Raw genomic sequence first — 57,671 nt, 5'->3', positions numbered from 1 at the left:
TGGTTTTGGCGGTATACAGTGTCTTTATTATCGCTTACTTGCTACTTAATCCAGGGCTAACGTACGAACAGTGGAGTGGTTTATTTGAAATGACTTCAATGCGTATTTTCTCTCTACTTGCGTTGCTATCTGTTGGTATCCACTCATGGATCGGCTTGTGGTCAATTTCAACTGACTACATCAAAGCAACAGGCGTTCGTTTCTTCTTTCAATCTCTATGTGGCTTAGTAATGTTTATCTATGTCGTATGGGGTGTTCAGGTTCTTTGGGGGCTGTAAGTAATGGCTAATATTCGTACTATTTCTTTTGATGCCATTGTAATTGGTGGTGGTGGCGCAGGTATGCGTGCGGCACTTCAGTTGACTGAATCTGGTTTAAACACTGCGTGTGTCACAAAAGTATTTCCAACTCGTTCACACACTGTATCAGCGCAAGGTGGTATTACTTGTGCGATCGCAAGTGAAGACCCAAATGACGATTGGCGTTGGCACATGTACGATACCGTTAAAGGTTCTGATTACATCGGTGACCAAGACGCTATCGAATACATGTGTTCTGTAGGTCCACAAGCGGTATTTGAGCTTGAGCACATGGGTCTACCATTCTCTCGTAAAGAAAATGGCCGTATTTACCAACGTCCTTTTGGTGGTCAATCAAAAGACTTCGGTAAAGGTGGTCAAGCAGCACGTACTTGTGCCGCAGCGGACCGTACCGGTCACGCACTGCTACACACGCTATACCAAGCTAACTTAAAAGGCGGTACCACATTCTTCAACGAATGGTACGCGGTTGATTTGGTGAAAAACTCTGAAGGCGCAATCGTTGGTGCCGTTTCTATCTGTGTTGAAACGGGTGAAGTGGTTTACCTTAAAGCGAAAGCGACTGTGCTAGCGACAGGTGGTGCTGGTCGTATTTACCAGTCTACAACTAACGCACACATTAACACTGGTGACGGTGTTGGTATGGCGCTTCGTGCTGGCGTGCCAATGCAAGACATGGAAATGTGGCAATTCCACCCAACCGGTATTTACGGTGCGGGTACGCTTGTTACAGAAGGCTGTCGTGGTGAAGGTGGTTACCTAATCAACAAAGACGGCGAACGTTTCATGGAACGTTACGCACCAAACGCGAAAGACCTTGCTGGTCGTGACGTAGTGGCACGTTCAATGATTCTTGAGATCCTTGAAGGTCGTGGCTGTGGTGAAAATGGTGACCACGTACTTCTAAAACTGGATCACCTAGGTGAAGAGACGCTAAACAAACGTCTACCAGGTATCCTAGAGCTTTCACGTACCTTTGCGCACGTTGATCCAGTGAAAGAGCCGATTCCAGTGGTACCAACTTGTCACTACATGATGGGTGGTGTACCGACAAATATCGGTGGTCAAGCGCTATTGCAAAATGATGCAGGCGAAGACGTTATTATCCCAGGCCTTTACGCTTGTGGTGAGATCGCGAGTGTATCGGTACACGGTGCTAACCGCTTAGGTGGTAACTCGTTACTAGACTTGGTGGTATTTGGTCGTGCGGTAGGTCTACAGGTTAAGAAATCTCTTGATGAAGGTTTCGACTCAATGGCCGCTAGTGACACTGACGTTGAAAAAGCGATGTCTCGTCTAAATCGTCTTAACAGCTCAACGGGTGGTGAATCGGTTGCTGAAGTTCGTGCAGAGCTTCAGAAAATCATGCAGCTATACTTCGGTGTATTCCGTGAAGGTCCTTCAATGCAGAAAGGTCTTGAGCAGCTTAAAGAGCTTCGCAAGCGCGTTGAGAATCTACACCTTGAAGATAAGAGCCAAGCATTTAACACAGCACGTATTGAAGCGCTTGAGCTTGAGAACTTGCTAGAGGTTGCGGAAGCAACGGCGATTCCTGCGGAATTCCGTAAAGAGAGTCGTGGTGCGCATGCTCGTAATGACTTTACTGAACGTGACGACGAAAACTGGTTGAAACACTCACTGTTCCATCCAGCAACGAAGAAAGTGACCCAGCGCGATGTGAACTTTGCGCCGAAAACTATGGAAGCTTTCCCACCGAAAATTCGTTCATACTAAGGAGTTATGTCGATGTTAGTGAGTATCTATCGTTACAATCCTGAGAAGGACGACGCGCCTTACATGCAGGATTTTGAAATCGAGCTGCCAGCAGGTAAAGACTTGATGGTGCTTGATGTGCTGAACCTACTTAAAGCACAAGATCCAAGCATTTCTTACCGTCGCTCATGCCGTGAAGGTGTGTGTGGTTCTGACGGTATGAACATGTCTGGCAAAAACGGTCTAGCGTGTATTACGCCAGTGTCGGCAGCGGCGAAAAACAACAAGCTTGTGCTGCGCCCACTACCAGGTCTACCAGTGGTTCGTGACCTAGTTGTGGACATGGGCCAGTTCTACAAGCAGTACGAAAAGATCAAGCCATTCTTGATCAACGATACGCCAGCGCCAGCGATTGAACGTTTGCAGAGTCCAGAAGAGCGTGAGAAGCTTGATGGTCTATACGAGTGTATCTTGTGTGCATGTTGTTCAACGGCTTGTCCGTCTTTCTGGTGGAACCCAGACAAGTTCATCGGTCCATCTGGTTTGCTTCAAGCTTACCGTTTCTTGGCCGATAGTCGTGATACAGCAACGCAAGAGCGTCTAGGTGATCTTGATGATCCATTTAGCGTATTCCGTTGCCATGGCATCATGAACTGTGTCAACGTATGTCCTAAAGGTCTGAATCCGACTAAAGCGATCGGTAATATTCGTACCATGCTGATTCAGCGTGCGACCTGATATTTGAAAGACCCGTACTGTTTTTATAATGGTACATCGCAAAGCAGCTTCTATAGAATAGAAGCTGCTTTGACACCGGTTTCCAGCGCAACATTGAAACCATACATAATATGAGTTGCGAAGAATTTAGTTTTTCATGACAGGGAATATCTGTACGTGAAAAAACACTAAATAGCCCCATTTATTACTGAGAAGTAAGGCAGCTGTGCTTTAAAATTGGACTGTTTAAGTGTCGTTTAGTAAAAAAGTAAATAATAACCTGGCGACTATTCACTGATTAGTTTAACCAGAATGAAAATTTGAGTTATCGCGTCACGGTGATAGCTGGCTCGAACATAAAAGGGTGATCGAGAATGCATGAAAGTTTGATGGAGTTGCTATGGAGCACTTCTCACTTTTCAGGGGGCAACCTTGAATATGTTGAGGGGCTGTTTGAGAGCTACTTAGTTGACCCCAACTCAGTATCGGAAGAATGGCGGAAATGTTTTGATCAGTTGCCGAGAGTTAGTGAAGCGCAGTCAACCGATCTTCCTCACTCCGTTATTCAACAACAATTCTTAGAACTTGGTAAAAACAAGTTCCGCAATATTCCTGTTTCTACAGGTGTCGCAGCTAGCTCAGAGCACGAGCAAAAGCAAATCAACGTTCTTCAACTTATTAACGCTTACCGCGTTCGAGGCCATCAACACTCTAATCTGGACCCACTTGGTTTGCAGAAACGAGAAAAGGTTGCTGACCTTGATTTAGGTTTCCACCAATTAACCGGTGCCGATCTAGATACTTCTTTTAATACTGGCTCACTATTTTTCAATCAAGAAAACATGCCGCTTAAGGACATGATTGCTGAGCTAGAAAAAACTTACTGTGGCTCCGTCGGCTATGAATTCATGCACATTGTTGATACCCAAGAAAAGGCTTGGTTGCAGCAACGTGTGGAATCGGTACGTTCACGCCCAGATTATTCAGAAGAAACTCGCAAAGCATTGCTTGAGCGTTTAACGGCAGCAGAAGGTCTAGAAAAATACCTAGCCAGCCGTTACCCAGGTGCGAAACGTTTCGGCCTTGAGGGTGGCGAAAGCTTGATCCCAATGGTGAACGAACTGATTCAACGCTCTGGTGCACTAGGCGCCAAAGAAGTGGTCATCGGTATGGCTCACCGTGGTCGTCTAAACGTCTTGGTGAACACCTTAGGTAAGAACCCTAAAGACCTGTTTGACGAGTTCGAAGGTAAGAAGCTTGTCAATACATCTGGTGACGTAAAATACCACCAAGGTTTCTCATCTAACGTGATGACAGCAGGCGGTGAAGTTCACACTGTACTAGCGTTCAACCCATCTCACCTTGAGATCGTTTCTCCGGTAGTCGAAGGTTCGGTACGTGCTCGCCAAGATCGTCGCCAAGATAAGACAGGTAAGACGGTTGTGCCAATTTCCATCCACGGTGATGCCGCATTCGCTGGTCAAGGCGTGGTGATGGAAACCTTCCAGATGTCGCAAACACGTGCCTACAAAACAGGCGGTACGGTGCACATCGTAGTGAACAACCAAGTGGGCTTTACCACTAACCGTCAAGAAGACTCGCGTTCAACTGAATACGCAACCGACGTTGCGAAAATGATTCAAGCGCCAATCTTCCACGTCAATGGTGATGATCCAGAAGCCGTATTGTTCGTGACACAACTGGCACTGGATTACCGTTACGAATTCGGTCGTGATGTGGTCATCGACATGGTGTGTTACCGCCGTCGTGGTCACAACGAAACGGATGAGCCATCTGGTACTCAGCCGCTGATGTACAAAGTCATCAATAAGATGAAAACCACTCGTACTAAGTACGCAGAAGCGTTGATCGCTAGCGGTATTATTAGCGAAGCGGAAACGGATGAGTTGGTGAATGAAAACCGTGAAGACCTTGATAATGGTCGTCACGTTGCGAAGAGCTTGGTGCTTGAATCCAACTCTGAGCTGTTTGTTGATTGGAAACCTTATCTAGGTGTTGAGTGGACCGATGAGGGCGATACGACTTACCCATTGGCTCAACTGCAGGATGTGGCTAAGAAAACAACGGCAATCCCTGATGGAGTTGTGGTTCAACGTCAGGTTATGAAGATCTATGAAGATCGTGACAAAATGACCGCTGGTGCCATGCCAATCAACTGGGGTTATGCGGAAACACTGGCTTTTGCAACGTTACTTGAGCAAGGTTACCCAATCCGTATTACGGGTCAGGACTCTGGTCGTGGTACGTTCTCGCACCGTCACGCTGTGGTTCATAGCCAAAAAGACGGCAGCACTTACATTCCTCTGAAACACTTGTCTGATGACCAGCCAACGCTGGATCTATACGACTCGTACCTTTCTGAGGAAGCGGTTCTTGCGTTCGAATACGGTTACTCAACCACTTCGCCAAAAGGCCTAGTCGTGTGGGAAGCGCAATTCGGTGACTTTGCGAACGGTGCGCAAGTGGTGATTGACCAATTTATTACCAGTGGTGAGCACAAGTGGGGCCGTTTATGTGGTCTGACAATGTTGTTGCCACACGGCTACGAAGGTCAAGGTCCAGAGCACTCTTCTGCGCGTCTAGAACGTTTCATGCAGTTGTGTGCGGAATACAACATCCAGGTGTGTGTACCAACGACGCCATCGCAGATCTACCACATCTTGCGTCGTCAGGCGATTCGTCCAATGCGACGTCCGTTGATCATCATGTCTCCGAAGAGTTTGCTACGCCACAAGCAAGCAATCTCTACGTTGGAAGACCTATCTGAAGGTAGCTTCAAAACGGTTCTGCCAGAAGCCGCAGAAAACATCCAGCCGGAAAATGTTAAACGTTTGGTACTTTGTAGCGGTAAGGTTTACTACGACCTTTACAACCGTCGCGAAGAATTGGCTAAAGAAGATGTGGAGATTATCCGCCTTGAGCAATTGTACCCATTCCCATACGCTGATTTTGAAGCGATCTTGGAGCCGTACAAAAATGTTGAAGAGCTGATTTGGTGTCAAGAAGAGCCTAAGAACCAAGGCGCTTGGCATGCCAACCGTCACCGTATGAGTCGTGTGTTAGACAGACTGTATCCTGAAGTGAAGATCCGCTTCGCAGGTCGTATGTCTTCTGCAGCACCTGCAGCAGGCTACATGTCCGTACACGTTGAAGAACAAGAAGCGCTGGTTAACGACGCGATTGTCGGCTAGCACCACTGCCTGTCAGAGATAAGGGTAAAAAATGAGTATTGAAATTAAAGCACCTACTTTTCCAGAATCTGTAGCGGATGGCACAGTCGCTACTTGGTACAAACAACCAGGCGAAGCATGTAAGCGCGATGAGCACATTGTTGACATTGAAACCGACAAAGTTGTGCTTGAAGTGGTTGCTCCAGCAGATGGTGTTCTAAAAGAAGTTCTAAAAGGCGAGGGCGACGTTGTCCTAAGCGCAGAGGTCCTAGCAACATTTGACTCTGGTGCAGAAGCTTCTGAAACACCTGCTGCCAAAGCCGATGCTCCGGCTGCAGCGGCCTCTGATGCATCAGCTAAAGAAACGGTTGAGATCAAAGCACCTGTATTCCCTGAGTCTGTTGCAGACGGTACCGTTGCAGCATGGCACAAACAGCCAGGTGAAGCGTGTAAGCGCGATGAACACATCGTCGACATCGAAACAGATAAAGTGGTACTTGAAGTCGTAGCGCCAGCAGATGGCGTGATCGCTGATATTGTCAAAGCTGAAGGCGATACGGTACTGAGTTCTGAAGTACTAGCCAACTTCGCCATTGGTGCAGAAGGTGGTGCGGCAGCACCAGCAGCTGCGCCTCAAGCTGCTGCACCTGTTGCAGAAGAAGCGGGTGATGAAGATGCGGTAGCGGGTCCGGCGGCTCGTAAAGCATTGGCGGAAGCAGGCCTAACAGCAGCGCAAGTAAAAGGCACTGGCAAAGGCGGTCGTATTACCAAAGAAGACGTTGAAGCAGCGGTGAAGAACAAAGCGGCAGCAGCACCTGCAGCAGCGCCTGCGAAAGCGGCTCCAGCCGCAGCGCCTGCACCATTGAGTGCTGATGGTCGTGTTGAAAAACGTGTACCTATGACGCGTCTACGTGCAACCATTGCCAAGCGTCTTGTTGAAGCTCAGCAAACAGCGGCGATGTTGACTACTTACAACGAAGTGAACATGGGCCCAGTGATGGAACTGCGTAGCAAGTACAAAGACTTGTTCCAGAAAACTCACAATGGCACTAAACTGGGCTTCATGTCGTTCTTTGTAAAAGCGGCAACTGAAGCACTAAAACGCTACCCAGCAGTGAACGCATCGATTGATGGTAACGACATGGTGTACCATGGCTACCAAGATATCGGTGTAGCGGTATCGACTGACCGTGGTTTGATGGTGCCGGTACTACGTAATACGGAAGCGATGGGGCTTGCGGACATCGAATCTGGTATCATGGACTTTGCTGTTCGTGGTCGTGAAGGCAAGTTGGGTATGGAAGATATGCAGGGTGGTACATTCACCATCACCAACGGCGGTATCTTCGGTTCCCTAATGTCGACGCCTATCCTTAACCCACCTCAAACTGCAATCTTGGGCATGCACAAAATCCAAGAGCGCCCAATGGCGGTTAACGGTCAGGTTGTGATCCAGCCAATGATGTACCTAGCGTTGTCATACGATCACCGTATGATTGACGGTAAAGAAGCGGTGCAGTTCCTTGTAACCATCAAGGACCTACTAGAAGATCCAGCACGTCTACTGCTTGAAATCTAAGTAATTGCACCCACTTCTGTGGATAAGAGAAATAACTTGCTAGGGCGCATAACGCCCTAGCAAACAACAATGGATAAACCCTATGTCTAATAAATTTGATGTTATCGTAATTGGTGGTGGCCCAGGTGGTTATGTAGCGGCGATTCGTGCTGCACAATTGGGTCTAAAAACAGCATGTATCGAAAAGTGGTTGGATAAAGACAACAATCCAAAACTAGGTGGTACATGTTTGAACGTAGGTTGTATCCCTTCTAAAGCACTATTGGATTCTTCGCACAAATACCACGATGCGAAGGAAGAATTCTCTGTACACGGTATCGGCATTGATGGCGTATCAATGGACGTGAATGCGATGATTGATCGCAAAGACAAAATCGTTAACCAATTGACTGGCGGTATCGCTGGTCTATTCAAAGCAAACGGTGTAACCAGCTTTGAAGGTTTCGGTAAGCTACTTTCAAACAAAAAAGTAGAATTCACAGCGCACGATGGTTCTGTTGAAACATTTGAAGCGGACAACGTGATTCTAGCGACTGGCTCTGTACCAGTGAACATTCCACCTGCACCACGCACGGGTGACATCATTGTTGATAACGAAGGTGCCCTAGATTTCCGTGAAGTGCCAAAACGTCTTGGCGTAATCGGCGCTGGTGTAATCGGTCTTGAGCTAGGTTCTGTATGGAAGCGTCTAGGTTCTGAAGTAGTCGTACTAGAAGCACAAGATCAATTCCTAAGCCTATGTGACCAAGATCTAGCGAAAGAAGCGGCTAAGATCTTCAAAAAACAAGGTCTAGACATTCGCGTTGGCGCTCGTGTAACAGGTAGCGAAATCAAAGGCGAAGAAGTGGAAGTGACTTACCTTGATGCCAAAGGTGAAGAGCAGAAGCAAACATTCGACAAACTAATTGTTGCCGTAGGCCGTAAGCCATTCACAGATGGCTGTCTAGCGGCAGACTCTGGTGTCAACCTAGACGAGCGTGGTTTCGTATTTGTTGACGAGCAGTGTCGTACCAACGTTCCTGGCGTATTCGCGATCGGTGATATCGTTCGTGGTCCTATGCTTGCGCACAAAGCATCTGAAGAAGGTGTAATGGTTGCCGACATCATCGCTGGCCACAAAGCGCAAATGAACTACGACTGCATCCCATCAGTTATTTACACTCACCCAGAACTTGCTTGGGTAGGTAAGAACGAACAGCAACTTAAAGCAGAAGGCGTGAACTTCAAAGTGGGTAAATTCCCATTTGCAGCGTCTGGCCGTGCTATGGCTGCTAACGACACTGATGGTTTCGTTAAGATCCTTGCTTGTGAAGAAACAGATCGCATCCTAGGCTGCCACATCATCGGTGGTCACGCGGCTGATTTGATTGCCCAAGCGGTGATCGCAATGGAATTCGGTTCAACTGCTGAAGACATCGCTCTGACAGTATTCGCTCACCCAACAGTAAGTGAAGCAGTACACGAAGCAGCGCTTGCAGTAGACGGCCACGCGATCCATATTGCGAACCGTAAACGCAAATAAAGTAATTCGATTTGCCGGCTCTTGAAGCCGGCATTTTCTGTCCACAAGACAGACTTATATCAATCATTAAGATGAGCGGAAGAATCAAATGAACCTACATGAATATCAGGCGAAACAGCTATTTGCTGAATACGGCCTGCCAGTATCTACAGGGTACGCAGTAGACACGCCAGAAGAGGCAGTAGAAGCGGCGAAGAAAATTGGTGGTGACAAGTGGGTGGTAAAAGCTCAAGTACACGCTGGTGGTCGCGGTAAAGCGGGCGGTGTAAAGCTTGTTGATTCTTTGGATGACGTAAAAGAATTTGCAGCGTACTGGTTAGGCAAAAACCTAGTAACTTACCAAACTGACGAAAACGGTCAGCCAGTTGCTAAGATCCTAGTAGAATCTTGCACCGACATCGCGAACGAATTGTACCTAGGCGCTGTAGTAGACCGTTCTACTCGTCGCGTAGTCTTCATGGCCTCTACTGAAGGTGGTGTTGAGATCGAGAAAGTAGCTGAGGAAACGCCTGAGCTAATCCACAAAGCGATCATCGATCCTCTTGTTGGCGCACAGCCATACCAAGCCCGTGAGATGGCGTTCAAAATGGGTCTGAACCCAGCTCAAATCAAGCAGTTCACAAAGATCTTCCTTGGTTTGTCGCAAATGTTCCACGACTACGACTTCGCACTACTAGAAATCAACCCTCTAGTTATCACTGACGAAGGCAACCTGCACTGTCTAGACGGCAAGATCAACATCGACAGCAACGCTGTTTACCGTCAGAAGAAAATGCAAGAGTTCCACGATCCATCTCAAGAAGATGAGCGTGAAGCCCATGCAGCACAGTGGGAGCTTAACTACGTTGCACTAGACGGTAACGTTGGTTGTATGGTTAACGGTGCAGGTCTAGCGATGGGTACTATGGACATCGTTAACCTACACGGTGGCAAGCCAGCTAACTTCCTAGACGTTGGTGGCGGCGCGACCAAAGAGCGTGTAGCAGAAGCATTCAAGATCATTCTTTCTGACAGCAATGTTAAAGCGGTATTGGTAAACATCTTCGGTGGTATCGTACGTTGTGACATGATCGCAGAAGGTATCATCGGTGCAGTTGAGCAGGTTGGTGTAGAAGTGCCTGTTGTTGTACGTCTTGAAGGTACTAACGCAGAGAAAGGCCGTGAAGTTCTAGCGAACTCTGGTCTAGACATCATCGCTGCAACAAGTCTAAAAGACGCAGCTGAACAAGTTGTTAAAGCTGCGGAGGGCAAATAATAATGTCTGTTCTAATTAACAAAGATACTAAAGTAATCTGTCAAGGTTTCACTGGCGGCCAAGGTACATTCCACTCTGAGCAAGCGATTGCTTACGGTACAAAAATGGTTGGTGGTGTAACACCAGGTAAAGGTGGTCAAACTCACCTTGGTCTACCTGTATTCAACACTGTTAAAGAAGCTGTTGAGACTACTGGTGCTGAAGCATCTGTAATCTACGTTCCAGCGCCTTTCGTTAAGGACTCTATTCTTGAAGCGGCTAACGCTGGTATCAAACTAATCGTTTGTATCACTGAAGGTGTTCCGACACTTGATATGCTTGACTGTAAAGTGAAGTGTGACGAGCTAGGTGTTCGCCTAATCGGCCCTAACTGTCCAGGTGTTATCACTCCTGGAGAGTGTAAAATCGGTATCATGCCAGGTCATATCCACATGCCTGGTAAAGTAGGTATCGTTTCACGTTCTGGTACTTTGACGTACGAAGCCGTTAAGCAAACAACGGATGCAGGCTACGGTCAATCTACTTGTGTTGGTATCGGTGGTGACCCAATCCCAGGTACTAACTTCATTGACGTACTAGAAATGTTCCAAAACGATCCACAAACTGAAGCGATCGTTATGATCGGTGAGATCGGTGGTACGGCAGAAGAAGAAGCGGCTGCATACATCAAAGCAAACGTAACTAAGCCTGTTGTCTCTTACATCGCTGGTGTAACGGCTCCTGCTGGTAAGCGTATGGGCCACGCGGGTGCGATCATCTCTGGTGGTAAAGGTACCGCTGACGAGAAATTCGCAGCGCTACAAGACGCAGGCGTTAAGACAGTTCGCTCTCTAGCGGACATCGGTGCTGGTCTGAAAGAAATCACTGGCTGGTAAGCAACGGCTTATTAGTACTGGATGTTAAAAGTCCCCGCCTAGTGCGGGGATTTTTTTGTCGCAAAGAAAACGTATTATCTGTAAAAGAGTGAAAATTGGCATGCATTCAAGACCTTGTTCCGTATGATGAAGTGAATTAAAACAATATCTTGGAATGCGTCATGAAGTTACTTGGAATCGTTATTGTCAGTGCTGCTGTGATGGATATGGGCAAACTTGCCTGGGTGGTCTCTGAGCTACCTTGTAACGTGTTATAACTTCTCACACATCCTTTCGATAAACTCGGTTACAGCTCTGACTCGGGTAGAGCGGTAATGCCTGCTCGGATACACCATCTTCAATTCCGCTGCGCCTTCATTCATCACGATATCATGGCACACTTCTACCAGTTGCCCATTTTCCACTAAACCTTTGCAATATTGATTAGGTAACATAGTGATACCTGCACCTTGTAAAACAGCCTCTCTTATTACGATGGGATCGTTGCAACTGTTTGCTCCGCTAAGATCGAGGGAATGTGATTGTCCCTTAAACTTCACCTTAAATTGGCTTTTGTGGTAGCGCGTTTCGCAAAATAGGATATGGCGCTGCAAGTCGTTAGGTATGATAGGCGTGTTGATCTGTTGACTATATTTAGGGGATGTAACCCATACCAGCTGGCTGGGATAGAGCGTTTTAACGATCAGTTCTGAGTTTTCCATAGACCCCACTATAATGGCGATATCAAGATCTTCTTTCAGCACATCTATTGGGTGTTGACTGGTTTGGATACGTAACTGAATGAGGGGGTATTGGCGCTGGAACTCAGCCAAATGGGGGGCTAGGACTTCACGGCTTAATGCTAATGGTACGCCAATATGCACGCTACCTTGAGGGGTGTGTTGCATACCACTTAACGCATGGCCCGCTTCATCGGCCAGTTGCAACACCCGCTCAGCGAATTCGAACAGGATTTGTCCCTCAGGCGTCAGGCGAATGTTTCTTGAGTTACGCTCCATTAAACGCATCTGATAGACCGACTCTAAACGAGAGATAGCCTTGCTCACCGTGGCTTTGGTCATATCTAAAGTCAGTGCAGCTTCGGACATATTGAGCAGCCGAGCACTCCAATAAAAAGCCGGAAGGTCTTTTAGGATCTGGGGATTTCGGTTCATTTTTGGAAACGCTACGTATTTTTTTAGGTAATTGTTTCCATAACTATATCTCAATATTCTACTTGTTATCACTCCTAAACGATAACGAGAGCAGAATTATGGCAAACATTATTGGTGGTATTGGCGCCTCCCATACTCCATGATGATGCTGGCCGAAGAAGGAGAGTGGCACGGATCGGTTGTCCCCCTTCAAGTAGGCGTGCTGCAATTTCCAGCACCGTCAGCGAAGCGTTGTTATGACTTTGGTAAAGCACTGCGACAGGCGATTTTGAGTTACCCAGAAGACCTGAATGTGGCGATTATTGCCACCGGTGGCTTATCTCATCAAGTCCATGGAGAGCGCTGCGGTTTCAACAATGAGCCATGGGATGAAGAGTTCTTACAACGTTTAGAGACAAAGCCTGAGTCTTTGACGGAACTGACTCACGCCGAATACGCCACCAAAGGCGGTATGGAGGGCGCTGAGGTGATCATGTGGCTGATTATGCGCGGTGCGTTATCCGATGATATCTGCTGTGTGCATAAGGCCAGCTATTGCCCACCCATGACCAATATCGCGACCTTAATTTTGGAAGAGCAAGGGGCCAATGACTCATCCGAACTTAATCCCATGGCGCAAATCCAAGGCATTGAACAGCTTGAAGGCACCTATCCCTTTACTGTAGAAACTAGCCATCGCGCTTATCGCTTAAACGATTTCTTGCGTCGACTGATTGAACCGCAGCATCGTGAGCGCTTTATTCATGATCAAGCTGCACTGATGCAAGAGTTTGACCTGACGGCCGAAGAGCAGACCATGGTAAGTGGTTTAAAATGGATTGAGCTGATTCGTTATGGTGTGATTTTCTTCTGTTTGGAAAAGATGGCGGCGGTGTTAGGACGCTCCAATCCTGAAGTGTACGCCGCCATGCGCGGTGAGACCATGGAGGAATTCCAAGCCTCACGTAAAGTGGCTATGCAATATTCGGTATCGGCTAAAACCAGTTAGCAGAGATCACTTTCACTCCCTCTGTTATGATATTTAAAAGTAAACGATGGAGTGAAGCCTCGATGCAGAAAACACCTATGGAATATGATATTGCCATCATCGGAGCAGGAATTGTTGGCTTATCGACCGCTTGGCAATTGCTGCAAAAATACCCTGGTAAGCGTTTGGTCGTTTTGGATAAAGCGGCCCATGTCGCGGCTCATCAAACGGGCCATAACTCAGGAGTGATTCACGCTGGTGTGTATTATGCGCCCGGCAGCCTAAAAGCGAAGTTTTGTAAGCAAGGTGCTGCGGCGACCAAAGCGTTTTGTCAGGCCCATAACATCGCTTACGAAGAGTGTGGCAAGCTGTTGGTGGCTACCAATAAGCTTGAGCTGCAGCGTATGGACGCTTTATTTGAACGTTGTCAAAACAATGATCTGGAAGTGCACTACTTGACGCAAGCACAGCTGCATCAGCGTGAGCCAAATGTCGTCGGTAAAGGGGCTTTATTTGTGCCGTCAACCGGGATCGTAAGTTACCGCGCCCTATGCGAAAAGTTGGCCGAATTAGTGGCAGGGTTGGGTGGCGAAATCCATTTAGGGACGCAGGTGATAGGGTTACAAGAAGACGCATCCGGTGTCAGTATCGACGCCAATCGTCACCCGTTCTACGCTCGTTATTTGGTGTCCTGTGGTGGCTTGATGGCGGATCGCCTTACGAAAATGTTGGGCATTAAAACGGATTTTCAAATTGTGCCGTTTCGCGGTGAATACTATCGTCTAAGCCCACATCATAATCAGATCGTGAATCATCTTATTTACCCGATTCCTGATCCCGATCTACCATTTCTTGGGGTGCACCTGACACGCATGATTGATGGTTCGGTGACGGTTGGCCCGAATGCTGTGCAGGGCTGGAAAAGAGAGGGTTACGGTCGAGTCAATGTCAGTATCAAAGACATTAGCAGCATGTTCAGTTTTCCAGGCTATTGGCGCTTAATTAAGGATTATTGGAAAATCGGCCTCAAGGAAACCTATAACTCTTGGTATAGAGCGGGTTATTTAAAACAAGTCAAAAAGTACTGTCCTATGGTTCAGCTGTCAGACCTTGAGCCATACCCTGCAGGCATTCGCGCCCAAGCCGTGATGAAGGATGGCAAACTGATGCATGACTTTTTGTTTGTTCAAAGCCCGCGCACTTTGCATGTGTGTAATGCGCCATCTCCTGCTGCCACCAGCGCTTTTCCGATTGGTCAATACATCTTGAATAAGCTGGAGCAGAAAATGCTCGAGTCATGACTGTCAGCTAATCGATTAGGACTCTAAGTAATGTGTTAAGAAGAGGGAAAACATAAGCTAAGGCAGTGTTTATTCTTGATAAGTTGTCGTTATACAGCCACATTAAAAGCGTTACTGTATAAAAGGAGAGACACATGAAGATGACATCGAAAGGGCTCACTAAGGTGGTTGTAGGTTCTCTGATCGCGTCACAACTCGCGGCTTGTGGCACTCTGATTTACCCTGAACGACGTGGACAAACCGGCGGTAAGCTGGATATCGGTGTGGTCGCGCTGGATGCGCTGGGTTTGTTGTTCTGGTTTGTGCCGGGGGTGATTGCATTCGGAGTCGATTTTATTACAGGCGCGATCTATCTGCCGGGCGGAACGGTAGCGCAATTGTCTGCTGAAGACATGGAACGCTTGAAGCTACCAGACGGGCAGCTAGATCAAGAGGCATTGAAAAGTTGGCTAGTTGATAACGAGTATTTACAAGCTGAGCAAGTCGAAGGGCAGCAGTTTATGACGCAAGTGTATCAAACGCCTGAAGCTCTACAACGCGCAGTGAATATGTCATCTACTGAGCGCTATGCGTCATTGAGTACGCTTAACTAAGTTAGAGTTTCTGTTCATGCTCAGCAAGCCATTTGCCGAGCAACTTTGCTAATAATACCTGCTCCTCGGAAGACAAGCTTTCGAGGAGTTTTTTTTGGTTTTCAACATGATCATCCACCGCAGGATCGATGACACTCCGTCCAAGTTCGGTTAATACCACCCGACAGCTGCGTCGGTCTTGCTCATTAACCAAGCGTTCCACCCATTGACGTTCTACCAAGGTATCCAGTTTGCTGGAAACTGCGCCCGAAGACAGCATCGTGGTCTTATACAATTCAGTTGGTGTAAGCGGGGCGTTGGCGCGACGTAAGGTCGCCATTAAGTCGAACTCGATACGGCTCATGCCATGCTGTTGAATCACGCTTTCCACTGCAGGCATCAGGCACTTTTCCATACGGCCTATACGGCCAATAATGCCCATTGGGCTGGTATCTAACTCGGGGCGGACAACTTGCCATTGCTGTAACAGCTTGGCGACGTGATCAGGCATAGGGGGCTTCCAGTACAGCGAAATAAGGTAGAAAAGTATCTTTTGAAAAAGATACTTGATTTAGGGGACTGAAAACAATATCTTTCACGAAAGTATCTTTTGTAAAAGATAAATTGTGAGGTGTTATGTATCCCATTTTGCTCGCTGCTCTGGCACCCATCCTGTGGGGCAGTACCTATGCTGCGGTTGGCTTATTTTTGACAGACCTAGCACCTATTTGGGTGGCGGTATGGCGAGCGTTAGGCGCTGGGCTGTTCTTATGGCTGTTTGTGCGTCGTATGCCGCGCATGCACTTAGCAAAAGTGTTTGTCTTAGGCTTTTTTAATATTGGCTTATTTTTTATTCTGCTGATGATGGCGGCTTATCGATTGCCAGGCAGTATTGCCGGTACACTAGGAGCGACACTGCCGTTATTGTTGATTGTGATGCAGTGGTTAGCCCAAGGTAAAACACCACAGCTCAAGGCGACCCTGAGTGCCTTGGTCGGCTTGTGTGGTGTGGTGTTATTGCTGAATCCGTCCGCTGATCTCGATCCGATCGGCGTTGCTTGTGCCTTAGGCGCCACCTTTGTGGTAGCGATTGCCACCCTGTTGACGAAGCATTGGCAAGTCAATGACATTTTAGGAGTTGCCACTTGGCAGTTGCTGATGTCGGGTGTGTTGCTGGTGCCAGTGGCATGGTTTTTTGAAGGTGCTCCGAGCATGATCCAGATGCCACAAATTCCTGGCTTGGTTTGGCTGGTGATCTTGAACACCGCGTTTGGTTATCTCATCGCCGTGAATGCCATTAAGCAAATTGGCCCCAATGCTTTTGGCATGCTGTCACTGCTGAATCCGATAGTTGCCGTGGTACTGGGAATGTGGATGCTGCAAGAAAACCTTGGGGCGCTGCAATGGCTTGGTATAGCCTTGATTATTGGCTCTTTGCTAGCGGCCAATATGCGCAGCAAACGCAGGTTTAAGATAGCGCAAATTAGCCCACAACATGATAAAGCTGCTTAGGGCGACCGCCGGTGTTGTAGTTCAGACTCATGCTCACCATGCCTTGCTCTTCTAAATACTCTAAATAACGGCGCGCGGTGATTCGGCTAAGGGCCAATTCATCGCCAATTTCTTGCGCCGAGAAGGGTTCCTGACGTTGTTTAATGTGCTCCACCATGGTCGAAAGTGTGGTGGCATCGATGCCTTTTGGCGTCTTGCGAGATTTACTGGGCGTTTTGCTTTTACGCATTAAATCATCAATTTGCAGCTGATCGATGTGCTCTGCTTCCTCGAGTTTGGCTTGGAATGCGACAAAGTCATTGAGGGCTTGATGAACGCGGGATAAGCGCAAGGGTTTGACCAGGTAATCGTTGACACCAAATTGAATGGCTTGGGCCACCATACTGGATTCCCGTTCCGCGGTGGTCATGATCACCGAAGCGCTGAGGCCTTGTTGACGAATGTCGCGCAATAAGCTCATACCATCGCCATCCGGTAGAGTGATGTCTAACAGGATCAAATCCGGCTGTTGGCCTAGATGCATACGGGTTTCGGCTACGGACTCCGCCGCAGCAATAACTTTGAATAGCGGGTGTTGATTGACCGCCTGTTCTAGGGTGTAACTTGCTTGCTGATCGTCTTCAACGATCAATACAGAATATTGTGTCATGGTTCTAATTCTCGTTTATCTAGGTACACACTGAACACAGTGGTGTCATCGTCTGTGCGTTCCCAGTCAAGGCTGCCGTTGTAGCGTTGTACAATGCGGCTCACCAGATACAGGCCGACGCCGTGCTGAGTTTGGTCCGCTTTGCTGCTCACCCCCAAATCGTAAATACGTTGGGCAATTTTTTCATCCACCCCTTGGCCACTATCGGTCACAGTGATCATTAAATAACTGGTGCGATCACTGATAAAGAAATCCGTGCAGGGGGCAGCATGAGGATTTTGTTTGGCGGCGTAAAAGGCGTTTTCTATTAAGTTACCAATCAGAGTAATCAGGTCATCATTAACCGATTGGCGGTAATGCTTTAATTGACTGTCTTCGTCTAAGGTAAAGGCAATCTGGTGCTCCGTAGCGTAATTGTACTTGGCCAATAGCATGCCTGCGACAGGGCTGTTCTCGATGCTCTTGACGAGGGCGCCGAGCATGTTTTGGTGCAAATCACTTTCTTGTTGTAAGTAGTCAATCGCGGCTTGTGTTTTGCCGGCCTGTAACAGCCCTGAAATCACATTCAGCTTGTTGTTATGTTCATGGGTTTTGGCGCGTAGCTGGTGTGCATAAGCTGTGGTTCGGGTCAGCTCCTGCTCGAGCTCGGACATGTCTTGCTCGTGGTTAAGCACGATCAAGTAGCCTGACTCACTACTTTCATCACTCAATGGATAAAGGGACGCGGCAAAGTCATGGCGGCCAAGGGTAATGGAATGCTTATTACGCTTGCTCAAGCTGTCCACGATCAGCAACGACAGCCCCTGTGAGAGTTCCTCTAAAGGCAGACCAATCAGTTTGTCATGGCTTTGTTCTGGGGCTAACCAAAAGCTTGCCGCATCGTTGATGGCGGTGATTTTATGCTGACGATCGATGGCAATGATACCTTCGCGAATACTGCCTAAGAGCAAGCTATGTTCTTGAAAGCGTTGCACGATTTCTTCTGGTTCATATTGCAAAAAAGTGCGCTTTAGCTTGCTCAGCAAGGACAAGGTCAAAATAATCGCACTGATGTAGATAAAGCCCAGCCAAATAATGGCTTCAAGATAGTAGGTAAACAGCAGATCGGTAATCGACTGGTTTAAGTAGCCAATACTGACCGCGCCAAAGGTGTCACCATTGACCTGAATCGGGGCAAAGTTACGAATGGCAGAACCTAATGAACCAGTTGCTACTGTGGTTCGCGTCACGCCTTGCTCAAGGGTGGGGTGGATGTCTTCTCCAATAAAACGTTCGCCAACCCGCTCAGGTTGCGGATGACTTAAACGAATGCCTGCTTTATTAGTGATGACGATATACGAGGCATCGGTCTTAGAGCGAATGCTCTCGATGTAAGGGCGCAGGCTTTGCAGTTGGCCTTGGTTAGCGCGTGCGGTTGCTTCTACCACCTTCATGTCATTGGCGATGACCCGTGCCAGTTCAATGCCACGCTGACTGACGCCGTCTAAATAGGTTTGTTTGGTGACAAACACCAGCAAGCCGCCTGATACGGCAATGATCAGGGTAATGGTGCTGAGAATGATGACGGTCAGATAGGATTTGAGGGTCATGGTATTAGCGGTCATGGGCGAATACCTAGCATTATAAAGGAGGGGAGAGAGCCCTCATAGAGGGCTCTTAACATCCAATGCGATTAGGCCAGTAGTTGGATGGCAAAGGTCGCTAAGATCAACATAAAGGCACCGCCAATACGAGAAGAGATCTGCGCAAATGGCATCAACTGCATGCGTTTACTCGCAGCCAATACTGCCACATCACCTGTACCGCCCATATTGGCCATACATAGACCACCCGTGATCGCAGATTCGATTGGGTAGAAGCCCATGACGCGGCCGATAATGCCAGCACCAATCGCAGCACCTAGTACCGTGGCAAAGACCAGCGCAAAGTACATAGGAGAAAGTGCGTCGATGATTTGGTTTAGATCTGTGTAGGCAACACCGATACCCACCAGTAGTGCAGGAGTTAGGTTACTTACCACAAAGGTGTACCAAGCGTGAGCGGCTTTCTCTAGACGCTCAGGCATTAAGCCAGATACCTTGATCAGGGCGATAGAAAGAATCATCAGTGCGTAAGTGTGCATGCTGATCACAGTGGATAGCAATGTACCAAGGAAGAACATGCTGATGGCAATCAAAGCCCCCATACCAAGCTTCTTCACATCCAATGAGTCATTTGAAGTGGATTTGTCTTGGATGGCTTCGGCTTCACCGCGAATCAGTTCACCGTTACCGGTCCAAGACGGTTTCATTTGACCGACTTTGTTCAGTAGACCTGCAATCACGATGGCAATGGCATTACCAATGGCCAAGGCAGGTACCATTTGGGACATCAAGGACGCCGCATCCATCCCCGTACGGCCAGACATGATTTCAACCAATGGCACTGCGCCAGCTCCCATACCGCCGCCCATGATTGGCAGAGCGATCAACATCAGGGACTCAAATAGGTTCTTACCGAAGAACAAGCCGATGATGCCGGCGAACAAAAATGAAATCGCCACTGCGCCTAAAATGACAGGGATGTATTTTAGCGCGGCTTTTTTAAGAGTATCCGTACTCATGCCCAAGATAGAGCCTGTGACTAGGCTGGCCACATAGAACGAAAGGAAACCGCCGCTTTTAGTGAACGTGGTGATTTGTTTTTCAATATCGCCCGATAAGAAACCGCTGTGGAATAGGTAAGAAGAACCAAAGATAACGACAATCGCGCCACCACCGAAAAACTGATTGATAATCGGAGTGCGGTCGCCCAAGTAATTCAGGATAAAACCTACGATGACCATCGCGCCTAATGCGCCAATCATACCGCCTGGTAACTGGTTAAAGAAGGTTGCAAGTAGGATGACAAACGCCGCGATCAGTAGAACAATTTTTACTTCGCGCTGGTCGTTTGTTGAGATAGCTTCGCTCGTGATCATGAAGAATACTCTCTAGGTTTGTGATTATTATTGGAGGCGCAGTCTACCAATCTCTGGGCGAGACAGAAGCCTTGCTTGGCTTAAGAAAGTAAACGTTGGATTTGAAACTTTTGTAATTCTCAAGAGAGAATCAGCGGAATCATTTTTGAATGTCTGAGCGAGGAAGTTTTAAGAAAATCATGACAAAAAGCCCAGTGATCTCAGAATTTCTGAGCTTTTTTCATGTTAAAAAATTAATGACTGGCTTTAAAACCGATGCGGAATCCACCCCAATGTTTGCCTTGCACAAAGATAGGAACGGACAAATCGTGCAAAATATCACCGGTGTCACGTTTGTAAGTTTGCATTAAAAATGAATCCGTATGGGCACCACAGCGACTGCCAGTCGGGTCATCAAAAATACGTTTGGTGCGGTTATTGACCAAATCCTTATCAAAGTCTCCTGTTAAAGGCTGACTGTAGCGACGATTGTGAGTGGGGAAATAGCCCTTACGGTCAACGGCGCCGGCATATAGGATGTGCTGATGGCGCTCGAGAATTGGCTCTTGAATATCGGGCAAATACTGATCGGTTAGCTTGTCATAGGCGGTTGAGTATTTCACTGGGTGGGTATTCGGAATAGGCGTGTAAGCCTGCTCAAATAGGGCATTAGCGCTGACTATACCTTGTTCGATCCAAGCTTCGAGTAAGTGACCGATTTTTTCTGCCGCCTGACGGCCTTCTTCAAGAGTGTCTTTGAAGAAGCTGTCGTGGGGGATCTCATCAAGGGTTAAGAAGACGCTTTCAGCCCCTTGGCTTAGGCCATTGGCTTGATGAGACAGTTCCTCACTACGCTTTGAAAGCACCGCCAGTGAAGAAGTGATTTCGTCAATCGACCCATTGATCTGCAAGCTAGTGGTTTGAAAGCCTAAGCTGGATTGTTTGATTTCTTCCATGGCGCTAGAGGCTTGCTGCACATCTTGGGTAATCTTTAAGAAGGTTTGGGTGACGTCCCCAAGCTCTGATTCTAATAAATGGCTTTGTTCGGTCACTTGCGCCATATCGTCACGGGTGCGCAGGGTGTTGCTGCGTATTTCATTAAGCATGTCGGCGATTTGTTGAGAAGCCTCAGCACTTTTTGCGGCAAGGGTACGCACTTCGTCGGCGACCACGGCAAAGCCTCGGCCTTGCTCACCTGCTCGGGCGGCTTCGATGGCGGCATTCAGTGCCAGTAAGTTGGTTTGTTCTGAGACCCCTTTAATGACATCGGTGATGCTTTCTATATCGTCGGCGCTTTGCTTTAAGCGCTCCAGCTGCTGTGCCGCGCTGTTGACTGCGCTAGTCAGGGCAACCACACGTTCAGCTCCTGCTCGCAGCTGCGTTTCCGATACGCCAGCGGCCTCAGCGGTTTGTTCCATGGTGCTGTTCACGGTGACGATATGATTGGAAACCTGCTCACCAGTTGCGCTCAGTTCTGAGGTTGCAAGGGAGATTTGTTGGCTATGGTCCTCCACTTCTTGAATGCTTTTGGTGAGACTGTCTACCGCAAAGGAGACTTCGGCGGAGCTGATCGCCATCTTCGACGCGGTGGAGGAAACATTGCAGGCAATCTGACTTGATGTGCCTGTTGCGCCTGCCTTCTGGTTTGATTTAACGGCGTCAGACTGTTGAAAAAACTTGCGGTGGCTGAGCATGGCAATGACGCCGTTTGCAGCACAGATCAGCCAAGCTAGCATGGCAAACCAGAGGGGAATGTTAAAGGTCAATACACCCAAGAGCGACACGATAGCCATGATGATTGTGGCAATCCATATCTGCACCATATTGCAACTCCATTTTATTTTTATTGATGTCTGATTAAACCACTTAGGTAACGATAAAACCTTATACATAAGACGAAAGTATTACGCTGTTTGATTGTTTTCTAAGCGTTTCTTTAACCTGTCGCAAGGGTTAACAAAAGAATGAAGTATGGAAGTCGCGGTTAGTATATCGAAAGCCAAGGCCCCATAGGCTAGGCTATGCAACATAGTATCGTTATTTGGAGAACAGCATGTCAGCAGCGATTCAACAGCGTCTAAAACTGCAAATGTTTTGGCCGACCTTTGACCCATTCTTATTTTGTGCCTTTCATAATGACCGCTTCCCAGAGGGAAATGGTGCTCTAGGTCCAGCCGCTTCACTAGCGGGCCGCGATATTGGTCAGGATTTCGCAGGGATTAATGGCTGGCGTATGTATCACGGCAGCAAAGTGCCTGGATTTCCAGCACACCCACATCGTGGCTTCGAAACTGTGACCATTGTTAACGAAGGCTTCGTTGATCACGCCGACTCGATGGGAGCGGCGGGGCGTTATGGTGAAGGCGACACCCAATGGATGACGGCAGGCAAAGGCGTGCAACACTCTGAAATGTTCCCATTGGTATATCAAGATAAAGCGAACCCCATCGAATTGTTCCAAGTATGGTTAAACCTACCCGCGAAAAACAAAATGGTCGAGCCACACTTTGGCATGCTTTGGAACGAACAAACACCCATCGCAGCGCTGCAGGATGACGCGGGTAATGAAGCCCGAGTCAAAGTGGTGGCAGGCCCCTACCTAGCTCCTAGCGGGGAAACGATTACGCCATTATCCCCACCACCCGATTCTTGGGCAGGGGATCCCGACAATGAAGTGGCGATCTGGATCATTGACCTAGAGGAAAGTGCTCGCTGGACGTTGCCTGCTGCAAGCCCAGGGTTAAGCCGCACATTGTATTTCTTTGAGGGGCAAACAGGGCAATTGGACGCGACTGAGGTTGCAGTGCAAGAAGCCTATGTATTGGACAGCAGTGCCGCGCTGGAGATTAACAATACCGGTAGCAAAGCGCGCTTCTTATTGCTACAAGGCCGTCCTATTGGGGAGCCGGTGCAGCAACATGGTCCGTTTGTAATGAACACCCGAGAAGAGCTGCAACAGGCATTTTTCGATTATCAATGTACGCAATTTGGTGGTTGGCCATGGCAAGACAGCGACCAGACTCACGGTACCGAGAAAGGCCGCTTTGCCAAGTTTGCTAGTGGCAATATAGAAACCCCTGAGTCGGTTTAATAGGTCAGTGGCGACCGATTGAGCGATTTACCCAGCGCAAGGATGCGCTTTTGGATTCTAAAAAGGAATAATAGAAATTCTAATTATTCCTTTTACAAATAGTACGCTGGAGCGCATTCTTGCCGCTTCTCAAACTGATTGGAACCATCACCTCGTCATGTGGATCTTTGTCACACTCTTTGCTGCGGCCTGCCAAGCGTTTCGTACAGCCCACCAAAAAACGCTTTCTCAAGAACAAGGCTTTCTGCATGCAACCATGGCGCGCTCACTCTATGGCCTGCCGTTGGTGACACTGTATTTAATCGTATGTTGGCTTGCGTTGGGCGGCATCTCTTTTCCGAATGCCTTAGCGTTTATTGGTTATGCAACCGCCTGTGCGGTGGCGCAGGTGTTAGCGACCTATCTGATGCTGCGAGTATTCCAGTCAGGCAGCTTTGCTTTGGGCACCTTATTGGCGAAAACCGAAGCGGTATTGGCGGCACTGATAGGCATTCCGCTGCTGCATCATTCCCTAAGTTTTAGTGCCTGGATGGGCATAGTGCTAGGGGTGTTGGGGGCCTTGGTCATGAGCATTCGCCTCGCAAACCTACGACACGCACACAAAGATATGTCGCTGATCGCGGGCCTTGGCAGTGGTTTTTGTTTCGCGGTGACGTCCGTGACCGCCTCCTTGGCCAGTCATTCATTGCAAGGCTCGATCATCACCAGCGCAGGAGTCACTCTTTGGTATGTGCTGGCGCTACAGTCCGTGTTTTTATGTAGCCTACAAATTCTATTAAGCAAAGATCTGAAAGCGCCCATTAATCGCTCGGTCAAACTAAGCTGGAAAGTCGGGATTTTAAGCTCATTGGGTTCCATTGGTTGGTTTACAGGCTTTGCTTTGGTGAATCCCGCACTGGTGAAAACCTTGGGCCAAGCCGAAATCTTGGGTACGCTATACTTCTCTAAGCGCCGCTTCAATGAGCGTATTACCGCTCAGCAATGGTTCGGGGGTGTGATGATCTTAGGCAGTGTGCTGTTGGTAACAATGGCAACCATTTAAGGGGGCAATTATGCAAAACAATCAGATCAATTATGTGGAGCTGCCAGCGAAGGATTTAGAAGCGAATAAAGCCTTCTTCAGTCGCTGTTTTGGTTGGCAATTTGAAGACTATGGTGCTGACTATACCGCTTTTTCCAATGCTGGCTTAGATGGTGGCTTCTTTCGTGCCAATTTTACTTCTCGCCCACAAACCGGCGCGGCACTGGTGGTGCTTTACAGTGACCATTTAGAAACGACGCTTGAGCGAGTCGAGCAGTGTGGCGGCATCATTGAACAGCCCATTTTTGAGTTCCCCGGTGGTCGCCGTTTTCATTTCCTTGATCCATGCGGTAATGAGTGGGCGGTTTGGTCTAAAGTTAAAGCAGAAGGGTAGTGCAGTCTAACAACCAATTAATGTCTTGATGGGGGTAAGCCATGAGCCAAGCGTTAAGCAATGAATATCTTCAGTGCCCCTATTGTGGTGAAACCATTGAAGTCTTGATCGAAGCCGTTGATGAAAGCTATGAATACATTGAAGACTGCCAAGTGTGCTGTCGCCCAATCGTGTTTCATATTGAAGTGGGTATTAAAGGGGAGCAGACGTTTAGCGTCCGCTCAGAGAATGATGTCTATTAGGGCAGAATGTTTAGCGCTTTTTCGAGCTGCTTTTGAAGTCCACTTTGAAATTCTGTAAATGCACATCGAGTGCGTCACAGGAAATGTTGATTTCCCGAACGGAAAGGAACAGTGAATAGAGCAAGCATGCGAGGCTGGCCGCAAAGATGTAGCCGCCGACCCATTCGTAATTCCAATACAGCGCCATCATCGATACCACACACAAACAGAAGCTGATGACGCCGGCTTCCTGCATGCGACGAATCAAGTAAATGCGTTTACGCAGGTTGGCGATCTGCTGCTGTGTGCCTTCTGTGCTGTGTTCTGGATCGAAATTTCGGATCAAGGACGCCAACGTGACAAAGCGATTGGTGTAGGCAAGAAGCAGTAGTGACACTGCAGGGAAAAGCATGGCAGGTGTGGTCAGCGATATCGTCATATGCATCTTCCGGTAGTGAATGGGCTACCAGAATCATCCTCTATGGTTGTTATGGATTCAACCTGCCATGTGTGTTTTTCGAAACCTAGGGTTTATTGTAAGTTTCGAAAGCGCCTATGACTCGTTCACTTCTCCCATCACAGGCTGCGACCATTTGGCTTGAATATCATCAAACCCATAGCCTTGTGCTAAGAGCCAATGCGCCTTGGTGAAGGCCGCTTCAAGGGTGATGTCTTTACCATCCAAAATGGATAATCGGTTTAATAATGAGCCAGCTGCGTAAGCCCCTTGGGACGTTCCACCGTGGGCACATTGGGTCACGTTAATCACCACTTTTTTGCGCGCTTGCATCGCTTCTAGAAACGCCACCAAGTCAGGGTTCGAGTCGGCAATATTGCCTGCACCGTAGGTATGCAGTACGACGGCTTTGCATTGCTCATCGTCCAAGAAACCTTGATAGGCACTTTTCGGCATACTTGGGTAAAGCGGTAAAACGCCTACGCTGTCTAGCGCAAACTCATAATCACGAGCTTTGGGTGCTTGAGTGTGATGCGCATTCAGTTGCACGCCGGTAAAGCGTTTGTGTATCGACAGTTTTGCCAGCGGTTCTGCATTGAATGACTGGAACGCAGCAAAATCATGGCTTGAGAACTTGGTGACACGGTTTGCTTGCATCAAGGTATGATGAAATAGCACCGTGGCCATATCAAAGCTTTCTTCTCCGGCAATAGCCAACGCCGCTTCAAGGTTGCTAATACCATCGCTACGGCTCATGCCCAATGGGATCTGTGACCCTGTGATGATCACGTTTTTATCACACGCCCCCAGCATGTAAGACAAAACGGACGCTGTGTAAGCTAGGGTATCCGTGCCATGTAACACAATAAAGCCAGCGTAAGTTGACCAGTTACTCTGCAGCGTATCGTAAATCTGACTCCAGTTATTAGGGGTGATATTGGAGCTATCAATCAGTGGATTTAGCTCAATCACATCAAACTCTGGGAGATCCGTTAAACTGTCGCCAAGGGTATCTTGAATACGGTTGGCAAGGCCTGCGGCAGGGGCAAGGCCATGCTCCGTCGACACCATGCCAATGGTGCCGCCAGTGTAGATGATAAGAAGTTTCTGTGTCACTTTGTCTCCTTGGCGATCAGCTCTTTGCTCGAGTCGGAGCGATCATATTTTCCGGCTGCAATAACTCGTTAAGTTCTTCTTCAGTTAATAGCGCTTCTTCTAATATTAACGATTTCACAGTCAAGCCGCTTAGCAATGCGCGACGTGCAATACGTGAAGAGTTGGCGTAACCGATGCGAAGCACCAATGCGGTGATGATGCCAATGCTGTTTTCAACATGGGCTAAGCAAGCGTCTTGGCTGGCTGCCGTATTTTTAATGAGTTTAGTAGATTATAGGTATTCATTAGCACGAGCCATCATAACAGCATCCTAAAAAGGGTGTGCAGCGCTACCGAAGACACTGCACACCAAAAGGTGGAAAAATTATCCGTGCTTAGCGTTTGGGCCAAGCGCTTTCATCTAAATCCAGATCAGCGAAGTCTTCTGCGGCAAAGGTAGGGTGTTTGACGCCCATTTTGCGTTGTTCTTCGTAATGTTTCATGACGCGTTTTGCTGGTTTAAACAGCATTGCAAGGGCAATCAAGTTCACCAGTGCAAGTAGACCCATGGTTAAGTCGGCGAACGCGAAGACCGTACCAAGATCTAGGATGGCACCGACGCAGCATAAGCAGATGGTGATCACTCGGAAGGCATTCATCACGAAGTCGTTGTTGCCACTGTGGGTGATGTAGCTAACACTGTTTTCACCTAGGTAGTAGTTGTAAAGAATGGTCGAGAAGCCAAACAGCAACAGGGCAATACTGACAAACACTCGGCCCCATTCACCTAGGTGAGTTGCAAGGGACGCTTGTGTTAGGGCGACACCTTGCACCGAGTCTTGGATGCTTGGATCGTAAGCCGAACCCAATAGAATGATGAGCGCGGTACAAGTACACAAGAGAATGGTATCGATGAAGACCGAGAAGGATTGCACAATACCTTGGTTAGCAGGGTGAGGCACATACGCGACCGCGGCAACGTTTGGTGCACTACCTAAGCCTGCTTCATTGGAGAACAAGCCACGTTTCACCCCCATCATGATCGCAGCACCGATCCCCCCGCCGATCGCCGGCTCAAGACCAAAAGCACTTTTCACGATCAGTTCCAACATGGCTGGAATGTCTGAAAGGTTCAGGGAGATGACAATGATGGCAATCAATAAGTAACCACCGGCCATGACCGGCACCAGTACTTCCGCCACTTGTGCGATACGTTTGACACCGCCGAAGATAATTAAGCCGACGATCAGGGCTAGGCCAATACCACTAAAGTACAGTGGTATACCAAAGGCGTCTTCAAGTGAGGTCGCGACCGAGTAAGACTGCAGCGTGGTGAAAGCAATACCGAAAGTGGCAAACAACAAAATTGAGAAAATAACACTGAGCCATTTCCAGTTCTTACCTAGGCCGCGCTCGATGTAAAAAGCCGGCCCGCCACGGTAGCTGCCGTCTTCTTCAGAAGATTTGTACATCTGTGCCAAGGTACATTCGAAGAAGCTAGTGGCCATGCCCATCAGACCGACGATCCACATCCAGAAAATGGCACCAGGACCACCTAGCGTAATAGCGACCGCAACACCAGCAATGTTACCACCGCCCACTCGACCCGCGACGGATAGCACTAGGGCTTGGAAGGAGCTTAGGTGCTTGTCGTCATGTTGACGGTTTTTACAGGACAAGATGCTAAACATATTGCCGAAATAACGGAATTGAACGAAGCGAGAGGCGAGGGTGAACCACACACCGAGGCCAATCAGTACAGCAATTAGTACTTTGCTCCATAGCAGGTCGCTAAGGATAGTTAACATACGTACTCCTAATGAAGGGGATTATATTTATTCGATTAGGCGGCATATTGAAACCAATTGGTTTGCAAAAGGGGAGTTTGTAATCTGGTCTAAACTGATGCTAGTGGTTGTTTAAGTAGCATCATTTGACGCCACTGATGAGGTTTAACTACCCTTATGAAAGCGCTACTATGCAGGGAATTAGAGGGGATGATATGAACGACAGTTTTCCAGAGAACCTAAGGTTGCTGTGCAGCTATTACAAATCCATTGCTGATGTGTGTCGCCGTTTGTCGATTAACCGTCCGCAGTTTAACCGCTATTTAAGTGGCACCACGTTTCCATCCAACAGTACTTTGCGTCGCGTGTGTGATTTCTTTGGTGTGGAAGAACATGAAATCCTGTTGCCACACAGTCAGTTTAGACGCTTATTGCAAGTCAGACCGATTGCAGAACAAGAGCCAACGGCCAGTACACCGGAACAGCAATATTTCGATAAGCTCAATAGCATCGGCCAGCATGGTATTGAGAAGTACGTGGGTTATTACTTCGAGTATTACTTATCGATGGCGTACCCAGGAAAGGTGCTGCGTACCTTGGTTTGTTTAGAGCGTCAGGGCAATAAAACCTACTATCAGCGTACCGAGCGTTTGAATCCACGCCCGACGGGTAAACCTTTTCATGGGATGTACAAAGGTATTGTGCAGTTTTTAGGCGACCGTATTTTCTTGCATGATTACGAGACGCTGACCAACTTAGAAATGACTCAGACGATTCTTTACCCGACGTTTAAAAACCGTGTAGACCGCTTAACTGGGCTCCGCCTTGGGGTATCTGGAAGTGGTGAGCGTATGCCATGCTGTACCCGTGTGGTGTATGAGTTTATTGGCAAAGAGATCAAGCGCAACAAGGTGCTGCCACTGCTTGGCCTATACGATTTTGACGATGAGCGCTTAGACGATGATATTCGTGAGTCGATTAAAAATGACATTGGCGACGGCGAATGGCATTTTAGGGCACGTTTTTAATCCTCAATAAAGGAAGCATGCGTTATGACAGACACCTTGCCTTGGCAGTCGCGCGATTTTCGCAGCCACATGGAAGAGGTAGAGAAAACTCTGCTAAAGAATGAACAGCAGGTGTTTATTCAACCATTTGTACAGCGAGCCTCTGAAGCCAAGGGGCCGTTGGCGGGAGCCGTGGTGTCTGTTAAAGCCACCTTTGATGTCAAAGGACAGCAGACGACTGCGGGCTCGAAGTTGTTAGGACTGCAACCTGCCCAGCAAGATGCTGCGGCTGTGACACATTTAAAGCAAGCGGGTGCGAGTATTATTGGCCATACCAATATGACCGAGCTGGCGTATTCTGGCGTTGGCCTTAATCCTCACTATGGCACCCCTTCGAATCCTCTTAACCTTGAGCGTATTCCGGGCGGTTCTACTAGCGGTGGCGCAGTCTCCGTTGCCACTGGCTTAGCGGATATTGCTTTGGGTACGGACACTGGAGGATCCCTGCGCATCCCAGCGGCGTTTTGTGGTTTAACAGGCTTTAAGCCGAGTCAAAGTTCGGTATCGCGAGCCGGTTGCGCACCCTTGTCAGATTCACTTGATAGCGTCGGGCCGATTGCTAGGGATGTCGCGACCTGTCGTCTAGCGTGGCAAATAGTGTCCAACACGCCAGCAACACAAATGGCGACGCGACCATTGACCTTGGTGGTGCCTGAAAACTTTGGCCTAGATAGCTTAGATGATTCGGTCAAAAGTGGTTTTGAGACAGTGATTGCGCATATGCAAGCCAAAGGTTTTTCAGTTAAGAAAATGCCCCTTGAGCTGTTTGAAGACTATAAAACCTTACCTGTATGGCAGTTCTCCGCTATTGAAAGTCGTCACCATTATGATCGACTGTTTGACTTGGCGTCGGAGCAACTTGATCCGCGCGTAAGCAAGCGTATTGCTCGTGGCATAAAGGTGTCTGAGCAGGAGTTTGAGCATACCTGTCAGCAGCGACAGCAATTGATCGCACAGTTTCGTGAGCAATTTGCCAATACGGTGTTTTTACTGCCGACCGTCGCCTGCTGTGCTCCGAAATTCACTGACTTTGCAACAGATGAAGATTTTGATCGCATCAACTTGCTTTGTCTTCGCAATACAACCTTTGCCAATGTGGTGGATGGTTGCAGTATCTCTCTTCCATTTAGCCATCAAAATGAACCGATGGGGCTGATGCTGACGGCGATGTCAGGCCAAGACCATACTTTGCTTGAGCTTGCCGCAAGGATTGAGCCCCTACTGACAGCTCTACGTTAGTCGTCATACTTTCCTCTCTTAAAGTCTTTGTAAGTGAGTGCAAGGGCTTTTCTAATTAAGCTTTGTTTAAGAAATGCCTTCTACTCTTGCCTTGTTCTGATTATTCACTCTAGGAGAGAGTTTATGAAAGCACTACGAATGCCTTCCGTTATCGCTCTAACATTCGCTGGCTCGGTGATTGCTGCCCTAACTTCTACTAATGCTGAACGTAGCGCTTGGAGGCCTCAAGATGCTATGAAGCAGTCAAAACGGAAATCGACGACTAATGAGTGCCTTGATGGAGAGTTGCCATGCCAGTAAATGACAGTATCTGGGACCCTATCATTCGGGTTTTTCATTGGACTGTTGCGTTTGCCTTCCTATTGAATTTCTTCTTTTTAGAAGAAGGTGCAGAGCCGCATGAGTTAGCTGGCTATTACATACTGTGTGCCGTAGCGGTGCGTTTTGTATGGGGCTTTATCGGGACAAAGAGTGCTCGCTTTAGCAGCTTCTTTCCGTCTATCTCTGGCATTAAGCAACATATTCAAGCGGTTCGCTCTGGCAACATTCCAGAAGAAGAGGGCCACAACCCTGTAGGTGCTTTAATGGTATTTGCCTTGTTGCTCGGTTTGATCGTAACGGGGCTTAGTGGCTGGAGCTTGGAGGGGATTTTTTTGGGAGAAGATTGGGCTGAAGAATTACATGAGGTAGCAGCCAATACGACCTTCGCATTGGTTATCACTCATGTCTTTGCTGTGGTGCTGTTTAGTATTGTCGGGCCACGCAATCTGATTGTGCAGATGGTATCGGGGCGCATCAGTAAATAGTGTTTTAGCAATATCGCCGACTTTTTTGGAAAAGAGCTCATTGAGCTCTTTTTTTGTGGGTGTCAGAAATAAAACTGAAATAATGTATCTATAGGTTAATAATGTGCATTAAAAATTCTTATGGGTGCACATTGTTTGCTTGGTATTCTTATTAAAATCATAAAGTTAATCTGTTCGACATGACATATATCAATTTAATTATGGTGGTGGAAATAATTTTGTAAAAAACCATTAATGCGGAGTTTTACCTTGGCTTATTTGTTGGCATTATCCGCCCGGTCAGAAACTCATCAAATTATTGTTATGGATCATTCTAATGAGGAAAAACCTTCCTGTTAGTCAAACAGAGCAGCGTTTCGCAGAAGGCACTCAACTGATATCAACCACCGACTTGAAAGGCCGCATTACCGGCTTTAACCAAGCGTTTGTGGATATCTCAGGCTATGCCCCAGAGGAGTTGCTCGGCCAGCCCCATAATATTGTGCGTCATCCTGATATGCCGCCAGCCGCTTTTGACAATATGTGGCAAACACTGAAGGCGGGTAAGTCATGGATGGGCTTGGTTAAAAACCGCAGTAAAAACGGTGACTTTTACTGGGTCGATGCCTACGTCATGCCGATGTATCGCGATGGCCAAGTGGTAGGTTATGAATCCGTTCGTTCCTGCCCGAAGCGTGAGGATGTGGCCCGCGCAGAAAAATTTTACGCCCAAGTAAACAATCCCAATGCCATGGCCCAGCTTAGTACTTGGCTTAGCAACCCTTGGCTGTGGCTGGCGCTAGCAGCTCTATCCCTAGTGCTGGTACAGGCCGTGTTTGGCAGTGCGACAACTCTGGTGTTAGCGCTTTGTTATAGCCTTGCCTACAGTGCATTTGTGACTGTTAAAAATCAGCGTGCAGTGTCTACACTTAGAGATAGCCTCGGTAGCAATGCCTTCCAAGATCCTCTGATTGCTAAAACCTATTCCGATTATTCTGGCGCAACGGCCAGTTTGGCCCTAGGTATCAAGTCATTACATAGCCGTATGATAACGGTTCTGACGCGTATCGAAGAGTCCAGTGCCGACGTGGAACAGCAAATGGAGACCTGTTACCGAAGCCTTGAGCAAGGGCGCGTGAAAATGACGGATCAAAATAATCAGACCGATTTAATGGCCACAGCGATGACCGAGATGTCCTCGACAACAGAAGAGGTGTCACGCCACGTTACCGAAACCGCAGAGTTTACCCAGACGGGAGCGGAGTTAACCAAAGACGCGGCCGAGTTGGGCTCTAAGGTAAAAGGCTCGATTGGTGAGCTGAAACAGCGTGTGCAATCCGTTGAACAGGCGATTCAGGGGGTTCAGTCCTTAACCGAGAATATTTACAACGCCACCCAGTCGATCGATCAAATTGCTGAGCAAACCAATTTGCTGGCACTTAATGCTGCCATTGAAGCGGCTCGTGCTGGCGAACATGGTCGTGGTTTTGCCGTGGTGGCGGACGAAGTACGGAACCTAGCCAGTAAAACACAAGCGCTGACGCATGACATTGATGAACAGATTCGTGCACTACAAGATAGTGTCAATCATTCCTCAGCATTGGCTCACCAAGGTGGTGAAGCGTCTGAGCTGAGTATGGCACTAGTAGAGCAAGAAGAGCAGTTGGTGCAACAAGTCTCGGGGCGCATGGATGATATCGCAGAACGTACCATGCAGATGTCTGCGGCTTCGGTGCAACAATCTGGTGTAATAGAAGAGACCAGCAGCCAAGTGGTACGTATTGCCCAGTTGGCCCATGAGAATACGGAATTGATGGGTGTGTTAAGTAACGCGGTTGAGCGCTCTATGCGTTCCTCTGTGGATTTGCATGAGTTGGTACAACGCTTTAGGAACTAGGAAGAATGAGCAGTCAAGAAGGAGTTTTGTATCAAGCGCTACTGAATGCCGCTGCAGATGGAATTATCATCATTAATTTCCGAGGCATCATCGAGACCTTTTCCCCGGCAGCTGAAAAGCTGTTCGGTTATCAGGCGGATGAGGTCATCGGACAAAATGTTTCCATGCTGATGCCGAAAGACGTTGCTGTGAAGCACGACGAATACATTCATGGGCACTTGACAACGGGTAAAACGGAAATTATTGGGCGTGGCCGAGAGGTAACGGCATGCCGTAAAAACGGCGAGTTGTTTGAAATGCACCTGTCCATTGGCAGGACGACCAGTGTGGACGGCAAGCCTTCATTTGTTGGTATTTGTCACGACCTCACTGAGTACAAGAGGGCCTTGTACCAGCTAGAGCGAATCGATATGCGCTATCGCAGCGTATTCGACAGTCAGGGTTTGTTCATTGTGCGAATGACCTTGGATGGCCATATTATGTTAGCCAATCGCACCTTCGAAAGTCTCTTTAATCAGCCTCTATCTAAACGCCTTGATAAGTTTACCGATTGCTTGTTTGACAGCAGTAAGGAAGAGTTCTTGGGGCGCATGGAAATGCTGCGACAGGGTGGTGAAAATGAATTCAAGCTGCCGCTGACACTGCAAGTAGGGGGACAGCGTAATGAAGTGGAATGGTGGTTGCGCCGCGTGACCGACCGTGACGGTACCCATATCCAAGCTGTGGGCATTGATGTGTCCGAAAAAGTCATTGCTGCCAACGAAGTGTTTTTCTTAAAGCATTTTGATAGCGTGACTAAGCTGCCAAACCTAGAGTTCTTACGTAAGAAATTTGATCAGCTAGAGCCTGTTAGCAAAGCCCAACCCTATGCCTTTGTGCAATTTGAATTGGCCAATCTTAAGCGCATGTTGAAGCTGGATGGTGATAGCGAAGTGGATGAAAAGCTACGCCGCATTACATCCGTGTTTGATGAAGATTCGACCATTGTAATGGCCAGCCGTCTGGCACAAGGGTGCTTTTTGGTTGTCTATCGTGTGCCGCAATACAGTGATGTGGAGGATTACGTCAGTGCTTGTTTGGATAATTTACAGGAATTGCTTAATCTGCATGAAGTAGTCGGCTCTGAGCTGCGTGCGGGTTGTGCCGTATATGAGTGTGGGGAAAGCTTTGATCAATCGGTGGCTCGTTCGCACATGGCACTGGTGCATTCTGAGCAAGAAAATATTCCCTTTATGCTTTACAACGAGTCTATTCAAAAAGAATACGAACGTTCAAAGCAAATAGAAAAGAGCCTGCTGGGAGCTTTGGCGCTGGGTAAGATCCAGGTATTCATGCAGCCTAAGATTGATTTAGGCTCGGGGCAAGTGTGTGGCTATGAAGCCTTGATGCGTTGGCACGACACTAAGCTTGGTTTTGTGTCGCCGCTGGAAATTATCAAGGTGGTGCAGGAATTGGATTTGGTCATCGAACTTGATAAATACATTATCACTAAGACGTTGAATGCCATTCAGGCCCACCGATCTCTGTTCTCTGAGCAGCAGCCAGTTTCCATTAATGTGTCTGCCAAAAGTTTTGTGCGCCGTGATGTGATGGAGCATTTGATTATTGGCCTGCAAGAGCGCGGTTTGCCGTCAGAGGTGGTGGAAGTGGAAGTGACCGAGGATGCGGTCTTGTCCATTGGTGAGGCGGTAAAAGCCAATGCCGACTTGTTGCGAACCCACCGTATCAATATTTGTTTGGATGACTTTGGTACCGGTTATTCGGCATTAAGTTATTTGGGTAAATTGCCTCTAGATAACCTCAAAATTGATCGTGAATTTGTTAATGAAGTGAAGACAAATCGTGGTCGAGTGATGCTGGAAGCCATTGTGTCGATTGCTAAGTCACTGCACCTTACGGTGACCGCGGAAGGGGTAGAAGACCAAGAGCAGCACGATATTCTTGCGGCCATTGGCTGTGATTTTGCGCAAGGCTACTTGTATGCCAAAGCATTGCCAACTGACGAATTGCAACCATTTCTGATCGCGCGTAATGATGCCTGTTTGCAACAGGGGTTACTGCCTAGCCTAGAGCACCAATAGCTCAATTGTCACTGCGCTGGGGCTTTTCTTAAGACCCAGTGCCGCCTTCCTTATTTGGCCTTTTTGGGGGCGCACGATTTTAGTCTATCTTCTATGTTAGTGGTTGATTTATAGCCTAACTTTTTGATATACGGTTATATTTTGAATTTTGAATTTTGAATTTTGAATTTTGAATATAAGCAGGAATTGTAACCGAACGGTCATTTTACTATCACGTAACTGACATCCAAACACGGCTTAATATGTCTCGAATGAAATAGAGCGCGGCCAGAGCGCCAATAACGAAAAGTCGATTGATATATTGAGGGAATTGCAATGTCAGTGAAGCAAGATCAAATGCTAGGTTTTGACGAGCACGATGAATTAGTACGTCCAGCGGCAGAAGTGGTGGAATTTGAAGAAACAGCAAAAGCAATGGTTTCGCGTCGTGGCTTCCTAACAGGTGGTGCGGCAGTCGGTGCGACCGCATTTGTTATGGGTTCTACGACTTTTGCTGCGGGTAATGCCTTGGCAAGCGAAGAAGTGAAAATGTCTCGTTTGGCATTTGAAATGGTTAAAGCCAACGCACTGGATACGGTGACTGTGCCTGCGGGTTACAACTGGCAAGTGCTAGCGTCTTGGGGTGAGCCTCTGTTCTCAAATGCGCCAGCATTTGATCCAGCGACAGGTGGTACTGGCGAGTCGCAAGAACTAGCCTTTGGTGACCACAATGACGGTATGGCGCTATTCTCTCACAATGGTCGTCAGATTCTTTGTGTGAACAACGAATACACTAACGCTTCAACACTGCACGCTAACCGTGCTGACGGCAAGCCAGTAAACGCTGATGATGTGCGTAAGAACAAAGCGGCGCACGGCGTATCTGTAGTCGAGATCGCACGCAAAGACGGCAAATGGAGCATCGTAAAAGACTCCGAATTCAACCGTCGTATCACGGCTGACACGGAAATGGACATCACTGGTCCAGCTCGTGGCCATGATCTGATGAAGACCAAAGCGGACCCTAAAGGTGTGGTAGCGAAGGGTACTTGGAACAACTGTGGTAACGGCCAAACCCCATGGGGCACTTACCTAACGTGTGAAGAGAACTTCAACGGTTACTTCTCTTCTAGCAATAAAAACTTGGCGCTAACGCCACAAATGAAGCGTTACGGTATCAGCCATGACGATCGCGGCTACAACTGGGCGCTAGCGGATGCTCGTTTTGACCTATCTAAAGACCCACAAGAGCCAAACCGTTTTGGTTACATTGTTGAGATTGATCCACTAAACCCAACGGCACGTCCTAAAAAACGTACTGCACTAGGTCGCTTCAAACACGAAAACGCTGAAGTGGAAGTGGCAGCGAACGGTCACGTTGTGGTTTACCTAGGCGATGACGAGCGTGGTGAGTTCCTATACCGCTTCGTGTCTAAGAACAAATACGTTGTTGGTGGTGATAACACAGATCTTCTAGAAGAAGGTACTTTGTACGTTGCCAAGTTCAACGAGAACAACACTGGTCACTGGATTGCCCTAACACCAGAAGCGACTGGTATGAGCGAAGCGGAAATCGCTATCTACACTCGTGAAGCGGCTTCTAAAGTGGGTGCGACAACCATGGACCGTCCTGAATGGGTAGCGTCTAACCCGAATAAAGCGGAAGTCTACTGTGCGCTAACCAACAACAAAAACCGTGGCGTGAAACCAAACGCGGGTGGTGATGAGACGCCGCCAGCAGGTCCGAACCCACGCGTGAAAAACAACTACGGTCAAATCGTACGTTGGGAGCCAGCCAACCAAGATCACACAGCTGAGAAGTTTACTTGGGATCTATTTGTCCTAGCGGGTAACCCAGCAGTGTACGACGACGCTTACGCGGGTTCTAAGAACGTTAATAAAGACAACATGTTTAACTCACCAGACGGCTTGAAGTTCGACAGCAAAGGTTTGCTTTGGATTCAAACGGACGGTAACTACTCAAACGAAAAAGATTTCGCAGGTCAGGGTAACAACCAAATGTTGGTGGGTGATCCAGAAACCGGTGAAATCAAACGCTTCCTAGTGGGTCCAAAAGAGTGTGAAATCACGGGCGCCGCATGGAGTGCCGACCGTACGACAATGTTCGTAAGCATCCAGCACCCAGGTGAGAAGGGTAACTCTGTATGGCCAAACGGCGGTACACCACGTTCAAGTGTCATCGCGATCTCTCGTGATGACGGTGAAATGATCGGCTAATATTAGCTACTAAGTTTCCTGCAACGGCGCCTAATAGGCGCCGTTTTTTTGCTGGTGAAATTGAAATGACAAAGCCCCTAACGCTTGTTAGGGGCTTTGCTAATTTGATTGAAAACGTAAGGGGTATTCTAAGCGAAAAAATCTGGCTCTATGTCGTAGCCCAAATCAGCAAGGCCAGCGTAGGTCATTTCTGATAAGTAGTTGCCATCAATATTGATGTAGCCTGTCATTAGCTCGTTGCCGTAGGTCTCATCATCCCAGTGGCCGCCTGCTGTACCTGAGCCGCCATCACTTTCAATTACTACATCCGTACCAAACTCGCTATTGGAGTATTGATGGGCAGATAATTCACTGCCATAAACATAGGCAATGCTATCGTCCGTTGGTTTCTTGGTGCCGTTAGTATCAATTTCTGTGGTCACTAAGCCTCTGTAATCCCATAGTGTTCCCAGCCCAAGGGTGTGAATCATTTCATGTAGCACGATGTCATACCATAAGCCTGCATTGTCGTAGCTGGCGGCATCGGCGCTATCGAATTCCATGATACCTGCCGATGTGAGTAGGGTGTCGCTCCAAATATAGGTCGGTCCAGCTCTACCCAATACCCCGCCTTCGCCATCAATATCGATTAGAGAGGCATCAATCGTAATATCATCATAGCCATCTGGCGCAATATCATTAGTAATGAGAGTGCTGAGAAAGTCGGCCGCATAAATAAAGTCTTCTTTAAGGTCATCCGTCCAAAGCACGCCGTAGAAATCAATATGGATATTGAACTCAAGAATATCGTCTACGTTATCTTCGCCACTGATATATGTATCGGTAATTTCAGGGTTGGTGGAGGTGGTCCCACTGTCGTTGCTGCCTTTATTGCCCTGTCCGCCCCCTTTACCCCCTTTGGCATCTAAAAATGCGTCGAAAAGAACGGTTTCAAATTCCATTTGTTGGTTCTGGCCAAAGCCCTGATGGGAGAGTCCATATTCCGAATTAATAAGTTTCTTAGAATTCATGGCTAAGCTACCTTCTAGAATGTCCTTTAAGTATCGAACAGAAATGCACATTATTTAATCAATTGTGGCGTTTTTCTTATATCTATTCTTTATAAGAAGAGGGGCTAGCAAGGTCGCTATATTTCACGAGGAGGGGCTTAAAACGAAAAAAGCCCCGAACTATCGTTCGGGGCTTTTCGCATCTTAAAGATGGTACCAGTGGCCGGACTCGAACCGGCACGCTTTATAGGCAATGGATTTTGAATCCATCGTGTCTACCAATTCCACCACACTGGCTTTGAAAAAGGTGAGGCGTATTATGGTTATTTCTTTGAGGGTGTCAACGATTTTTCTCGAAATAATTCAAAAAAATATAGCCGGCTTAGTTTTTGTTTAAAAGCTGAACAAAAGACAAAATTAACCGAGCCGTTAACTGGCAAATCTTCTTATATCGTACCCAAGTGATTAGAAATTCGCTAAAATGCCGCATCATTTTTCTAGGTAAACAAAATAGCTATTATGCGCGTTTCTGATTATCGCTTTGAGCTACCTGAAGAACTCATTGCACGCTACCCAATGCCTGAACGTTCAGCGAGCCGCTTGCTTAAGCTGGATGGCCCAACAGGCGAACTGTCACACAATACATTTAAAGATGTCTTAGACTTCGTTGAGCCGGGTGATCTGATGGTGTTTAACAACACCCGAGTGATTCCAGCGCGTTTGTACGGCCAAAAAGCATCGGGCGGTAAGCTTGAACTGCTGGTTGAGCGTTTATTATCAGAACACGAGATTTTAGCGCACGTGCGTTGCAGTAAGTCGCCCAAAGTGGGAAACCGCTTAGAGTTAGGGACCGATCGTGGCGCTGCCCACGGCGCGGAGATGGTCGGCCGTGATGATACTCTGTTCCATTTGCGCTTTGATGAGCCGGTATTGGAAGTCTTGGAAAAAGTAGGACATATGCCGCTGCCGCCTTACATCGAACGTCCTGATGATGAGAGCGACCAAGAGCGTTACCAAACGGTATACAACAAAACCCCAGGGGCGGTGGCGGCACCGACTGCGGGTCTGCATTTTGATGATGGCTTGCTGGCAAAGCTAAAAGACAAGGGTGTTGATACAGCGTTTGTCACGCTTCACGTTGGCGCAGGTACGTTCCAACCGGTTCGTGTTGATGATGTGAAAGATCATGTGATGCACTCTGAGTACGCTGAAGTGTCACAAGAAGTGGTGGATAAAGTGCGTGCCACCAAAGCCGCTGGTAAGCGTGTCATCGCTGTGGGAACCACCAGTGTTCGCTCGCTAGAATCGGCCAGTCAGTCCGGTCAGATTGAGCCGTTTGCTACCGATACCAGCATCTTTATTTACCCAGGTTATGAATTCAAAACTGTCGATGTGTTGGTGACCAATTTCCACCTACCTGAATCGACACTTATCATGTTGATCAGTGCCTTTGCGGGTTATAACAATGTGATGAATGCCTATCATGTGGCCGTAGCAGAAAAATACCGTTTCTTTAGTTACGGCGATGCCATGTTTATTACTCGAAATCCAAAGGCCAAAGGGCCAACAGCTGAGGAATAAGACGAATGTCAGATAAACGTCCAGAATGTTTTATGGACTTTGAGGTGCTTGCGACCTCTGGTAAAGCTCGCCGTGCGCGCTTGAGCTTTCCACGTGGCGATATTGAGACGCCAGCGTTCATGCCAGTCGGCACGTATGGCACAGTAAAAAGTATGCTGACCAAGGATATTGAAGCGATTGGCGCGGATATCATCTTGGGGAACACCTTCCACCTTTGGTTGCGTCCAGGCACGGAGGTTATCAAAGCCCATGGTGACTTGCATGACTTTACCCAATGGCAAAAACCGATCCTGACTGACTCAGGCGGTTTCCAAGTGTTCTCATTGGGAGATATGCGTAAGATCACCGAACAAGGGGTTAGCTTCCGCTCTCCGGTCAACGGTGACAAGGTCTTCCTAAGTCCAGAAATCTCCATGCAGGTGCAGCGTGACTTGGGTTCAGACATCGTGATGATCTTTGACGAGTGTACTCCATACCCAGCCACTGAAGACGAAGCGGCGAAGTCCATGCGTATGAGTTTGCGTTGGGCGCAGCGCTCCAAAGATGCCCACGGTGATAGCCCATCTGCCTTGTTTGGCATCATTCAAGGCAGTATGTACGAGCAGCTACGTGATGAGTCGCTTGAAGCTCTAACCAATATTGGTTTCGACGGCTACGCCATTGGTGGTTTGTCAGTAGGCGAGCCAAAAGAAGATATGGTTCGTATCCTCGATCATGTGGCCTATAAAATGCCAGAAGATAAGCCTCGCTACCTAATGGGCGTAGGTAAGCCAGAAGACCTGGTGGAAGGTGTGCGTCGTGGTGTCGACATGTTCGACTGTGTGATGCCAACTCGTAATGCCCGCAATGGTCACTTGTTTACCTCAGAAGGGATTATTCGTATCCGTAATGCCTTCCACCGCTACGATACCGATCCATTAGACAAAGAATGTGATTGTTATACTTGTAAAAACTTTTCTCGGTCTTATCTACATCATCTAGACAAGTGTCAGGAAATGGTCGGCGCGCAACTGAATACGATTCACAATTTACGTTACTACCAGAACTTAATGGCAGGATTGCGTAAAGCGCTGGATGAAGGTAGATTTGATGCCTTCGTAGATGAGTTTTACGCGAAACGTGGTATGGAAACCCCACCACTGAGTGAGTAACAACTGTCGAAATGAATTGTCAAAGTAGCGCAACTATTTACTGAATAATATGCGCATACCGTTTTTTTAACCATTGGAGAGTAAACACCATGATCGCTTTGATCTCACCAGCTTACGCTGACGGTGCTGCACCAGCTGACGCAGGTATTTTTAACCTGGTATTGTTGGTTGGTTTTGTTGTTATCTTTTATTTCTTGATGTGGCGTCCACAAGCTAAACGCACTAAAGAGCATCGTAACCTACTTGCTTCTTTGGCGAAGGGCACTGAAGTGGTAACAAATGGTGGTGTTCTAGGTAAAGTAACGAAAGTTGATGACAACTACGTTGTGCTAGAAGTTGCCGACAACATTGAGATGAAATTCCAGAAATCTGCCATTGGTGCAGTGTTGCCAAAAGGCACTCTGAAATCGATCTAATGTTATGAGAAAAGCGCCTCTGGCGCTTTTCTACTTTCTTGGTCATTTTATTTGTAAGCTCCAAGGACTCTACATGCTTAACAAGTACCCCTTGTGGAAGTATTTGCTTATTGTGCTCGTGGTCGCGTTTGGCGTTATTTATGCGCTGCCAAACCTGTATCCAGACGATCCGGCACTTCAACTATCCACTCAAAAATCCACTTCTGTGGTAGATCAGCGTACCCTTGCGACGGCAGAAACGGCCCTTCAAGACGCTGGGATTGATCTAAAAGAAGCTGAAATTACCAGTGCAGGCGGAACCCTGCGTTTTCATAACGGCGAAGACCAATTGGCTGCAAAGCCTGTGATTGCAGCAGCATTAGGCGAGAATTACGTTGTCGCACTTAACCTAGTGCCAACAACACCAGAGTGGCTATCTTCTATCGGTGCGGGCCCAGCAAAACTTGGTTTGGACTTACGTGGCGGTGTGCATTTCCTATTGGAAGTGGATACGCCAGCGGCGCTGAAGCAGCGTTTAGACGTTGCTGCGAGTGAAATGAAGAATAGCCTGCGTACCGAGCGTATTCGTTACCGCAGTGTAGAGGTAAACAATGGTGTCATGTCGATCCGCTTCCTACGTGAAGAAGATCAACAGGCAGCTTTAGAGTTGTTGGAAGACGAGTTTACTGAGTATGTCTACAACACATCGAACGAAGGCTCTGACTACTTTGTTGAAGTAGGTTTTACGGAAACAGCGCGTGCTGAAGTGGAAGCCTATGCCTTACAGCAAAACTTAACCACACTACGTAACCGTGTCAACGAGCTAGGTGTAGCGGAGCCACTGGTTCAGCGTCAAGGCAGCAATCGTATTGTGGTGGAGCTACCGGGTGTACAGGATACCGCGGCTGCGAAACGTATTATTGGTGCCACAGCGAACCTTGAGTTCCGTTTAGAGGCGGGTCTTGATGCGAACGCTTCTGAAGTCGATACACTGACTTTCCGTGATGGCAGTGGTCGTACGGCGCGTCTAGAACGTGATGTGATCATTACCGGTGACAGTGTGGCCGACGCTAATTCTTCTTTTGATGAAAATGGTCGCCCACAAGTAAACATCAGTCTTGATGGTAAAGGCGGCTCGCAGATGGCACGTGTCACACGTACGGCTGTTGGTCGTAACATGGCCGTTGTGTTCATTGAGCATAAGAGCCGTAGCCGCTTTGTTGAAGATGAGAACGGTGAGTTGACCGAGGTGCGTCGTAGCTACAGCGAGAGAAATATTATTTCTTTGGCTACCATTCAAACGACGCTAGGTAACTCTTTCCGTATTACCGGTCTAGACAGTCCGCGTGAGTCGTCTGAGTTGGCGCTATTGCTACGTGCGGGTGCTTTGGCGGCCCCTATCTACTTTGTTGAAGAACGTACCATTGGTCCAAGCCTAGGTGCTGAAAACATCCGTCTAGGTGTGTTGTCGGCGCAAATTGGTTTGTTGGTTGTGATGGCCTTTATGCTGGTGTACTACAAGGTATTCGGTATCTTTGCCAATGTTTCGCTAGCCTTGAACATTGTTCTATTGATGGCCTTTATGTCATTGCTGTCAGCGACGCTTACTTTGCCAGGCATTGCCGGTATCGTATTGACCATGGGTATGGCGGTGGATGCCAACGTGCTCATATTCTCGCGGATACGAGAAGAGTTGAAAGCTGGCTTGCCGAGTCAGCAGGCGATTCACTCAGGTTTCAACCGAGCGTTTACGACGATTTTAGATGCTAACATCACCACTCTGTTGGTGGCAGTGATTCTATTCGCGGTGGGCACAGGGCCAGTTAAAGGTTTTGCTGTGACACTTTCTCTTGGTATTTTGACGTCTATGTTTACAGCGATTGTTGTAACTCGTGCCCAAATCAATTTGGTGTACGGCGGGCGTAAAAATAAGCGCTTATTTATCTAGGAGACAGCGAAACAATGAATATTCCATTTATGGCTATGCGCAAAATCATCGCAATGATCTCCGTTGCTATGGTACTTGCTTCACTTGGTTCGCTCGCCGTTAAGGGGCTTAAGTTTGGCTTAGACTTTACTGGCGGCAGTTTGATTGAAGTTCAATATGAGCAGGCTCCAGCATTAGATGATGTGCGTACTTTGTTGGCAGATGCAGAGTATCAAGATGTTACCGTGCAGAACTTCGGTTCGCCGGTAGATGTGGTGGTGCGTATGGGGAATGCCTATACGCCAACCCTTGGTGATGAGGTGTTGAGCACATTACGTGATAACGACAATGTTCAGGTAGAGCTAATGCGCTCTGAGTACGTTGGCGGTCAAGTGGGTGAAGAGCTCCGTGAGCAAGGTGGGCTAGGCATGTTGTTAGCCTTGGCCATTGTCATGGTGTATGTGGCCGTGCGTTTCCAGTTCAAGTTCTCGGTAGCGTCCGTTGTGGCGTTGGCGCACGACGTGATTATCACGCTAGGTATTTTCTCCTTGTTCGAGTTGGAGTTTGACCTAACTGTGTTAGCAGCGATCTTGGCGGTGATTGGTTACTCGCTGAACGATACCATCGTTGTGTGTGACCGTATTCGTGAGAACTTTCGTATCATGCGTGATACCACGCCCTATGAATTGATCAATGAATCGATCAACCAGACCTTGGGTCGTACCATCATCACGTCGATGACGACCATGTTTGTATTGTTGGTACTGTTCTTCTTTGGTGGTGAGAGTATCCATAACTTCTCACTGGCATTGCTGATTGGTATTTTGATCGGTACTTACTCATCGATCTTTGTAGCGGCGAACCTCTTGTTGGCGCAAAACATCACTCGTGAAGATCTGGTGCCGACACCAAAAGAAGAGTTGGAAGACGAAATGCCATAAGCGGTTTTGTCTTAGTAGAATAAAAAAGCCCGCACACTGTGCGGGCTTTTGTGTTTGTGGCTGGCGAAAAGGCCAGCTGTGCTAGCGGGTAACGCGACCGAATGCCATGCCCATACGTGTTTGGCTGTCTGCTTGTAGGTGTTTCTCCCACTCTGCTACATCTTTTCCAAACAGAACAATGGCGGTTGATCCCAGTTTAAAGCGGCCCATCTCTGTGCCTTTCTTAAGCTCAACGTTTGCCAGCTTGTCATAGTCCCAAGTTTGCACCTGTTTACTAAACGGAGTGACTTGGCCAGTCCATACCGTTTCGATGCTGGCGACAATCATGGCACCTACTAGGATGACGGCCATAGGGCCTGCGGCTGTCTCAAAAATGCACACGGTGCGTTCGTTGCGTGCGAAAACGCTTGGGATTTGCTCGGCAGTCACCTTGTTTACTGAGAACAGTTTTCCAGGTACATGAATCGTTTTCACCAGCTTGCCTGTTAAAGGCATGTGCACGCGGTGGTAATCCCGTGGTGATAGGTAAACGGTGGCAAATTTGCCGCCAAGGAACTGATTGGATAATTCTGCATCGCCACCCAGTAGCTCCGTTAGACTGTAACGGTGCCCTTTGGCTTGGTAAATAGTGCCATGATCAATGTTACCGATTTGGCTAATGGCGCCATCAGCAGGGCAGGCAATGACTTTGTCGCCGCCAGCAATCGGGCGCAATTCTGGTTTGATGGCACGGGTAAAGAAGTCATTAAAATTGCGGTAGCTGAGCGGGTCTTCATTGATCGCTTCGCTCATGTCCACTTGATATTTTTTGACGAACTGGCTGATGAAAGTGTTCTTAACCGGTTTGCTGGTGCATTCTGCAATGCGGCCAACAAAGCGAGACAGTGCTTTTTGTGGGGTAATGTGCTGAAGGAAAGCAAAAAGCTGATCTTTATTCACAGGGGATCCTAGTACAGTAAATTAGTCTGCAAGTTTGATAACACGTTTAAAGGTATCGAACTGTTCTCTATCTAGTTGGCCTTTCCCGGCCAACCAGTAAATGTAGGTTTCCTGCTCGTTGATAGGTGACGAGGCGAGGAATAAGTGCTGTTTGCCATTGAGTAACGCCTCAATGCCATCCGGCAGGTCTTTGGTCATATTGGCAAATTTTGTTTCATCAAAGTGAACCGCGACGCGCTTGCTAACCAGTTTGGCGATCACTCCAGAGGGGGAGTTCCATTTGATGCTTTTCAGGGTGTTCACATCGTAGCCAAACTGCAACAAAGGGCTGAGTTTGTTGTCACTCGCAGTATGCTTAAGGATAAGTATTTGCTCGCTTTGCCCTTTAAATAGGGCCAGTAATGCCTTCATCGCAAGGGTGGTGCGCTGCTTGTTATCCGTCACCCCTTGCAGCTTGCTTTGCAGTTGGGCTAGCGGGCTTGTTTTGGTGCTTTTAACGGTATTGGTTGACCCTGTTGTACGAGTAAATAAAACCGGTGACAGCAACTGAGCCGCTAAACTTTGCTTGGCCGAGTAGCGGGCATCTTTGGCAGCTTCGGTGGTGGCGTAGTGGGTCACTTGAATCGCGTCGCCCAAACGAATGTGGATGATGGCGGCAATCACACGATAAAAGAAAGGGAGATTCTTGCTGCCCCAGCCAACCACATTGGCCTCTTGGGCAACTCGAGAGGCGCAGTAGGCCAAAATCAGCGGACTGTTCATTAAAATGGTGATGCGCTTATCTTCGGCAAACCCCGGCAGCTGATCGGGGGTATGGGTTAAGCGAGCAATACTTTGCAATTCTTCTGCGGTGGGAACTTGGTCTGTTAAAAACGATTCGATAATGATGGTAGGAACTTTCCATTGTTTGAAAAGTGCCACAGTCAACTCATCAATACGGCAGCCCAAAATCGCGTTTTCGGCGCTGACCGTGCTTTCACCACGACGAATGCGTTGTGTTAACTGATCCATTTCGTCGTGGGCATGGAACCACAAGAGCCAGCGAATGGCATCACGGAAAAACGTGATCCAAAAGACGTCTTCAACGTGGCTGATTTTCTTTTCGATGGCCCAGCGGCGCGCCATCGCAGCCGCTTCGTAACTGATCTGAACTTCGCGAGAAAAAGCGCGATGGGCGTGGTTCTTACCGTTTGGCATGTACGGCTCCAGCGCATCGAATACCCTACCAATGCCGGACATACCAATCATGGAGGCAGCATGGATAGGGCTCTTGATATCATTGCGCTTGTACTCAACCATGGTATTGGCTTGGTTGAGGATGGCAAAAGCTAACATCGGCTCGGAAGCGATGTTTTTCTGCATTCTATCTAGCGTTTCGTCAGGGGTTTTAATTTGCTTCTTAAGTTTAGCAATGCTGTCAGAGCCAACTGGAAACTTCCTGTCTTGCAGATAGAGTAGCCATTCGTTTAGACCAAAGGGTGACTTATTCTTCATAGCTCGTTACATTTAAGGCTCAAGGCATTGTTAAATAATCGTTTCATTGCCGTTTCTGTTGCATGGATGCACTAATCATACTGTATATTGTCTGGTGAGCATACACTGTCAAAAAGTAGGATGTAAGAATGTTCGTAATCGCTGGAATGCTGATTGTAATTGTAAGTGTTGTCACTGGCTATTTAGCTGCACATGGAGAGTTGTTGGCATTGTGGCAACCGTTTGAAGTGTTAATTATTTGTGGTGCCGCCTTTGGCGCTTTTTTAATTGCAAATCCAGTATCACTGCAGAAGAAAACCTTTAAATTGCTACCACAGGTGTTATTCGGCAGCAGACATAATCGAGAGTTTTACTCTCAACTTTTGACCTGTGTGTTCAGTCTGTTTCAGCGTAGTCGTCAAGATGGATTTTTAGCCGTTGAGCAAGACGTAGAAGCCCCGTTTGAGAGTGAGCTCTTTAGCCGCTTCCCTGATGTCATACGAGACCATGAGTTGGTCGAGTTCTTTACCGACAATTACCGTGTATACACCATTACGGGGCTGCCATCTCATGAGCTTGAAGCCATGATGGATTCTGAATTGGAATTGATTTCCGAAGAGTTGATTGCCCCAGGGCATGCGGTCAATCGGGTGGCAGAGGCTTTGCCGGGCTTTGGTATTGTGGCGGCAGTGTTGGGTATCGTCATCACCATGGGCTCGATTGGTGGGCCAATGGAAGAAATCGGTGCCCACGTGGCGGCAGCCTTGGTCGGTACTTTCTTGGGCATCTTTTTCGCTTACGGTTTTGTGGGGCCTGTGTCGGCTAACCTTGAGCGACTAGGGGAGCAGGAGTTGCAGGCCTATCTTTGCATTAAAGCCTGCTTAAGTGCCATGGCATCAGGTCATCCTCCAGCCATCTCTGTTGAGGCAGGGCGCAAGCTTTTGCCATCGCATTTGCGTCCAAGCTTTATTGAGTTATCTGATTTAGTGAAGCAGTTTCGCTAAGGCATCGTTATGAATAATTACGACCCAGTCATACGGCGCGTTAAGAAAATCAAAAAAGGTGGTCACCATGGCGGCGCTTGGAAAATCGCGTTAGCTGATTTTGCCTTGGCGATGATGGCATTTTTTCTGGTGCTTTGGATCATCAATGTGGCCTCACCTGATGAGCTGGCGGCCATTGAAGGGTATTTCAACGACCCAGCGGGGATGTCAACGGCGGGCTACAGCAATCATCCTATTGATCTAGGGGGCAGTCCTGCCATGAGCACAGAGCGCAAGCTGGATATGGCTCTACCCGAGCCTGGCAGTACCCCTGAGCTGACGGACGAGCAGGCTCGGCGCGAAGGTATTAATGGTAATGAGCTGGAGAAAATGAATGCCATGTTGGTGGAGCAATTCAATAGCATGGATCGCATCAATTCGAATAATCACAGCATGCGCATTGAAATCACGCCAGAAGGGGTGCGCATCACCTTAATCGATGATCCTGATAAGCCGATGTTTGAGCGCGGTAGCGCACGCTTGGTAGCGGATATGGAAAACACCTTGTTATCCATGGCTTCGGTCTTTGCTCGGGTGAGTAACCCTGTGGTGATTACCGGTCATACGGATGCATCGGCGTTTGTCGGTGATGGCTATCAGGACAATTGGGATCTTTCTAGCGAGCGTGCGAATGCCGCGAAGCGTGCCTTAGTTGAAGGTGGGTTAGCGCCGCGCCGCATTGCCCAAGTGATTGGCTTGGCGGATACCGTCCCTTACGATCGGGTGGATCCAAGCAGCGCGGAGAATCGTCGTGTGTCGATTACGCTCATGACGGATGCGGCTTATAAGCGCCTGCTTGAAAGCAGTCGCCGCCGTTTTGGTGGTAGCCAAGTAGAATTGGATCCTAGTTTGACGCCGGAAAGTGTGTTTTAAACGATGCCTTTAAAAGGCATCGTTATCACGAATGGACTGTCGGATGCGTAAATAGCTTTCAAAGCGGTGCGCTGAGATTTCACCTTTTTCTAACGCTTCGCGAATGGCACAGCCTGGCTCTTGTTCATGGGAGCAGTCGCGGAATTTGCAGTAGCCAAGGTGCGGACGAAACTCGATAAACCCTTCCAGTAATTCCTCTTCGCTGATGTGCCACAAACCAAACTCACGAATCCCAGGGGAGTCAATTAAGTCACCACCGGAGGGCATATGGAACAGTCGCGCGGTAGTGGTGGTATGCGTACCTTTTTTACGTTTTTGCGAGAGTTCGCCTACGCTGATTTCGATGTCTGGCAGCAAGGTGCCAATCAAAGAGGATTTGCCCACACCTGACTGTCCGACTAAGACACTGATACGATCCTGTAAAAAGTCATACAGGGCACTCATGCCTTGCTCATCTTTCGTTGAAGTACGAATCACATGATAGCCTAGGTCAACGTAGGTGCTGAGAAGGCTGTCTAGCTCTTCTTTGTTGGCCTCGTCAATGAGATCACATTTGTTCAATAGAATGACGGGCGGGATATCGACGGTTTCCGCTGCCACAAGATAGCGATCGATCAGGTTGGCGTGCGGTACGGGTTCTGCAGCGATAACCACCACAATAAAGTCAATGTTGGCTGCTACGGGCTTTAAGCGGCCATGCATGTCTGGGCGTTGCAGTAGGGTGTCACGATCGGCACGAGCCACCACGACGCCCCCTTCGTTTTGCTTGGGTCGCCATACGACTTTGTCACCGGTAACCAGTTGACCAAGGTTAGCGCGCATGTTGCAGCGTGTACTTTGGCCAATGTGGGGTTCTTGCGTACCTTCCACTTCTACTTGCGTACCAAAGTGGGAGATGATGATCCCTTCGGTTTCTGGGCCTAGATCAGACGACTGTAACGTTTCTTCGGCGCGATCTGCACGCTTTTGGGTGCGTTCCATGCGTTCTTTTTGAATACGCTCTATGCGCCAGGCTTGTTGTTTGGTCAGCTTTCGTTTTGACATTCGTATTTGTGGGTCGTTAATTTAAACGCATAGAGTATAATGGCTGGCAATTAAAATACAGGATTGAGTGCGATATGAGTTACAGTGAAGACAACCTGATCTGGATTGATTTAGAAATGACCGGATTGGAGCCCGATACGGACACGATTATTGAGATTGCGACCATCGTTACTGATAAAGACCTGAATGTTTTGGGGAAAGGTCCTAACTTAGCGATCCACCAAGATAAAGCCGTCATGGACGCCATGGATGAATGGTGTACGACACACCATGGTCAATCAGGCCTGACTGAGCGTGTGCTGAATTCAAGTATCTCTATGGAAGATGCGGAAGCACAAACCATCGCTTTCCTAGAGCAGTTTGTGCCAGCGGGCAAATCGCCTATCTGTGGCAACAGTGTTGGCCAAGATCGCCGCTTCTTGTACCGCTACATGCCAAAGCTTGAAGCGTATTTTCACTATCGCTATCTAGATGTCAGTACGATTAAAGAGCTGGCGAAGCGTTGGAAGCCTGAGGCGCTAGAAGGTTTTGAGAAAAAAGGTGCACACCTAGCTCTTGATGACATCATTGAGTCGATTGACGAATTGAAGCATTACCGTCAGACCATGTTTGGTTTGTAGGCGCTCAGTCGTGCTTTGATAATGTGGGTCAAGGCCCACATTATCATTCATATCCGCTATGCTTGTCAGATACGCTTATTGATCCACTAATAAGATCGGGAGACAGCCGTTATGCCATCCGTCCTTCTTCCCCAACGCTTTTTACGCCCCCTTTTTGATATTGCCGGTATCCGTGCTCGCGAACAGGCCAGCTTTGCCCATGAAGGGGCCAGTTTCCCTATGATGCTGCGTGCAGGCCAAGCACTGTATGGCCATATTCTACGGCGTCAGCCCAATATTGCGCAGCTGGCAGTGGTAGTCGGCGGAGGCAATAACGGTGGTGATGGCTGGATTGTGGCATATCTTGCTGCGCAAGACGGTATCCAGGTGCGTGTTTATGATGTGGCCAACTCACCAAGAAAAGGCGACGCCAAATTGGCTGAAGAGCAGGCGATGGGGCACCCGCGAATTGAGGTAAGAAGCTTTCATGAGCTGGAGTATGACAGCGCGGCAGTGATTGTGGATGCCTTATTGGGAATCGGGTTTCAGGCCCCCTTGTCCGATATGTATGAGCAGGTAATCGGTGCCGTCAACCAGTTGTCTGCACAAGGGGCTTGGGTGGTCAGCGTGGACTGCCCCAGTGGGTTGGATCTTCATTCTGGTCAGGCGACGTTGGCCGTTCAAGCCGATCTGGTGGTGACCTTTATCGGTGATAAAATTGGCCACTATCTGCAAGATGGCCCAGTATACTGTCATGAAATCGTCACGGAAAACTTGCAAGCTGTTGACTTGTCAGAGCAACCGCAAGCATACTTTCTTGAACCTGCCGCACTTGATCACTTTCCTCCATGCCAACGACGTTTGAACTCTCATAAGGGAACTTATGGGCATGTAACTGTCATAGGTGGAGATCATGGTTTTGGCGGTGCAGCGATTATGGCCAGTGAAGCGGCTGCAAAAGCTGGGGCTGGAACCGTTAGTTTGTTGACACAAGAAACGCATCTGATGGCTGCCTTGGTGCGTAACCCGAATGTGATGGCCGTCTCAGCAGAGCTGGCGGATATTCGCGCAACCTTGAGAGGTGAGCAATCCGTGCTGGTGGTGGGGCCAGGTCTAGGCCGTAGCGCTTGGTCGAAGAGTGTCTGGCAACAATGTCAGTCTCTCAGTCAGCCTACCGTAGTGGATGCCGATGGTCTGTACTGGCTCGGCCTGAGTTCAGTGCAACTTGATCAGCTAGTGCTGACCCCACATCCGGGGGAGGCGGCGCGCTTGCTGGAAAAAGATGTAAAAGAAATTCTTCAAGATTTGCCGCGCGCGGCGAGTGAGATCGCCAATCGCTACCAAGCAGTGGTGATTCTAAAGGGTGCGACAAGTGTGGTGGCATCGCCAGATGGACGCCTGATGATTGTTGGTAAACCTTGCCCAGGGTTAGCAAAAGGCGGCTCGGGCGATGTGTTAAGTGGCATGGTAGGCGCTTGTTTGGCCTTTTATCAGGATGCTTACGAGGCGGCAGTAATGGCTGCGGCGTGGCACAACAAGGCGGCGCAAGCCTGTAGCGCAAAAATCGGTATGGTGGCCATGCAGCCTTATCAGTTATTGGATTATTTGGAATGATTTTTCGCACACGGGTGTGTGTAGATAAGTGAGTAGACAAAGATGTTAGAACGAGAAGTATTTGGCGAAGACGCCATGGAGCTGTTTGGGGAAAACCTAGCAGCATCACTCAAAAGTGGTGGGGTGGTGTATCTAGACGGTAATCTAGGTATGGGTAAAACAACGCTGGTGCGCGGGATTTTGCGTGGATTGGGCTATATTGGGCCAGTGAAAAGTCCAACCTATACCATAGTGGAGCCATATGAGTTGGATCAAATTGAAGTGTACCACTTTGATTTGTATCGTATTAGTGATGCCGAAGAGTTGGAATACATGGGTATTCGCGATTATTTTAAAGACGGGGCTTTATGTTTGGTCGAATGGGCCGAAATGGGTACGGGGGTGCTACCTCAACCTGATCTAGTGGTGCATTTGGACTTGGTTCGTCATGGTCGATCGATCTCCATTGAGCCGAAAACTAGCTATGGTGTCGAAGCGGTAGCAGAGATATCCCAACGGCTTGCCAGCTGATTTTAGAAAGGAGGCCATGCCTCCTTTTTTATTCTCTTGAGTTGTCTATTTGAGATCAAAGTCGGCAAGCGTTATAGTGTCCACATATACTTGCTAGCTGTCTGATATGTATAAAAAATTCTTTTCTCTTTATTGGTTGTTGCCAGTGCTTTTTCTGGCGCTCAGCGCGGTAGCGCAAGCGGCGCAGGTCAAAGATATTCGCGTTGCCCAGCAGCCTGGTGCGACGCGCTTGGTGTTTGAGCTGGATAGCTCTGTCAGCCATCGCATGTTTCCGTTAAGCAACCCTGATCGTATTGTTTTGGATGTCAGTAATACCGACATTTCTCAAGATGTGGTCAATGGGCTGTCGGCCTTATCATCGGATGTTTTGATGCGCGTACGCTATGCCAAACGTGAAAATGGTATGCGCTTTGTTTTGGATTTAAACAAAAAGGTCAAAGCGAAAACTTCCGAACTGGGGGCGGCAGGTGAGTATGGTCCGCGCATTTTGGTCGAGCTTGAATACGGTACCCAAAATAATACCGCGGCGGTGGTGAAGAGTCTGGCTTCGATCTCGGACGAAAAGCGTGACGTCGTGGTGGTGATTGATCCTGGACATGGTGGCAAAGATCCTGGTGCCCTAGGGCAATACAAGGTTCGTGAAAAAGATATTGTCTTGTCGATAGGGCGAGAGTTAGCCAAACGCTTGAATGCCATTCAAGGTATTAAAGCCGTGTTGACGCGTTCCACCGATGAGTATTTGCAGTTGCGTGACCGTTCACGCATTGCTCGAGAAGCCAATGCTGACCTGATGATCTCTATTCATGCGGACGCCTTCACTAAGCCGTCGGCCCGAGGTGCGTCGGTCTGGGCTTTGTCGTTAAGTGGTAAAACCTCAGAGATGGGTCGTTGGCTGGCGCAACAAGAGCAAGCGGCAGACTTAGTGGGTGGTATCTCTTTGGACGATAAAGACCAATTGTTGGCCGAAGTGCTATTGGATATGTCGATGAACTCGACTATTCAGATGAGTTTAGACATTGGTAATAAAGTCTTGCGAGAAATGAAAGGGGTGGCCGTGTTGCATAAAAACTCGGTTCAGCAAGCGGGCTTTGTTGTGCTGAAATCCCCTGATATTCCATCCATCTTGGTGGAAACCGGTTTCGTCTCAAATAAGACAGAAGCGAAGAACTTATCTAGCTTAACCTATCGTCGTAAATTGGCGGCCTCCATAGCTAATGGGGTGGAAGACTTTTTCTTCTCGAATCCCCCTGATGGTACCTATATAGCGTGGCGTAAAAACCAAACGGGGGGATATACCTACACCGTTTCCAAAGGGGATACCCTTTCCGAAATCGCTCGTAGAAATGGTGTTTCCCTTGATTCGCTGCGCTCCGCCAATACTTTGCGCAATGATGTGATTTGGGTTGGGCAGAAGCTATCCATTCCCGCCGGTTAAATGCCGTTCAATAAAGGAATCCCATGTCTAGAATAAGCTTGCTATCACCCCGCCTTGCCAACCAGATCGCGGCAGGTGAGGTGGTAGAACGTCCCGCGTCAGTGGTCAAAGAACTTCTCGAAAACAGTTTGGATGCTGGCGCCACACAACTGGATATTGATGTTGAGCAAGGCGGCGTGCGTGGCATTAAAATCCGAGACAATGGCCGCGGTATTGTCAAAGATGACCTATCTTTGGCGTTAAGCCGTCATGCCACCAGTAAAATCATTACCTTAGATGATCTCGAAGCGGTCGCAACACTTGGCTTTCGTGGTGAGGCGTTGGCCAGTATCAGTTCCGTATCACGATTGCATTTAACGTCGTGTGCAGAAGGTGAGCAAGAAGCTTGGCGGGTGGAAGCGGAAGGTAAGGATATGGCGACGTCAGTTCGCCCGGCCTCGCACCCACAGGGGACTACCATTGAGGCTCGAGATTTATTCTTTAATACGCCTGCACGACGTAAGTTTTTGCGCACCGAAAAAACCGAGTTTGGTCACCTTGAAGAAGTGGTTAAGCGCTTGGCGCTGAGCCGTTACGATGTGGGCTTTCGTCTTAATCACAATGGCAAGCAGGTGTATGACCTGCGTCCTGTTCAGGACCAGCTGCATGCGGAGCACCGTTTAGCGACCTTGCTCGGTAAGAAGTTTATTGAAAACGCGCTCACCATTGATGTGGAGGCCGCAGGCTTACGGCTATGGGGATGGATTGGTCTGCCGACCTTTTCACGTTCTCAGGCTGACCTGCAGTACTTCTTCGTTAATGGTCGAGTGGTGCGTGACAAGCTGGTGGCTCATGCGGTACGCCAAGCTTATCGTGATGTCTTATATAATGGTCGCCATCCGACCTTTGTGCTGTATTTGGAGTTAGATCCTGGCACGGTGGATGTCAACGTGCATCCTACCAAGCATGAAGTGCGTTTTCGTGATGGTCGCCTAGTACACGATTTTCTATTTAGTCGTATTCATAAAGTGTTGGCTGATGTGCGTCCTGAAACAGGTATGTCAGGCAGCGCGGAAAATCCTATTCAGCGCCAAGAGCCGCAGCTTCAAGAGCAAGAAAAACTGAGCTTAGGGCATCCGAGTCAAGCTCGAGATGTGTCTTGGATGAGCGCTGGTCAAGGTGCTCAAGGCACAGCGCCTAGCGCGAATGGCGGTTATTCTGCTGCGGGCAACTATACTCCTTCAGAGGGCCCAAGCGCTGCGCAAGTAACAGGGCAGCTCAGTGCAGTATCGCAAATGGCGGATTTTGCTCGTCAGTTTGCGGGAGAAGAAGTGGACCCAGAGACGGGAGAGATTAAGCCAATTGCGGCCGAAACGCCGTTCACGTCAACCAATGTCAGTCCTATTTTGCAAACCAATGAGGGAACGGGGCGTGTGCGTGAAGCTCTACCGCGAGAAGGCATTATGCCTCCGTTGGGGTATGCGGTGGCGCAGTTACATGGTATTTATATCCTGTCTGAAACCGAACAAGGCATGATTATTGTCGATATGCATGCCGCCCATGAGCGCATTGTCTATGAGCGCATGAAAGCGGCGTTTTACTCCAAAAATGTGCCATCACAGCCGTTATTAGTTCCGATCAACGTGTCCATCTCGCAGGCCGAAGCGGACTTGGTAGAAGATCAGCACGATGTCTTTGTGCAGTTTGGTTTTAACATTGAGCGTTCAGGCCCTGAAAGTGTCATGGTGCGTGAGGTGCCGGTGATCTTGATCAACGGTGATATTGAAAGCTTGGTGCGCGACGTGATCAGTGACTTGGTGGTCAATGGTACAACGGACTTACTGCAGGCGCGCGCGAACGAATTGATGGCGACCATGGCTTGTCATGGAGCGGTGCGAGCCAATCGCAAATTGTCGGTTGCGGAAATGAACAGCTTGCTGCGCGATATGGAAGTCACCGAGCGTAGCGGGCAATGTAATCACGGACGTCCAACTTGGACGCAGTTGTCGATGTCTGATCTAGATAAATTATTTTTACGGGGTCGTTAATTTATGTCCAAACCTAAAGTTGTCTGTTTAATGGGGCCAACCGCCTCAGGTAAAACAGGCCTTGCTGTCGAGCTGGCCAGCCAACATGGCTATGACATTATCAGTGTCGATTCTGCGCTCGTATACAAGGGAATGGATATTGGTACAGCGAAACCTGATGCTGAAACCTTGGCCAAAGCGCCGCATCGCTTGATTGACATTATTGACCCGAGTGAAAGTTATTCGGCGGCCGATTTTATGGCGGATGCTGAACGCGAAGTAGCGGACATTGTTGCTCAGGGGAAAACGCCGCTGCTTGTCGGTGGCACCATGATGTATTTCAATGCTCTGCAAAAAGGCCTAGCGCCAATGCCACCGGCGGATGCCGCGATTCGTGCCGAGTTTGAGCAGCAGGCAGCGCAGTTTGGTTTGGCCAGTTTGCACGCGCAATTACAGGACATTGATCCTGTCGCTGCGGCACGTATTAATCCGAATGATGCCCAACGCTTGCAGCGTGCCATTGAGGTATACCGCTTAACCGGAAAAACCATGACGCAGTGGTGGGCGGAGCAAGAAGCACAAGAGCTACCGTTTGATTTAGTCAATATTGCGGTGATGCCGCAAGAGCGTTCGGTGTTACATCAACGCATTGAGGAGCGTTTTCATCTAATGATGGAACAAGGTTTCTTGGCTGAGGTCGAAGCCTTGTACAAGCACGGTGATTTAAGTATTGATATGCCGTCTGTGCGCTGCGTTGGCTATCGCCAATTGTGGCAATATTTAGAGGGCGAAGACTCTCTTGAAGAAGCGGTTTTTAAAGGCATTGTCGCGACGCGTCAGCTGGCGAAACGTCAGCACACTTGGCTGCGTGGTTGGGACGATCTGGCGATTTTTGACAGTTTAAATCAAGATCTTTTAGGACAAACCTTGAAATACTTGGAAAGCAAGATTATATAAGGGGAAATCAGGAAAGATTTGGTGTACTATCTATAGTATTGTTTTGCCAATATTTTAATTATAAGTTTGCTTGCTTAAGGAGATTCCGATGTCAAAAGGGCAGTCACTACAAGACCCTTACTTAAACGTACTACGCAAAGAGAGAGTACCTGTTTCTATCTTTCTTGTGAATGGTATTAAATTGCAGGGACAAATCGAGTCATTTGATCAGTTCGTGATTTTGTTGAAAAACACTGTAAGCCAAATGGTTTACAAGCACGCAATCTCGACCGTTGTTCCTTCTCGTACTATCCGTCTACCGTCTCCTGATCAGGCGGAAGATGCAGCAGAATAAGTTTGTTCTGACTAGGACAAACAGAGGTTATATAACTTGTTTTTCGAACGCCCTGAAAGTGGTGAAATTGCTGTCCTGGTTCATATCGATTTTCATGATCAAAACGACAATCATGGACCAGAAGAGTTCGTAGAACTCGCTATCTCTGCTGGTGCAGACCCTGTTGCAGTCGTAACAGGGTCTCGTCAAAGAGCTGATTCAAAGTTCTTTGTAGGTACCGGCAAATTAGATGAAATCAAAGAT

Annotated in this window: 51 protein-coding genes and 1 tRNA gene (2 of these 52 cut by a window edge); 37 read left to right on the top strand and 15 right to left on the bottom strand. The window is 48.2% G+C overall.

What is annotated here, in order from left to right; all coding sequences use genetic code 11:
• The 8 genes from sdhD to sucD form a co-directional block, all read left to right on the top strand.
• A protein-coding gene (gene sdhD, locus MAQ5080_RS12485; RefSeq protein ID WP_067210823.1) for a succinate dehydrogenase, hydrophobic membrane anchor protein crosses the window boundary here: on the top strand, positions 1–278 show its 3' portion. Its footprint begins 70 nt before the window's first position; only the last 278 of its 348 coding nucleotides appear in the window; its start codon lies beyond the left edge, outside the window; the stop codon is at positions 276–278.
• A 3-nt stretch (positions 279–281) separates the two neighbouring features.
• Entirely contained in the window at positions 282–2,054 is a 1,773-nt protein-coding gene (gene sdhA, locus MAQ5080_RS12480; protein WP_067210819.1) for a succinate dehydrogenase flavoprotein subunit, read from the top strand.
• Positions 2,055–2,066: 12 nt separating this feature from the next.
• Positions 2,067–2,771, top strand: a complete 705-nt coding sequence (locus tag MAQ5080_RS12475; protein ID WP_067210816.1) for a succinate dehydrogenase iron-sulfur subunit — start codon at positions 2,067–2,069, stop codon at positions 2,769–2,771.
• Between the two features lie 353 nt (positions 2,772–3,124).
• On the top strand, positions 3,125–5,962 hold the full coding sequence (locus MAQ5080_RS12470; RefSeq protein WP_067332974.1) for a 2-oxoglutarate dehydrogenase E1 component: 2,838 nt from the start codon (positions 3,125–3,127) through the stop codon (positions 5,960–5,962).
• A gap of 31 nt (positions 5,963–5,993) precedes the next feature.
• Positions 5,994–7,520: a 2-oxoglutarate dehydrogenase complex dihydrolipoyllysine-residue succinyltransferase gene (gene odhB, locus MAQ5080_RS12465; protein ID WP_067210809.1), complete on the top strand. Its 1,527-nt coding sequence runs from the start codon at positions 5,994–5,996 to the stop codon at positions 7,518–7,520.
• Positions 7,521–7,602: 82 nt separating this feature from the next.
• A complete protein-coding gene (gene lpdA, locus MAQ5080_RS12460) occupies positions 7,603–9,042 on the top strand; it encodes a dihydrolipoyl dehydrogenase (protein ID WP_067210806.1) in 1,440 nt (479 codons plus the stop codon).
• 88 nt (positions 9,043–9,130) lie between these two features.
• Positions 9,131–10,297 (top strand): ADP-forming succinate--CoA ligase subunit beta, encoded by a 1,167-nt coding sequence (gene sucC / locus MAQ5080_RS12455; protein ID WP_067210802.1) that lies wholly within the window; start codon positions 9,131–9,133, stop codon positions 10,295–10,297.
• Between the two features lie 2 nt (positions 10,298–10,299).
• Complete coding sequence (sucD, locus tag MAQ5080_RS12450) at positions 10,300–11,172, top strand: succinate--CoA ligase subunit alpha (protein WP_067210799.1); 873 nt, start codon at positions 10,300–10,302, stop codon at positions 11,170–11,172.
• Positions 11,173–11,423: 251 nt separating this feature from the next.
• On the opposite strand, the gene MAQ5080_RS12445 is transcribed toward sucD, so the two are convergent.
• Entirely contained in the window at positions 11,424–12,326 is a 903-nt protein-coding gene (locus tag MAQ5080_RS12445) for a LysR family transcriptional regulator (protein ID WP_156496577.1), read from the bottom strand.
• A gap of 139 nt (positions 12,327–12,465) precedes the next feature.
• Here MAQ5080_RS12445 and MAQ5080_RS12440 point away from each other — a divergent pair, with 139 nt between their 5' ends.
• From MAQ5080_RS12440 to MAQ5080_RS12430, 3 genes are all read left to right on the top strand, one after another.
• Positions 12,466–13,314: a gallate dioxygenase gene (locus MAQ5080_RS12440; RefSeq protein ID WP_067210792.1), complete on the top strand. Its 849-nt coding sequence runs from the start codon at positions 12,466–12,468 to the stop codon at positions 13,312–13,314.
• 62 nt (positions 13,315–13,376) lie between these two features.
• Positions 13,377–14,594 carry an L-2-hydroxyglutarate dehydrogenase gene (gene lhgD, locus MAQ5080_RS12435; protein WP_156496576.1) on the top strand — a complete coding sequence of 406 codons (1,218 nt, stop codon included), beginning with the start codon at positions 13,377–13,379 and terminating at the stop codon, positions 14,592–14,594.
• 134 nt (positions 14,595–14,728) lie between these two features.
• Entirely contained in the window at positions 14,729–15,187 is a 459-nt protein-coding gene (locus tag MAQ5080_RS12430) for a hypothetical protein (protein WP_067210790.1), read from the top strand.
• Position 15,188: 1 nt separating this feature from the next.
• Here the strand turns inward: MAQ5080_RS12430 and MAQ5080_RS12425 are convergent, their stop codons facing one another.
• Positions 15,189–15,677: a MarR family winged helix-turn-helix transcriptional regulator gene (locus MAQ5080_RS12425; protein WP_067210787.1), complete on the bottom strand. Its 489-nt coding sequence runs from the start codon at positions 15,675–15,677 to the stop codon at positions 15,189–15,191.
• A 125-nt stretch (positions 15,678–15,802) separates the two neighbouring features.
• Between MAQ5080_RS12425 and MAQ5080_RS12420 the strand changes: the two genes are divergently transcribed.
• Positions 15,803–16,678, top strand: a complete 876-nt coding sequence (locus MAQ5080_RS12420; RefSeq protein ID WP_067210784.1) for a DMT family transporter — start codon at positions 15,803–15,805, stop codon at positions 16,676–16,678.
• On the opposite strand, the gene MAQ5080_RS12415 is transcribed toward MAQ5080_RS12420, so the two are convergent.
• From MAQ5080_RS12415 to MAQ5080_RS12400, 4 genes are all read right to left on the bottom strand, one after another.
• Complete coding sequence (locus tag MAQ5080_RS12415) at positions 16,650–17,327, bottom strand: response regulator (RefSeq protein ID WP_082861100.1); 678 nt, start codon at positions 17,325–17,327, stop codon at positions 16,650–16,652. The two genes, MAQ5080_RS12420 and MAQ5080_RS12415, sit on opposite strands and share 29 nt — an antisense overlap.
• A complete protein-coding gene (locus MAQ5080_RS12410) occupies positions 17,324–18,931 on the bottom strand; it encodes a sensor histidine kinase (protein ID WP_082861099.1) in 1,608 nt (535 codons plus the stop codon). The genes MAQ5080_RS12415 and MAQ5080_RS12410 overlap by 4 nt, the downstream gene beginning before the upstream one ends.
• A gap of 68 nt (positions 18,932–18,999) precedes the next feature.
• Positions 19,000–20,286: a 2-hydroxycarboxylate transporter family protein gene (locus MAQ5080_RS12405; protein WP_067210780.1), complete on the bottom strand. Its 1,287-nt coding sequence runs from the start codon at positions 20,284–20,286 to the stop codon at positions 19,000–19,002.
• A gap of 233 nt (positions 20,287–20,519) precedes the next feature.
• On the bottom strand, positions 20,520–22,088 hold the full coding sequence (locus MAQ5080_RS12400) for a methyl-accepting chemotaxis protein (protein ID WP_231870832.1): 1,569 nt from the start codon (positions 22,086–22,088) through the stop codon (positions 20,520–20,522).
• A gap of 230 nt (positions 22,089–22,318) precedes the next feature.
• Here MAQ5080_RS12400 and MAQ5080_RS12395 point away from each other — a divergent pair, with 230 nt between their 5' ends.
• The 4 genes from MAQ5080_RS12395 (at position 22,319) to MAQ5080_RS12380 (ending at position 25,013) form a co-directional block, all read left to right on the top strand.
• A complete protein-coding gene (locus MAQ5080_RS12395; RefSeq protein WP_067210776.1) occupies positions 22,319–23,356 on the top strand; it encodes a pirin family protein in 1,038 nt (345 codons plus the stop codon).
• Between the two features lie 157 nt (positions 23,357–23,513).
• Entirely contained in the window at positions 23,514–24,398 is an 885-nt protein-coding gene (locus MAQ5080_RS12390) for an EamA family transporter (RefSeq protein WP_067210773.1), read from the top strand.
• Between the two features lie 10 nt (positions 24,399–24,408).
• Positions 24,409–24,771, top strand: coding sequence for a VOC family protein (locus tag MAQ5080_RS12385; protein ID WP_156496574.1), 363 nt, complete (start codon positions 24,409–24,411; stop codon positions 24,769–24,771).
• A gap of 41 nt (positions 24,772–24,812) precedes the next feature.
• Positions 24,813–25,013, top strand: a complete 201-nt coding sequence (locus MAQ5080_RS12380) for a CPXCG motif-containing cysteine-rich protein (protein WP_067210767.1) — start codon at positions 24,813–24,815, stop codon at positions 25,011–25,013.
• A gap of 10 nt (positions 25,014–25,023) precedes the next feature.
• Here the strand turns inward: MAQ5080_RS12380 and MAQ5080_RS12375 are convergent, their stop codons facing one another.
• The 4 genes from MAQ5080_RS12375 to MAQ5080_RS12365 all read right to left on the bottom strand — a co-directional run bounded on the left by MAQ5080_RS12375 (position 25,024) and on the right by MAQ5080_RS12365 (position 28,352).
• Positions 25,024–25,431 carry a DUF2721 domain-containing protein gene (locus tag MAQ5080_RS12375; protein ID WP_067210847.1) on the bottom strand — a complete coding sequence of 136 codons (408 nt, stop codon included), beginning with the start codon at positions 25,429–25,431 and terminating at the stop codon, positions 25,024–25,026.
• A gap of 114 nt (positions 25,432–25,545) precedes the next feature.
• Complete coding sequence (locus MAQ5080_RS12370) at positions 25,546–26,565, bottom strand: asparaginase (protein WP_067210765.1); 1,020 nt, start codon at positions 26,563–26,565, stop codon at positions 25,546–25,548.
• A 16-nt stretch (positions 26,566–26,581) separates the two neighbouring features.
• Positions 26,582–26,752, bottom strand: a complete 171-nt coding sequence (locus MAQ5080_RS17280) for a hypothetical protein (protein ID WP_269447869.1) — start codon at positions 26,750–26,752, stop codon at positions 26,582–26,584.
• A 187-nt stretch (positions 26,753–26,939) separates the two neighbouring features.
• Positions 26,940–28,352, bottom strand: a complete 1,413-nt coding sequence (locus MAQ5080_RS12365) for an alanine/glycine:cation symporter family protein (RefSeq protein WP_067210761.1) — start codon at positions 28,350–28,352, stop codon at positions 26,940–26,942.
• Between the two features lie 194 nt (positions 28,353–28,546).
• Between MAQ5080_RS12365 and MAQ5080_RS12360 the strand changes: the two genes are divergently transcribed.
• The 6 genes from MAQ5080_RS12360 (at position 28,547) to MAQ5080_RS12335 (ending at position 37,617) form a co-directional block, all read left to right on the top strand.
• Complete coding sequence (locus tag MAQ5080_RS12360) at positions 28,547–29,359, top strand: helix-turn-helix domain-containing protein (protein WP_067210758.1); 813 nt, start codon at positions 28,547–28,549, stop codon at positions 29,357–29,359.
• Between the two features lie 24 nt (positions 29,360–29,383).
• Positions 29,384–30,637 (top strand): amidase family protein, encoded by a 1,254-nt coding sequence (locus MAQ5080_RS12355; protein WP_197464617.1) that lies wholly within the window; start codon positions 29,384–29,386, stop codon positions 30,635–30,637.
• Between the two features lie 290 nt (positions 30,638–30,927).
• Positions 30,928–31,443 (top strand): cytochrome b/b6 domain-containing protein, encoded by a 516-nt coding sequence (locus MAQ5080_RS12350; protein ID WP_067210755.1) that lies wholly within the window; start codon positions 30,928–30,930, stop codon positions 31,441–31,443.
• Between the two features lie 316 nt (positions 31,444–31,759).
• Positions 31,760–33,319 carry a methyl-accepting chemotaxis protein gene (locus MAQ5080_RS12345; RefSeq protein ID WP_067210753.1) on the top strand — a complete coding sequence of 520 codons (1,560 nt, stop codon included), beginning with the start codon at positions 31,760–31,762 and terminating at the stop codon, positions 33,317–33,319.
• Positions 33,320–33,324: 5 nt separating this feature from the next.
• The gene (locus MAQ5080_RS12340; RefSeq protein ID WP_067210750.1) at positions 33,325–35,400 is read left to right on the top strand and encodes an EAL domain-containing protein; all 2,076 of its coding nucleotides are present in this window, start codon (positions 33,325–33,327) and stop codon (positions 35,398–35,400) included.
• A gap of 315 nt (positions 35,401–35,715) precedes the next feature.
• Positions 35,716–37,617: a PhoX family protein gene (locus tag MAQ5080_RS12335; RefSeq protein WP_067210747.1), complete on the top strand. Its 1,902-nt coding sequence runs from the start codon at positions 35,716–35,718 to the stop codon at positions 37,615–37,617.
• Between the two features lie 128 nt (positions 37,618–37,745).
• Here the strand turns inward: MAQ5080_RS12335 and MAQ5080_RS12330 are convergent, their stop codons facing one another.
• Together MAQ5080_RS12330 and MAQ5080_RS12325 are read right to left on the bottom strand one after the other, a co-directional pair.
• Positions 37,746–38,627 (bottom strand): leishmanolysin-related zinc metalloendopeptidase, encoded by an 882-nt coding sequence (locus MAQ5080_RS12330; RefSeq protein ID WP_197464616.1) that lies wholly within the window; start codon positions 38,625–38,627, stop codon positions 37,746–37,748.
• 190 nt (positions 38,628–38,817) lie between these two features.
• Positions 38,818–38,903: transfer RNA gene (locus MAQ5080_RS12325), tRNA-Leu, on the bottom strand.
• A gap of 222 nt (positions 38,904–39,125) precedes the next feature.
• Between MAQ5080_RS12325 and queA the strand changes: the two genes are divergently transcribed.
• The 5 genes from queA to secF all read left to right on the top strand — a co-directional run bounded on the left by queA (position 39,126) and on the right by secF (position 44,601).
• Positions 39,126–40,187, top strand: coding sequence for a tRNA preQ1(34) S-adenosylmethionine ribosyltransferase-isomerase QueA (gene queA / locus MAQ5080_RS12320; RefSeq protein ID WP_067210740.1), 1,062 nt, complete (start codon positions 39,126–39,128; stop codon positions 40,185–40,187).
• Positions 40,188–40,219: 32 nt separating this feature from the next.
• Entirely contained in the window at positions 40,220–41,338 is a 1,119-nt protein-coding gene (gene tgt / locus MAQ5080_RS12315; RefSeq protein ID WP_197464619.1) for a tRNA guanosine(34) transglycosylase Tgt, read from the top strand.
• Between the two features lie 89 nt (positions 41,339–41,427).
• On the top strand, positions 41,428–41,754 hold the full coding sequence (gene yajC / locus MAQ5080_RS12310; protein WP_067210733.1) for a preprotein translocase subunit YajC: 327 nt from the start codon (positions 41,428–41,430) through the stop codon (positions 41,752–41,754).
• A 73-nt stretch (positions 41,755–41,827) separates the two neighbouring features.
• Positions 41,828–43,681 (top strand): protein translocase subunit SecD, encoded by a 1,854-nt coding sequence (secD, locus tag MAQ5080_RS12305; protein ID WP_067210729.1) that lies wholly within the window; start codon positions 41,828–41,830, stop codon positions 43,679–43,681.
• Between the two features lie 14 nt (positions 43,682–43,695).
• Positions 43,696–44,601, top strand: coding sequence for a protein translocase subunit SecF (gene secF, locus MAQ5080_RS12300; protein ID WP_067210726.1), 906 nt, complete (start codon positions 43,696–43,698; stop codon positions 44,599–44,601).
• An 81-nt stretch (positions 44,602–44,682) separates the two neighbouring features.
• Here secF and asd read toward each other — a convergent pair whose 3' ends face one another.
• Together asd and MAQ5080_RS12290 are read right to left on the bottom strand one after the other, a co-directional pair.
• Entirely contained in the window at positions 44,683–45,540 is an 858-nt protein-coding gene (gene asd / locus MAQ5080_RS12295; protein ID WP_067210722.1) for an archaetidylserine decarboxylase, read from the bottom strand.
• Positions 45,541–45,561: 21 nt separating this feature from the next.
• On the bottom strand, positions 45,562–47,034 hold the full coding sequence (locus tag MAQ5080_RS12290) for an HDOD domain-containing protein (protein WP_067210718.1): 1,473 nt from the start codon (positions 47,032–47,034) through the stop codon (positions 45,562–45,564).
• A gap of 128 nt (positions 47,035–47,162) precedes the next feature.
• On the opposite strand from MAQ5080_RS12290, the gene motA reads away from it, so the two are divergent.
• Positions 47,163–48,017: a flagellar motor stator protein MotA gene (gene motA / locus MAQ5080_RS12285; RefSeq protein ID WP_067210714.1), complete on the top strand. Its 855-nt coding sequence runs from the start codon at positions 47,163–47,165 to the stop codon at positions 48,015–48,017.
• A gap of 9 nt (positions 48,018–48,026) precedes the next feature.
• Entirely contained in the window at positions 48,027–48,929 is a 903-nt protein-coding gene (locus MAQ5080_RS12280; protein WP_067210711.1) for a flagellar motor protein MotB, read from the top strand.
• Positions 48,930–48,938: 9 nt separating this feature from the next.
• Here MAQ5080_RS12280 and rsgA read toward each other — a convergent pair whose 3' ends face one another.
• Positions 48,939–49,973 carry a small ribosomal subunit biogenesis GTPase RsgA gene (gene rsgA / locus MAQ5080_RS12275; RefSeq protein ID WP_067210707.1) on the bottom strand — a complete coding sequence of 345 codons (1,035 nt, stop codon included), beginning with the start codon at positions 49,971–49,973 and terminating at the stop codon, positions 48,939–48,941.
• A 74-nt stretch (positions 49,974–50,047) separates the two neighbouring features.
• Here rsgA and orn point away from each other — a divergent pair, with 74 nt between their 5' ends.
• The 8 genes from orn to hflX all read left to right on the top strand — a co-directional run.
• Entirely contained in the window at positions 50,048–50,593 is a 546-nt protein-coding gene (orn, locus tag MAQ5080_RS12270; RefSeq protein WP_067210704.1) for an oligoribonuclease, read from the top strand.
• 111 nt (positions 50,594–50,704) lie between these two features.
• Positions 50,705–52,186 (top strand): bifunctional ADP-dependent NAD(P)H-hydrate dehydratase/NAD(P)H-hydrate epimerase, encoded by a 1,482-nt coding sequence (locus tag MAQ5080_RS12265; RefSeq protein ID WP_067210701.1) that lies wholly within the window; start codon positions 50,705–50,707, stop codon positions 52,184–52,186.
• 42 nt (positions 52,187–52,228) lie between these two features.
• On the top strand, positions 52,229–52,696 hold the full coding sequence (gene tsaE, locus MAQ5080_RS12260; protein WP_067210698.1) for a tRNA (adenosine(37)-N6)-threonylcarbamoyltransferase complex ATPase subunit type 1 TsaE: 468 nt from the start codon (positions 52,229–52,231) through the stop codon (positions 52,694–52,696).
• A 106-nt stretch (positions 52,697–52,802) separates the two neighbouring features.
• Positions 52,803–54,131, top strand: a complete 1,329-nt coding sequence (locus tag MAQ5080_RS12255; protein ID WP_067210694.1) for an N-acetylmuramoyl-L-alanine amidase — start codon at positions 52,803–52,805, stop codon at positions 54,129–54,131.
• A 23-nt stretch (positions 54,132–54,154) separates the two neighbouring features.
• The gene (gene mutL, locus MAQ5080_RS12250; protein WP_067210691.1) at positions 54,155–56,158 is read left to right on the top strand and encodes a DNA mismatch repair endonuclease MutL; all 2,004 of its coding nucleotides are present in this window, start codon (positions 54,155–54,157) and stop codon (positions 56,156–56,158) included.
• 3 nt (positions 56,159–56,161) lie between these two features.
• A complete protein-coding gene (gene miaA / locus MAQ5080_RS12245) occupies positions 56,162–57,094 on the top strand; it encodes a tRNA (adenosine(37)-N6)-dimethylallyltransferase MiaA (RefSeq protein WP_067210687.1) in 933 nt (310 codons plus the stop codon).
• A gap of 88 nt (positions 57,095–57,182) precedes the next feature.
• Positions 57,183–57,428: an RNA chaperone Hfq gene (hfq, locus tag MAQ5080_RS12240; RefSeq protein WP_067097470.1), complete on the top strand. Its 246-nt coding sequence runs from the start codon at positions 57,183–57,185 to the stop codon at positions 57,426–57,428.
• A gap of 36 nt (positions 57,429–57,464) precedes the next feature.
• Positions 57,465–57,671, top strand: the start of a protein-coding gene (hflX, locus tag MAQ5080_RS12235) for a ribosome rescue GTPase HflX (RefSeq protein ID WP_067210684.1). The gene runs 1,083 nt beyond the window's last position; the window shows 207 of its 1,290 coding nt (coding positions 1–207); the start codon lies at positions 57,465–57,467; its stop codon lies beyond the right edge, outside the window.

The organism is Marinomonas aquimarina (genome assembly GCF_900089755.1).
GTDB lineage: Bacteria > Pseudomonadota > Gammaproteobacteria > Pseudomonadales > Marinomonadaceae > Marinomonas > Marinomonas aquimarina.
This window is presented reverse-complemented; position numbering and strand designations above follow the sequence as displayed.

Excerpts from the sequence above, each read along its gene's own strand:
- MAQ5080_RS12375 (WP_067210847.1), bottom strand. The coding sequence starts at position 25,431 with ATGACGATATCGCTGACCACACCTGCCATGCTTTTCCCTGCAGTGTCA.
- motA (WP_067210714.1), top strand. The coding sequence starts at position 47,163 with ATGTTCGTAATCGCTGGAATGCTGATTGTAATTGTAAGTGTTGTCACT.
- sucD (WP_067210799.1), top strand. The coding sequence starts at position 10,300 with ATGTCTGTTCTAATTAACAAAGATACTAAAGTAATCTGTCAAGGTTTC.
- MAQ5080_RS12335 (WP_067210747.1), top strand. The coding sequence starts at position 35,716 with ATGTCAGTGAAGCAAGATCAAATGCTAGGTTTTGACGAGCACGATGAA.
- mutL (WP_067210691.1), top strand. The coding sequence starts at position 54,155 with ATGTCTAGAATAAGCTTGCTATCACCCCGCCTTGCCAACCAGATCGCG.
- MAQ5080_RS12470 (WP_067332974.1), top strand. The coding sequence starts at position 3,125 with ATGCATGAAAGTTTGATGGAGTTGCTATGGAGCACTTCTCACTTTTCA.
- orn (WP_067210704.1), top strand. The coding sequence starts at position 50,048 with ATGAGTTACAGTGAAGACAACCTGATCTGGATTGATTTAGAAATGACC.
- MAQ5080_RS12355 (WP_197464617.1), top strand. The coding sequence starts at position 29,384 with ATGACAGACACCTTGCCTTGGCAGTCGCGCGATTTTCGCAGCCACATG.
- tsaE (WP_067210698.1), top strand. The coding sequence starts at position 52,229 with ATGTTAGAACGAGAAGTATTTGGCGAAGACGCCATGGAGCTGTTTGGG.
- lhgD (WP_156496576.1), top strand. The coding sequence starts at position 13,377 with ATGCAGAAAACACCTATGGAATATGATATTGCCATCATCGGAGCAGGA.
- secD (WP_067210729.1), top strand. The coding sequence starts at position 41,828 with ATGCTTAACAAGTACCCCTTGTGGAAGTATTTGCTTATTGTGCTCGTG.
- hfq (WP_067097470.1), top strand. The coding sequence starts at position 57,183 with ATGTCAAAAGGGCAGTCACTACAAGACCCTTACTTAAACGTACTACGC.
- lpdA (WP_067210806.1), top strand. The coding sequence starts at position 7,603 with ATGTCTAATAAATTTGATGTTATCGTAATTGGTGGTGGCCCAGGTGGT.
- MAQ5080_RS12420 (WP_067210784.1), top strand. The coding sequence starts at position 15,803 with ATGTATCCCATTTTGCTCGCTGCTCTGGCACCCATCCTGTGGGGCAGT.
- MAQ5080_RS12350 (WP_067210755.1), top strand. The coding sequence starts at position 30,928 with ATGCCAGTAAATGACAGTATCTGGGACCCTATCATTCGGGTTTTTCAT.
- MAQ5080_RS12290 (WP_067210718.1), bottom strand. The coding sequence starts at position 47,034 with ATGAAGAATAAGTCACCCTTTGGTCTAAACGAATGGCTACTCTATCTG.
- queA (WP_067210740.1), top strand. The coding sequence starts at position 39,126 with ATGCGCGTTTCTGATTATCGCTTTGAGCTACCTGAAGAACTCATTGCA.
- MAQ5080_RS12405 (WP_067210780.1), bottom strand. The coding sequence starts at position 20,286 with ATGATCACGAGCGAAGCTATCTCAACAAACGACCAGCGCGAAGTAAAA.
- odhB (WP_067210809.1), top strand. The coding sequence starts at position 5,994 with ATGAGTATTGAAATTAAAGCACCTACTTTTCCAGAATCTGTAGCGGAT.
- MAQ5080_RS12345 (WP_067210753.1), top strand. The coding sequence starts at position 31,760 with ATGAGGAAAAACCTTCCTGTTAGTCAAACAGAGCAGCGTTTCGCAGAA.
- MAQ5080_RS12395 (WP_067210776.1), top strand. The coding sequence starts at position 22,319 with ATGTCAGCAGCGATTCAACAGCGTCTAAAACTGCAAATGTTTTGGCCG.
- yajC (WP_067210733.1), top strand. The coding sequence starts at position 41,428 with ATGATCGCTTTGATCTCACCAGCTTACGCTGACGGTGCTGCACCAGCT.
- sucC (WP_067210802.1), top strand. The coding sequence starts at position 9,131 with ATGAACCTACATGAATATCAGGCGAAACAGCTATTTGCTGAATACGGC.
- MAQ5080_RS12385 (WP_156496574.1), top strand. The coding sequence starts at position 24,409 with ATGCAAAACAATCAGATCAATTATGTGGAGCTGCCAGCGAAGGATTTA.
- MAQ5080_RS12330 (WP_197464616.1), bottom strand. The coding sequence starts at position 38,627 with ATGAATTCTAAGAAACTTATTAATTCGGAATATGGACTCTCCCATCAG.
- sdhA (WP_067210819.1), top strand. The coding sequence starts at position 282 with ATGGCTAATATTCGTACTATTTCTTTTGATGCCATTGTAATTGGTGGT.
- MAQ5080_RS12400 (WP_231870832.1), bottom strand. The coding sequence starts at position 22,088 with ATGGTGCAGATATGGATTGCCACAATCATCATGGCTATCGTGTCGCTC.
- MAQ5080_RS12415 (WP_082861100.1), bottom strand. The coding sequence starts at position 17,327 with ATGACACAATATTCTGTATTGATCGTTGAAGACGATCAGCAAGCAAGT.
- MAQ5080_RS12445 (WP_156496577.1), bottom strand. The coding sequence starts at position 12,326 with ATGAACCGAAATCCCCAGATCCTAAAAGACCTTCCGGCTTTTTATTGG.
- MAQ5080_RS12360 (WP_067210758.1), top strand. The coding sequence starts at position 28,547 with ATGAACGACAGTTTTCCAGAGAACCTAAGGTTGCTGTGCAGCTATTAC.
- rsgA (WP_067210707.1), bottom strand. The coding sequence starts at position 49,973 with ATGTCAAAACGAAAGCTGACCAAACAACAAGCCTGGCGCATAGAGCGT.
- MAQ5080_RS12265 (WP_067210701.1), top strand. The coding sequence starts at position 50,705 with ATGCCATCCGTCCTTCTTCCCCAACGCTTTTTACGCCCCCTTTTTGAT.
- MAQ5080_RS12380 (WP_067210767.1), top strand. The coding sequence starts at position 24,813 with ATGAGCCAAGCGTTAAGCAATGAATATCTTCAGTGCCCCTATTGTGGT.
- MAQ5080_RS12430 (WP_067210790.1), top strand. The coding sequence starts at position 14,729 with ATGAAGATGACATCGAAAGGGCTCACTAAGGTGGTTGTAGGTTCTCTG.
- MAQ5080_RS12440 (WP_067210792.1), top strand. The coding sequence starts at position 12,466 with ATGATGATGCTGGCCGAAGAAGGAGAGTGGCACGGATCGGTTGTCCCC.
- MAQ5080_RS12340 (WP_067210750.1), top strand. The coding sequence starts at position 33,325 with ATGAGCAGTCAAGAAGGAGTTTTGTATCAAGCGCTACTGAATGCCGCT.
- MAQ5080_RS12365 (WP_067210761.1), bottom strand. The coding sequence starts at position 28,352 with ATGTTAACTATCCTTAGCGACCTGCTATGGAGCAAAGTACTAATTGCT.
- MAQ5080_RS12390 (WP_067210773.1), top strand. The coding sequence starts at position 23,514 with ATGTGGATCTTTGTCACACTCTTTGCTGCGGCCTGCCAAGCGTTTCGT.
- MAQ5080_RS12475 (WP_067210816.1), top strand. The coding sequence starts at position 2,067 with ATGTTAGTGAGTATCTATCGTTACAATCCTGAGAAGGACGACGCGCCT.
- MAQ5080_RS12425 (WP_067210787.1), bottom strand. The coding sequence starts at position 15,677 with ATGCCTGATCACGTCGCCAAGCTGTTACAGCAATGGCAAGTTGTCCGC.
- secF (WP_067210726.1), top strand. The coding sequence starts at position 43,696 with ATGAATATTCCATTTATGGCTATGCGCAAAATCATCGCAATGATCTCC.
- miaA (WP_067210687.1), top strand. The coding sequence starts at position 56,162 with ATGTCCAAACCTAAAGTTGTCTGTTTAATGGGGCCAACCGCCTCAGGT.
- MAQ5080_RS12410 (WP_082861099.1), bottom strand. The coding sequence starts at position 18,931 with ATGACCGCTAATACCATGACCCTCAAATCCTATCTGACCGTCATCATT.
- tgt (WP_197464619.1), top strand. The coding sequence starts at position 40,220 with ATGGACTTTGAGGTGCTTGCGACCTCTGGTAAAGCTCGCCGTGCGCGC.
- MAQ5080_RS12255 (WP_067210694.1), top strand. The coding sequence starts at position 52,803 with ATGTATAAAAAATTCTTTTCTCTTTATTGGTTGTTGCCAGTGCTTTTT.
- MAQ5080_RS12280 (WP_067210711.1), top strand. The coding sequence starts at position 48,027 with ATGAATAATTACGACCCAGTCATACGGCGCGTTAAGAAAATCAAAAAA.